The 55241-nt window shown below is 71.8% G+C and carries 56 protein-coding genes (2 of these 56 only partly in view); 16 read left to right on the top strand and 40 right to left on the bottom strand.

All coding sequences use genetic code 11. The annotated features are described in order from the left end of the window. From lnt to kdd, 7 genes are all read right to left on the bottom strand, one after another. Positions 1-1325: the 5' portion of an apolipoprotein N-acyltransferase gene (lnt, locus tag AC3EU2_RS16335; RefSeq protein ID WP_488177334.1), read on the bottom strand. Its footprint begins 289 nt before the window's first position; the window shows 1325 of its 1614 coding nt (coding positions 1-1325); the start codon lies at positions 1323-1325; its stop codon lies beyond the left edge, outside the window. A gap of 23 nt (positions 1326-1348) precedes the next feature. Further along, positions 1349-1753, bottom strand: coding sequence for a 3-aminobutyryl-CoA ammonia lyase (gene kal / locus AC3EU2_RS16330; RefSeq protein ID WP_488177333.1), 405 nt, complete (start codon positions 1751-1753; stop codon positions 1349-1351). Beyond that, positions 1750-2544, bottom strand: a complete 795-nt coding sequence (gene kamE, locus AC3EU2_RS16325) for a lysine 5,6-aminomutase subunit beta (protein WP_488177332.1) — start codon at positions 2542-2544, stop codon at positions 1750-1752. The genes kal and kamE overlap by 4 nt, the downstream gene beginning before the upstream one ends. Continuing rightward, entirely contained in the window at positions 2541-4130 is a 1590-nt protein-coding gene (kamD, locus tag AC3EU2_RS16320; RefSeq protein WP_488177331.1) for a lysine 5,6-aminomutase subunit alpha, read from the bottom strand. Before kamD ends, kamE begins: the two co-directional genes overlap by 4 nt. An 80-nt stretch (positions 4131-4210) precedes the next feature. Next, positions 4211-5401 carry an acetate/propionate family kinase gene (locus tag AC3EU2_RS16315; protein ID WP_488177330.1) on the bottom strand — a complete coding sequence of 397 codons (1191 nt, stop codon included), beginning with the start codon at positions 5399-5401 and terminating at the stop codon, positions 4211-4213. Further along, the gene (gene pta / locus AC3EU2_RS16310) at positions 5398-7458 is read right to left on the bottom strand and encodes a phosphate acetyltransferase (RefSeq protein ID WP_488177329.1); all 2061 of its coding nucleotides are present in this window, start codon (positions 7456-7458) and stop codon (positions 5398-5400) included. Before pta ends, AC3EU2_RS16315 begins: the two co-directional genes overlap by 4 nt. 17 nt (positions 7459-7475) lie before the next feature. Next, positions 7476-8546 carry an L-erythro-3,5-diaminohexanoate dehydrogenase gene (kdd, locus tag AC3EU2_RS16305; RefSeq protein WP_488177328.1) on the bottom strand — a complete coding sequence of 357 codons (1071 nt, stop codon included), beginning with the start codon at positions 8544-8546 and terminating at the stop codon, positions 7476-7478. Between the two features lie 86 nt (positions 8547-8632). Here kdd and AC3EU2_RS16300 point away from each other — a divergent pair, with 86 nt between their 5' ends. From AC3EU2_RS16300 to ybaK, 3 genes are all read left to right on the top strand, one after another. Further along, a complete protein-coding gene (locus AC3EU2_RS16300) occupies positions 8633-10087 on the top strand; it encodes a KamA family radical SAM protein (RefSeq protein WP_488177327.1) in 1455 nt (484 codons plus the stop codon). Positions 10088-10219: 132 nt separating this feature from the next. Continuing rightward, positions 10220-11476 carry an MFS transporter gene (locus AC3EU2_RS16295; RefSeq protein ID WP_488177326.1) on the top strand — a complete coding sequence of 419 codons (1257 nt, stop codon included), beginning with the start codon at positions 10220-10222 and terminating at the stop codon, positions 11474-11476. Between the two features lie 22 nt (positions 11477-11498). Continuing rightward, positions 11499-11993 (top strand): Cys-tRNA(Pro) deacylase, encoded by a 495-nt coding sequence (gene ybaK, locus AC3EU2_RS16290; RefSeq protein WP_488177325.1) that lies wholly within the window; start codon positions 11499-11501, stop codon positions 11991-11993. On the opposite strand, the gene AC3EU2_RS16285 is transcribed toward ybaK, so the two are convergent. Beyond that, complete coding sequence (locus tag AC3EU2_RS16285; protein WP_488177324.1) at positions 11990-12409, bottom strand: hypothetical protein; 420 nt, start codon at positions 12407-12409, stop codon at positions 11990-11992. The genes ybaK and AC3EU2_RS16285 overlap by 4 nt on opposite strands. 60 nt (positions 12410-12469) lie before the next feature. Beyond that, entirely contained in the window at positions 12470-12892 is a 423-nt protein-coding gene (locus tag AC3EU2_RS16280) for an Lrp/AsnC family transcriptional regulator (protein WP_488177323.1), read from the bottom strand. A 37-nt stretch (positions 12893-12929) separates the two neighbouring features. Here AC3EU2_RS16280 and AC3EU2_RS16275 point away from each other — a divergent pair, with 37 nt between their 5' ends. Further along, positions 12930-13289: a hypothetical protein gene (locus AC3EU2_RS16275; protein WP_488177322.1), complete on the top strand. Its 360-nt coding sequence runs from the start codon at positions 12930-12932 to the stop codon at positions 13287-13289. A gap of 27 nt (positions 13290-13316) precedes the next feature. Then, positions 13317-14261 (top strand): 5'-3' exonuclease, encoded by a 945-nt coding sequence (locus tag AC3EU2_RS16270; RefSeq protein WP_488177321.1) that lies wholly within the window; start codon positions 13317-13319, stop codon positions 14259-14261. A 97-nt stretch (positions 14262-14358) separates the two neighbouring features. Here the strand turns inward: AC3EU2_RS16270 and AC3EU2_RS16265 are convergent, their stop codons facing one another. From AC3EU2_RS16265 to AC3EU2_RS16240, 6 genes are all read right to left on the bottom strand, one after another. Beyond that, complete coding sequence (locus tag AC3EU2_RS16265) at positions 14359-17169, bottom strand: DEAD/DEAH box helicase (RefSeq protein ID WP_488177320.1); 2811 nt, start codon at positions 17167-17169, stop codon at positions 14359-14361. A gap of 10 nt (positions 17170-17179) precedes the next feature. After that, positions 17180-18052, bottom strand: coding sequence for a diacylglycerol/lipid kinase family protein (locus tag AC3EU2_RS16260; protein WP_488179506.1), 873 nt, complete (start codon positions 18050-18052; stop codon positions 17180-17182). Between the two features lie 20 nt (positions 18053-18072). Next, positions 18073-18843: a twin-arginine translocase subunit TatC gene (gene tatC / locus AC3EU2_RS16255; RefSeq protein WP_488177319.1), complete on the bottom strand. Its 771-nt coding sequence runs from the start codon at positions 18841-18843 to the stop codon at positions 18073-18075. An 80-nt stretch (positions 18844-18923) separates the two neighbouring features. Beyond that, complete coding sequence (tatA, locus tag AC3EU2_RS16250) at positions 18924-19235, bottom strand: Sec-independent protein translocase subunit TatA (protein WP_488177318.1); 312 nt, start codon at positions 19233-19235, stop codon at positions 18924-18926. Positions 19236-19269: 34 nt separating this feature from the next. Then, entirely contained in the window at positions 19270-20241 is a 972-nt protein-coding gene (locus AC3EU2_RS16245; protein ID WP_488177317.1) for a helix-turn-helix transcriptional regulator, read from the bottom strand. Continuing rightward, positions 20241-21230 (bottom strand): helix-turn-helix transcriptional regulator, encoded by a 990-nt coding sequence (locus AC3EU2_RS16240; protein WP_488177316.1) that lies wholly within the window; start codon positions 21228-21230, stop codon positions 20241-20243. Before AC3EU2_RS16240 ends, AC3EU2_RS16245 begins: the two co-directional genes overlap by 1 nt. Before the next feature lie 31 nt (positions 21231-21261). Here AC3EU2_RS16240 and AC3EU2_RS16235 point away from each other — a divergent pair, with 31 nt between their 5' ends. Next, positions 21262-22365, top strand: a complete 1104-nt coding sequence (locus AC3EU2_RS16235) for a DUF3866 family protein (RefSeq protein WP_488177315.1) — start codon at positions 21262-21264, stop codon at positions 22363-22365. On the opposite strand, the gene AC3EU2_RS16230 is transcribed toward AC3EU2_RS16235, so the two are convergent. Genes AC3EU2_RS16230 through pafA form a run of 3 tightly spaced genes read right to left on the bottom strand, consistent with a single transcriptional unit; the run spans position 22352 to position 25138 of the window. Next, a complete protein-coding gene (locus AC3EU2_RS16230; protein WP_488177314.1) occupies positions 22352-22735 on the bottom strand; it encodes an FKBP-type peptidyl-prolyl cis-trans isomerase in 384 nt (127 codons plus the stop codon). The genes AC3EU2_RS16235 and AC3EU2_RS16230 overlap by 14 nt on opposite strands. A 46-nt stretch (positions 22736-22781) precedes the next feature. Continuing rightward, positions 22782-23720 (bottom strand): FKBP-type peptidyl-prolyl cis-trans isomerase, encoded by a 939-nt coding sequence (locus tag AC3EU2_RS16225; RefSeq protein ID WP_488177313.1) that lies wholly within the window; start codon positions 23718-23720, stop codon positions 22782-22784. A 56-nt stretch (positions 23721-23776) separates the two neighbouring features. After that, positions 23777-25138 (bottom strand): Pup--protein ligase, encoded by a 1362-nt coding sequence (gene pafA, locus AC3EU2_RS16220; protein WP_488177312.1) that lies wholly within the window; start codon positions 25136-25138, stop codon positions 23777-23779. A gap of 126 nt (positions 25139-25264) precedes the next feature. On the opposite strand from pafA, the gene AC3EU2_RS16215 reads away from it, so the two are divergent. Beyond that, positions 25265-25903, top strand: a complete 639-nt coding sequence (locus tag AC3EU2_RS16215) for a peroxiredoxin (protein WP_488177311.1) — start codon at positions 25265-25267, stop codon at positions 25901-25903. A 28-nt stretch (positions 25904-25931) separates the two neighbouring features. On the opposite strand, the gene prcA is transcribed toward AC3EU2_RS16215, so the two are convergent. Genes prcA through dop form a run of 4 tightly spaced genes read right to left on the bottom strand, consistent with a single transcriptional unit; the run spans position 25932 to position 29344 of the window. Continuing rightward, positions 25932-26741: a proteasome subunit alpha gene (gene prcA / locus AC3EU2_RS16210; RefSeq protein ID WP_488177310.1), complete on the bottom strand. Its 810-nt coding sequence runs from the start codon at positions 26739-26741 to the stop codon at positions 25932-25934. Next, positions 26738-27577: a proteasome subunit beta gene (gene prcB / locus AC3EU2_RS16205; RefSeq protein WP_488177309.1), complete on the bottom strand. Its 840-nt coding sequence runs from the start codon at positions 27575-27577 to the stop codon at positions 26738-26740. Before prcB ends, prcA begins: the two co-directional genes overlap by 4 nt. Continuing rightward, entirely contained in the window at positions 27574-27765 is a 192-nt protein-coding gene (locus AC3EU2_RS16200) for a ubiquitin-like protein Pup (protein ID WP_035932286.1), read from the bottom strand. Before AC3EU2_RS16200 ends, prcB begins: the two co-directional genes overlap by 4 nt. Before the next feature lie 52 nt (positions 27766-27817). Then, a complete protein-coding gene (gene dop, locus AC3EU2_RS16195; protein ID WP_488177308.1) occupies positions 27818-29344 on the bottom strand; it encodes a depupylase/deamidase Dop in 1527 nt (508 codons plus the stop codon). A 92-nt stretch (positions 29345-29436) separates the two neighbouring features. On the opposite strand from dop, the gene AC3EU2_RS16190 reads away from it, so the two are divergent. Genes AC3EU2_RS16190 through AC3EU2_RS16180 form a run of 3 tightly spaced genes read left to right on the top strand, consistent with a single transcriptional unit; the run spans position 29437 to position 31768 of the window. Beyond that, the gene (locus AC3EU2_RS16190; protein ID WP_488177307.1) at positions 29437-30417 is read left to right on the top strand and encodes an alpha/beta hydrolase; all 981 of its coding nucleotides are present in this window, start codon (positions 29437-29439) and stop codon (positions 30415-30417) included. 9 nt (positions 30418-30426) lie between these two features. Then, a complete protein-coding gene (locus AC3EU2_RS16185) occupies positions 30427-31416 on the top strand; it encodes a ribose-phosphate diphosphokinase (RefSeq protein WP_035932282.1) in 990 nt (329 codons plus the stop codon). After that, positions 31409-31768, top strand: a complete 360-nt coding sequence (locus tag AC3EU2_RS16180; protein ID WP_488177306.1) for a DUF3054 domain-containing protein — start codon at positions 31409-31411, stop codon at positions 31766-31768. Before AC3EU2_RS16185 ends, AC3EU2_RS16180 begins: the two co-directional genes overlap by 8 nt. Positions 31769-31786: 18 nt before the next feature. On the opposite strand, the gene AC3EU2_RS16175 is transcribed toward AC3EU2_RS16180, so the two are convergent. From AC3EU2_RS16175 to AC3EU2_RS16160, 4 genes are all read right to left on the bottom strand, one after another. Then, complete coding sequence (locus tag AC3EU2_RS16175) at positions 31787-32164, bottom strand: hypothetical protein (RefSeq protein ID WP_488177305.1); 378 nt, start codon at positions 32162-32164, stop codon at positions 31787-31789. Positions 32165-32581: 417 nt separating this feature from the next. Beyond that, entirely contained in the window at positions 32582-34246 is a 1665-nt protein-coding gene (gene arc, locus AC3EU2_RS16170) for a proteasome ATPase (protein ID WP_488177304.1), read from the bottom strand. Between the two features lie 34 nt (positions 34247-34280). Beyond that, a complete protein-coding gene (locus AC3EU2_RS16165) occupies positions 34281-35291 on the bottom strand; it encodes a tRNA (adenine-N1)-methyltransferase (RefSeq protein ID WP_488177303.1) in 1011 nt (336 codons plus the stop codon). Positions 35292-35302: 11 nt separating this feature from the next. Continuing rightward, positions 35303-36403 (bottom strand): site-2 protease family protein, encoded by a 1101-nt coding sequence (locus AC3EU2_RS16160; RefSeq protein ID WP_488177302.1) that lies wholly within the window; start codon positions 36401-36403, stop codon positions 35303-35305. Between the two features lie 74 nt (positions 36404-36477). Between AC3EU2_RS16160 and metH the strand changes: the two genes are divergently transcribed. Further along, complete coding sequence (gene metH / locus AC3EU2_RS16155) at positions 36478-40287, top strand: methionine synthase (protein ID WP_488179505.1); 3810 nt, start codon at positions 36478-36480, stop codon at positions 40285-40287. Positions 40288-40317: 30 nt separating this feature from the next. Here the strand turns inward: metH and AC3EU2_RS16150 are convergent, their stop codons facing one another. Next, entirely contained in the window at positions 40318-40827 is a 510-nt protein-coding gene (locus AC3EU2_RS16150) for a MarR family winged helix-turn-helix transcriptional regulator (RefSeq protein WP_488177301.1), read from the bottom strand. Positions 40828-40978: 151 nt separating this feature from the next. On the opposite strand from AC3EU2_RS16150, the gene AC3EU2_RS16145 reads away from it, so the two are divergent. Further along, the gene (locus AC3EU2_RS16145; RefSeq protein ID WP_488177300.1) at positions 40979-42259 is read left to right on the top strand and encodes an MFS transporter; all 1281 of its coding nucleotides are present in this window, start codon (positions 40979-40981) and stop codon (positions 42257-42259) included. A 235-nt stretch (positions 42260-42494) separates the two neighbouring features. Next, positions 42495-43340, top strand: coding sequence for a RecB family exonuclease (locus tag AC3EU2_RS16140; RefSeq protein ID WP_488177299.1), 846 nt, complete (start codon positions 42495-42497; stop codon positions 43338-43340). Here the strand turns inward: AC3EU2_RS16140 and AC3EU2_RS16135 are convergent. Continuing rightward, positions 43269-43976, bottom strand: coding sequence for an HAD family hydrolase (locus AC3EU2_RS16135; protein ID WP_488177298.1), 708 nt, complete (start codon positions 43974-43976; stop codon positions 43269-43271). The two genes, AC3EU2_RS16140 and AC3EU2_RS16135, sit on opposite strands and share 72 nt — an antisense overlap. Before the next feature lie 48 nt (positions 43977-44024). Between AC3EU2_RS16135 and AC3EU2_RS16130 the strand changes: the two genes are divergently transcribed. Beyond that, positions 44025-44870: a PAC2 family protein gene (locus tag AC3EU2_RS16130; RefSeq protein ID WP_488177297.1), complete on the top strand. Its 846-nt coding sequence runs from the start codon at positions 44025-44027 to the stop codon at positions 44868-44870. A gap of 46 nt (positions 44871-44916) precedes the next feature. On the opposite strand, the gene mshC is transcribed toward AC3EU2_RS16130, so the two are convergent. Genes mshC through AC3EU2_RS16090 form a run of 8 tightly spaced genes read right to left on the bottom strand, consistent with a single transcriptional unit; the run spans position 44917 to position 50743 of the window. Further along, positions 44917-46161 carry a cysteine--1-D-myo-inosityl 2-amino-2-deoxy-alpha-D-glucopyranoside ligase gene (gene mshC, locus AC3EU2_RS16125; RefSeq protein ID WP_488177296.1) on the bottom strand — a complete coding sequence of 415 codons (1245 nt, stop codon included), beginning with the start codon at positions 46159-46161 and terminating at the stop codon, positions 44917-44919. Between the two features lie 22 nt (positions 46162-46183). After that, positions 46184-46975, bottom strand: a complete 792-nt coding sequence (locus tag AC3EU2_RS16120) for an SCO1664 family protein (RefSeq protein ID WP_488177295.1) — start codon at positions 46973-46975, stop codon at positions 46184-46186. Positions 46976-46978: 3 nt separating this feature from the next. Beyond that, positions 46979-47488 carry a DUF3090 domain-containing protein gene (locus AC3EU2_RS16115; RefSeq protein WP_488177294.1) on the bottom strand — a complete coding sequence of 170 codons (510 nt, stop codon included), beginning with the start codon at positions 47486-47488 and terminating at the stop codon, positions 46979-46981. A gap of 9 nt (positions 47489-47497) precedes the next feature. Next, positions 47498-48229 (bottom strand): energy-coupling factor ABC transporter ATP-binding protein, encoded by a 732-nt coding sequence (locus AC3EU2_RS16110; RefSeq protein WP_488177293.1) that lies wholly within the window; start codon positions 48227-48229, stop codon positions 47498-47500. Continuing rightward, a complete protein-coding gene (gene cbiQ / locus AC3EU2_RS16105; RefSeq protein WP_488177292.1) occupies positions 48226-48987 on the bottom strand; it encodes a cobalt ECF transporter T component CbiQ in 762 nt (253 codons plus the stop codon). Before cbiQ ends, AC3EU2_RS16110 begins: the two co-directional genes overlap by 4 nt. A 1-nt stretch (position 48988) precedes the next feature. Then, entirely contained in the window at positions 48989-49318 is a 330-nt protein-coding gene (locus tag AC3EU2_RS16100; RefSeq protein WP_488177291.1) for a PDGLE domain-containing protein, read from the bottom strand. Beyond that, a complete protein-coding gene (locus AC3EU2_RS16095; protein WP_488177290.1) occupies positions 49315-50007 on the bottom strand; it encodes an energy-coupling factor ABC transporter permease in 693 nt (230 codons plus the stop codon). Before AC3EU2_RS16095 ends, AC3EU2_RS16100 begins: the two co-directional genes overlap by 4 nt. A gap of 40 nt (positions 50008-50047) precedes the next feature. Continuing rightward, on the bottom strand, positions 50048-50743 hold the full coding sequence (locus AC3EU2_RS16090; protein ID WP_488177289.1) for an MSMEG_4193 family putative phosphomutase: 696 nt from the start codon (positions 50741-50743) through the stop codon (positions 50048-50050). A gap of 20 nt (positions 50744-50763) precedes the next feature. Here AC3EU2_RS16090 and AC3EU2_RS16085 point away from each other — a divergent pair, with 20 nt between their 5' ends. Continuing rightward, on the top strand, positions 50764-51756 hold the full coding sequence (locus tag AC3EU2_RS16085) for a magnesium and cobalt transport protein CorA (protein WP_488177288.1): 993 nt from the start codon (positions 50764-50766) through the stop codon (positions 51754-51756). Positions 51757-51763: 7 nt separating this feature from the next. Here the strand turns inward: AC3EU2_RS16085 and AC3EU2_RS16080 are convergent, their stop codons facing one another. The 3 genes from AC3EU2_RS16080 to AC3EU2_RS16070 are packed head-to-tail and all read right to left on the bottom strand — an operon-like array spanning position 51764 to position 54167. Continuing rightward, positions 51764-52642 carry an undecaprenyl-diphosphate phosphatase gene (locus AC3EU2_RS16080; protein ID WP_488177287.1) on the bottom strand — a complete coding sequence of 293 codons (879 nt, stop codon included), beginning with the start codon at positions 52640-52642 and terminating at the stop codon, positions 51764-51766. Then, positions 52639-53712 carry an LLM class F420-dependent oxidoreductase gene (locus AC3EU2_RS16075; protein WP_488177286.1) on the bottom strand — a complete coding sequence of 358 codons (1074 nt, stop codon included), beginning with the start codon at positions 53710-53712 and terminating at the stop codon, positions 52639-52641. The genes AC3EU2_RS16080 and AC3EU2_RS16075 overlap by 4 nt, the downstream gene beginning before the upstream one ends. A 59-nt stretch (positions 53713-53771) precedes the next feature. Further along, complete coding sequence (locus tag AC3EU2_RS16070) at positions 53772-54167, bottom strand: hypothetical protein (protein WP_488177285.1); 396 nt, start codon at positions 54165-54167, stop codon at positions 53772-53774. Between the two features lie 38 nt (positions 54168-54205). Here AC3EU2_RS16070 and AC3EU2_RS16065 point away from each other — a divergent pair, with 38 nt between their 5' ends. Beyond that, on the top strand, positions 54206-54391 hold the full coding sequence (locus tag AC3EU2_RS16065) for a DUF5703 family protein (protein ID WP_488177284.1): 186 nt from the start codon (positions 54206-54208) through the stop codon (positions 54389-54391). Positions 54392-54413: 22 nt separating this feature from the next. Here AC3EU2_RS16065 and AC3EU2_RS16060 read toward each other — a convergent pair whose 3' ends face one another. After that, positions 54414-55241 carry the 3' portion of a M20/M25/M40 family metallo-hydrolase gene (locus AC3EU2_RS16060; RefSeq protein ID WP_488177283.1) on the bottom strand. Its footprint extends 501 nt past the window's final position, so only the last 828 of its 1329 coding nucleotides appear in the window; the start codon falls outside the window, past its right edge — the gene reads right to left on this strand; its stop codon occupies positions 54414-54416.

The following is a 55241-nucleotide window of genomic DNA, read 5'->3' as shown; positions in this document are numbered from 1 at the left end:
GCGCGGATCCGCGAGATCGCGAACTGCTGCTCGGACTCGGCGGTGTAGCCGAAGGTCGCGTTGTTGGTCTGGACGAGGATGAGCCCGGCGTCCTTGCCCGGCTGGGTGACCGAGTCACGCATCAGCCCGTCGTAGGCGACCTCGAAGCAGATGGTCGGCAGGGCCCAGTAGGCACCCGACGACGCGTCGACGCGGAACGCGCCCAGTTCGGAGCCCCTGGCGAAGTCCTTGGTGACGAGGTCGACCTTGTCGCTGAAGTTCCGGAAGAACGAGCGGTAGGGGATGTACTCGGCGAAGGGCACGGGATGGTTCTTGACGTAGCGCTCCGGCTCCCCTCCCCCGGGCCGGTAGAGGAGCGAGACGTTGGAGACCTCGGGCTGCGGCTCCTGGAGGACCGCACCCACGATGACCGGCACGCCGACGGCCGAGAGCGCGCGCTGCACCTGGGCGGCCGCGTCGGGGTTGCGGATCGGGTCGATGTCCGAGGCGTTCTCGGGCCAGACGACGAGGCTGAGCGGGGCGGGGAGGTTCTCCGGCGGGTCCGCCGCGAGGCGTTCGCCGATGAGCTCGGTGCCGCGGACGTGGTTGTCGAGCACCGCCCGGCGCTCGGCGTTGAAGTCGAGGCCCGCGCGGGGGACGTTGCCCTGTACGAGGCCCACCGTGACCTGGCGGCCGGTGATCGGCGGGGTCGCCAGCCCAGAGAGGACGAGGACGACCGCCCCACCCGCGACCGCCACCGCGGCGGTCCGGGGGTGGCGGCGCACGGAGGCGACGGCCACGAGGAGCGCGGTCCCGACGCCGGCGACGGCGAAGGTCACACCGGGCGCCCCGAGCCACTGCGCGACGTTGGCCAGCGGGCTGTCGGCCTGGCTGAACGCGAGCCGGGCCCAGGGGAACCCGCCGAACGGCGTCGTCCCGCGCGCGAGCTCCTGGACCACCCACGCGAGCGGGATCACGGCACACGTCGCGTCCCCCCACCTCGGGCGAAGGCGCCGGCCGACGAAGCCGACCACGGCGCACATCAGCGCGACGTAGAGCGCCTGGAGGGTGGCGAGGGCGAACCACGGGAGCTTCCCGACGTAGACGCCCGACCACGACAGGACCGGCACGAAGAAGGCCCAGCCGGCGAGCAGGCCGAGGACGAACCCGCGGCGGCCCCCGACGTCGAGCGTCACGGCTCCCAGGAGCGCGACGGCCACCGGGGCGAGCCACCAGAGGTCGTGCTCGGGGAAGGCGAGCCAGAGGAGCAGACCGGCGACGACGGCACCCGCGGCGCGTGGGACCCACGCTGTGCGTGGGCCGGCATACGGGATTCGTCGTGGCACGGAGCCACGGTAGGTCACCGGCGTCAGCGCGCCGGCACCACCACGACCCCCCGGGCCGTCGTCGCGACGACCGGTGGGTCGAGGACGTCGGCGGCGGACTCGCCGCGCTCGGGGGTCCCGCGGGCGACGACGCGGACCACGAACTCCATCTCGCGGCTGCGGGTGCCGACGCGCACGAGCGTGGCCTCGATCTCGATGCAGTCACCGGCCCGGACGGGGGCGAGGAACTGGACGTCGCTGTAGGAGGCGAACAGGCCCTCGTCGCCGTCGGTGACGATGCACATCTCGGTGGCGACGTCGCCGAAGGCCGCGAGCGAGTACGCCCCGTCGACGAGGTTGCCCGCGTAGTGCGCGTGGCTGTAGGGCACGTAGCGGCGGTGCAGCACCGTCGTGCCCGTGGGGTCGTCGCGTCCGGTCATGGTGCTCATGCTCCCTTGCTCTGGGCCGGGTCGTGCTGCGGCACGAGGGCGTGGACGAGGTAGCTCGCGACCTCGCCGGGGGTGGTGCCACGGCCGAAGATGCGGTCGACCCCGAGGGCGTCCTGCGAGCCCTCCTCGAAGCGCGGCCCACCGACGACGAGGAGCGGCACCTTGCCGGTGGGGAAGGCCTCCCGGAACGCGGCTGACATCGCCGTCGTGTTGTGGATGTGCGCGTCGCGCTGCGTGACGACCTGGCTGACGAGGACCGCGTCGGCCCTCTCCTCGCGCGCCCGCTCGACGAGGTCGGGCACGAGGACCTGCGCGCCGAGGTTGACGACCTTGATCTCGCGGTAGTACTCGAGGCCCTTCTCGCCGGCGAACCCCTTGATGTTGAGGATCGCGTCGATGCCGACGGTGTGGGCGTCGGTCCCGATGCACGCACCGACGACGACGAGCTTGCGGTGCAGCCGGCGCTTGATGGCGGCGTTGATCTCCTTGCCGGACAGCAGCGGGAACTCGCGCTCGACGACCTCGACGAGGCCGGGCTCGACGAGGTGCTTCACCGAGCCGTAGACGACGAAGAACGTGAACCCGTCCCCGATGGACTTGTGGTGCACGACGATCGCCGGCTCGATGCCCATCTTCCCGGCGAGCTGGAGGGCGGCCCCCTCGGCCCGCTTGCCGTTCGGCATGGGGAGCGTGAAGGACACCTGGACCATGCCGTCGCCGGTCTGGTCACCGTAGGGACGGATGACCTGCGGGAGGCTGCTGACGTCGTCGGCGTTCGTGGCGTGGCTCATCGGGTCTCATCGTTCTCGAGCAGGGTGATGGCCGGGTTGTCGTAGCCGGCCGCACGCACGACCACGCCGTCGAGGCCCTTGCCGGCCGTGGCCGGACGCTTCATCTCACCGAACGTGCCGTCGGCGATGGCCTCCAGCAGGGGCGCCTTGCCGGGCTCGTCGTTGATCTCCTGGAGCAGGTCGATCGCCTCGGACAGCACCTGGCGGGCGCGGGTCTGGATGAAGCCGTCGCGGGGCGGGTGGAAGTCCTCGCTCAGCCCGCCCGCGGCGTTGAGCACGTAGCGGACGTTCTGGAGGGCGATGTCGCGGTCGGAGATCCACGGCGTGACGACGGCCTCGGTCATCATGCCGACGAGCAGGATGCTCTGCCCGGTGAGGGCGCCGGCGAGGTTGAAGAAGCCGTCGAGGAGGTTGCCGCGGAAGACGTCGCCGGTCATGTGCTTCGTCGGCGGCATCCACTTGAGCGGCGCGTCGGGGAAGAGCGTGCGGGCGAGCAGCGCGTGGGCGAGCTCCATCCGGAAGCTGTCGTGGAGGTCGGGGTTGATCTCGAAGGCGTGGCCCAGCCCGAGCTGCCAGTCCTCGAGCCCGGCCTCCTTCGCGAAGTACTCGTTGAGCAGCTGGCTCACCGTCACCGTGTGCGCGGCCTCGACGGCGTCGCTCGTCGTGAGGTAGTTGTCCTCACCGGTGTTGATGATGATCCCGGCCCGCGCGTGCACCTGGCGGCTGAACCGCTGGTCGACGAAGGTGCGGATCGGGTTGATGTCGCGGAAGAGGATCCCGTACATCGAGTCGTTGAGCATCATGTCGAGCCGCTCGAGGCCGGCGAGGGCCGCGATCTCCGGCATGCAGAGACCGCTCGCGTAGTTGGTGAGGCGGATGTAGCGCCCCACCTCCTTGCTCGTCTCGTCGAGCGCGGCCCGCATGAGCCGGAAGTTCTCCTGGGTGGCGTAGGTGCCGGCGTAGCCCTCACGGGTCGCACCCTCGGGCACGTAGTCGAGCAGGCTCTGGCCGGTGGAGCGGATGACGGCGATGACGTCGGCGCCCTCGCGCGCCGCGGCCTGCGCCTGCGGGATGTCCTCGTGGATGTCCCCGGTGGCGACGATGAGGTAGATCCACGGCCGCTGCTTCGGGTCGCCGTGGCGCTTGATGAGCCGGTCGCGCGTCGCGCGCTGGGCGTCGATGGTGCGGATGCCGCGTGCCACGGCCGTGCGCGACTGCCTGGCCGCCGCGGTGGCGTCCTTGCCCTCGGGGACCCGGAAGTCGACCGAGCGGCTGCTCGCCATCTGGGCGAGGGTCAGCAGGTCGGGGGCGGCGCCCCGGCGCAGGGCGTCCCACACGGGCAGGGTGACGCCGTGCTCGAGACCGGCGCCCTCACGGACCGCGTCGACGAGGTGGTTGACCCACGGCACGCGCTCGTGGTCAGCCCCCGCGAGGCCGGCGAGGCGCAGAGTGGCCCGCTCGACCGAGACGGTCGTGTGCTGGTTGGCGATCCGCACGACCGGTCTGCCGACGGTGCGGGCGAGCGAGCGAGCGCGCCGGACGTCGGCCCGGTCGAGCTCGAGGAGAGGGCGGGGACGTGGAGACACGACGGCACAGTACCAACGATGCCGCCGATCCTTCGGCCACCACCCCCTTGTGCCGCAAGATCGACAGCCGGCCAGCTCGGTCAGCCGAGCAGGGCAACGCAGGCCCGGGCGATCTCGAGCTCCTCGTCGGTCGGCACGACCCAGGCCGCGACCCGACTCCGCGCCGTCGTGACGCGCTGCTCGACGCCCCGGCACGCGTTGGCCTCCTCGTCGAGCGCCACGCCGAGGACGCCGAGGCCGGAGAGGACGGCCGCGCGCACGGCGCTGCTGTTCTCGCCGATGCCGCCGGTGAAGGCGATGGCATCGACCCGGCCGAGCAGGACGGCATACGCCCCGACGTACTTGAGGAGCCGGTGGACCATGACGTCGAAGGCGAGCGTGGCGTCGGCGTCGCCGGCGGCCCGACGGTCCTCGATCTCGCGCAGGTCGGAGTCACCGGCGAGCCCCTGGAGGCCGCTGGCCTTGTTGAGCGCCTCGTCGTATGCCGTCGCGTCGAGTCCCGCGACCCGCCCCAGGTAGGCGCCGAGGGCGGGGTCGACGTCCCCCGAGCGGGTGCCCATGACGAGGCCTTCGAGCGGGGAGATCCCCATCGAGGTGTCGACGCTGCGGCCGCCGCGCACCGCACAGGCACTGGCCCCGTTGCCGAGGTGCAGGACGATGACGTTGCACTCCTCGGGGGCGAGGCCGAGGAGAGCCGCCGTGCGCCTCGAGACGTAGCGGTGGGAGGTCCCGTGGAAGCCGTAGCGGCGGACCCTGTGGTGCTCCCGCCACCCCGCCGGGACGGCATACGTGTACGCCTCGGGTGGCAGGGTCTGGTGGAACGCCGTGTCGAAGACGGCGACCTGCGGGACGTCCGGGAAGGCCGCCCGCGCACCGCGGATGCCCTCGAGGTTGGCGGGGTTGTGCAGCGGGGCCAGCGGGACGAGCGCGTGGATCGCGGACACCACGTCGTCGTCGATGACGACCGGCTGGGTGAAGTCGGGCCCGCCGTGCACGACCCGGTGCCCGACGGCGAACAGTCCCATCCCGCCGAGGTCGGGCCCGTGCTCCCGCAGGGCCGCCCGCGCGGCGTCGAGAGCCTCGGTGTGGTCGCGGCAGGTGACGTCCTGCTCGTGGCTCTCGCCCTGCGTCGTGTGCCGCAGCCGCCCGGGTCCGCCGATCCGCTCGACGAGGCCGGTCGCCGCAGTGATCCCGGTGTCGGCGTCGAGCACCTGGTACTTGAGCGAGGAGGACCCCGCGTTGACGACGAGGACCGGTCTGGGGTCGCTCATCGGGCGCCCGCCTGGACCGCGGTGATGGCCACCGTGTTGACGATGTCGCGGACCAGGGCACCGCGCGACAGGTCGTTGACCGGCCGGTTGAGGCCCTGGAGCACCGGCCCGATCGCGACGGCCGACGCACTGCGCTGCACGGCCTTGTAGGTGTTGTTGCCGGTGTTGAGGTCGGGGAAGACGAGGACGGTGGCGCGCCCGGCCACGGGGCTGTCCTTGAGCTTGGTCGCGGCGACGTGCGGGTCGACGGCGGCGTCGTACTGGATGGGTCCCTCGACGAGCAGCTGGGGCGCGCGCTCGTGGACGAGCGCCGTGGCGGCGCGGACCTTGTCGACGTCGGCGCCGGTCCCCGACTCCCCCGTCGAGTAGGACAGCATCGCCACCCGCGGCTCGATGCCGAAGCCCTGCGCCGTGCGGGCGGAGGAGATGGCGATGTCGGCGAGCTGCTCGGCGGTGGGGTCGGGGTTGACGGCGCAGTCCCCGTAGACGAGGACCCGGTCGGAGAGGCACATGAGGAAGACGCTCGAGACCACCGACACGTCCGGTGCGGTCCGGACGATCTCGAGCGCCGGGCGGATCGTGTGGGCCGTGGTGGTGATGCAGCCCGAGACCATCCCGTCGGCGAGCCGCTGGTGGACCATCATCGTCCCGAAGTACGACGGGTCGATCACCCGGTCGCGCGCCTGGTCGAGGGTGACGCCCTTGTGGGCGCGGATCTGGGCGTACTCGGCCGCGAAGCCTTCTCGCAGTGGGCTGGTGGCGGGGTCGATGACCTCCGCCGCAGCGATGTCGACCCCGAGCCGAGCGGCGTGGGAGCGGATCGTGTCCTCGTCGCCGAGGAGGGTGAGCCGGGCGATGCCCCGGGCGAGCACGGTGTCGGCGGCGAGCAGGATCCGGTCCTCGGCGCCCTCGGGCAGGACGATGTGCGCGTGCGACGCGCGGGCCGCGTCGACGAGGCGGTGCTCGAACATCAGCGGCGTCACCGCCCCGCCACCCGTGGTCGCGACCGGCCCGAGGAGCGCCTCCGCGTCGAGCCCGCGCTCGACCATGGCGACGGCGGCGCCGAGCTTGCGGGTGGACTCCGGGGTGAGGCGGCCGCGCGCCGCCCCGAGGCTGCTGGCGGTCGCCATGGTGCCGCCGTCGGTGGCGATGACCGGCAGGACGACGTCGAGCCCCTCGATGAGCCGCTCCACCTGCGGGGGCAGCGGGAAGCCGCCGTTGAGCACGATCCCGGACAGGCTCGGGAACGTCTTGGACCGGTGCGCGAGCAGCACGCCGATGACGACGTCCTCGCGGTCGCCGGGCACGATGACGACGCCTCCCTCGATGAGGCGGTCGAGGACGTGCGGCATCGTCATCGCGGCGACCACGAGGCCCATGCACTCGCGGTCCAGCGAGGCGGGGTCACCGTGCACGAGCCGGCCCGAGCAGGCGTCCATGAGGTCCCTGACGGTGGGCGCCCGCAGCAGGGGGGTCTCGGGCAGGACCTGCACGGGCACGCCGACGCGCTCCGCGACCGCGGACCTCACGTCCTCCAGCACGGTCGGCTCCACCTGGTTGGCGACCACGCCGGTCACGTGCGCGTGGACCCCCCGGGCCGCCGCGACCGCCATCTCCGCAGTCGTGGCCACCTCGAACGGCGCCTGCCCGTGGGCCGGGATGACGAGCAGCAGGCGGGACCCGAGGTTGGCGGCCACCGCTGCGTTGACGGAGAACTCGGTCGGGGCCGCGACGTCGGTGAAGTCCGAGCCCACGACGAGGACGACGTCGTGCTCACGCGCGACGTCGTGGAAGCGGTCGACGATCGCTCCCATGGCGCGCTCGGGCGCGTCGTGCAGGTCGTCGTAGGTCACACCGCACGCCTGCTCGACGGACTGGGTGCCGGGCAGCCGGGCCAGCAGCGTCCGGACGAGCTCGTCGGGCTCCCCTGCCCGCACGATCGGCCGGAACACCCCCACGCGGCCGGCCCGTCGGCTCAGCTGCTCGAGCAGGCCGACGGCGACCGCTGACTTGCCGGAGCGTGCCTGGGTCCCCGCGATGTAGATGCTCGTCGCCACACCGCGAAACTACCCTGCTACCCGTTGAGCCGGCCCTCGAACAGGGCCCGTACCGAGGCGTCGCGCCGCAGGAGGTCCACCGCGTAGGCCGCGTGCCCGGGGACGTAGCCGTTGCCGACGAGCATGATGACGTCCGCGGCCAGGCCCTCGGCACCGAGGGCGGCCGCTGCGAAGCTCGTCGCCATGGAGAAGAAGATGACCGTGCCGCCGTCGAGGGTGGCGAGGATCGCGGGCTGCTCGCAGCCGGTGACGTCGACGCAGACGACGGTGAGGTCGGCCGGGCCGCCGACGCCCTCGAGCGCCTCGGCCAGGCCCAGCGGGTTGCGCGCGTCCGCGACGACGACGTGGGTCGCGAGGCCCGTGCCGTCCAGGAGCTGGGCCTCCTCCTCGTCGCGCACCACCGCGACGCGACGGGTGGCCCCTGCGTCCGCGGCGGCGGCCAGCGAGAGGGAGCCGGACTTGCCCGCTCCCCCGAGCACGACGACCGAGACGTCGTCCGCCCGACCGGGGCGGACGGCATACGACGCGACGGTCCTCGACACGAGCGCCGGTGCGCCGCAGACGTCCATGACCATGAGGGCCAGCTCGGGCGACAGGTCCTCGGGCAGGGTCGCGGCGATCGAGCGGCCGAAGAGGATCGCGTGGCCGCGCGCGGGGACCCGCTCGCCCTGGCCGTCCCACCGCTCGAGGCCGTCGGTGATCGACAGCGGGGTGAGCGAGAGCGAGACGAGCGTCGCCACGCGGTCGCCGGGGCGGAGCCCGAGCGGGGACTCCGGGCCGACCTCGGCCACCGTGCCGATGAGCATGCCGCCACTGCCGGTCACGGGGTTCTGCATCTTGCCCCGCTCCCCCACGATCTCGAGGACCTCGGCGCGGATCGCCGCGCCGTCGCCGGCGTGCTTGTCGTGCAGCTGGCGGTAGGAGGCGGCGTCGAGGTTGAGCGTCTCGACGTCGATGCGGACCTCGTCGGGCCAGATCTCCGCCCGGGTGTCGAGGACGCGGGCGGCCTGCGGGAGGGACGCCCCCGCGGGGTCGACGACGCGGTGCACCCCGAGCGGGGACGAGACGACGCTGGAGGGGACGGACACGCAAGTTCTCCTGTCTGGCGACACGCGGCAACAAATATTGCGGTAGGAATGTGACGGGCGGGCGATCTGTCCGTATCCTCGCATGCATGACGACGAACATCGAGCAGCCCTACGTCTACCGGCAGCGGGAGCTCGTCGAGCCCGACTGGACCCGCTTCCCCGGATGGCGGGCGGTCACGGCGACCGACTGGGCCAGCGCCCAGTGGCAGCGCGCCCACTGCGTCAAGAACGTGGGGCAGCTGCGCACCCTCATGGGCGACTTGCTCACCGACGCGTTCTACGAGGACCTCGAGCGCGACCAGGCCGAGCGCGCGACGATGTCGATGCTCGTCCCTCCGCAGATGCTCAACACCATGGTGAGCGAGATGAGCTGGGCCGACGGCTCGATGCCCGCCGCCGGCGCCGCGTTCACCGAGGCCTTCCTCGCCGACCCGGTGCGCCGCTACATGCTCCCCGTCTTCAGCGACCGCCGTACCGACTGGGCCTCGCACCCGTTCGCGGCCCGCGACAGCCTCCACGAGCACGACATGTGGGCGGTCGAGGGCCTGACCCACCGCTACCCGACCAAGGTGCTCGCCGAGATGCTGCCGACGTGCCCGCAGTACTGCGGCCACTGCACGCGCATGGACCTCGTCGGGAACTCGACGCCCCAGGTGCTCAAGCTCAAGCTCGCCGGCAAGCCCGTCGACCGCCACGCCGCGATGCTCGACTACCTCCAGCGCACGCCGCAGGTGCGCGACGTCGTCGTCTCCGGTGGCGACGTCGCCAACATGCCGTGGAAGAACCTCGAGGGCTTCCTCGACAAGCTCCTGCGCATCGACAACATCCGCGACATCCGGCTGGCGACCAAGGCGCTCATGGGCCTGCCCCAGCACTGGCTCCAGGACGACGTCGTCGAGGGGGTCGCGCGGGTCTCGGCGCTGGCCCGCTCGCGTGGCGTCTCGCTGGCGATCCACACCCACGTCAACCACGCCCAGTCGGTGACGCCGCTCGTCGCAGCGGCTTCCACGGCGATGCTCGAGGCGGGCGTGCGCGACGTCCGCAACCAGGGCGTCCTCATGCGTGGCGTCAACGACACGAGTGAGGACCTGCTCGACCTCTGCTTCGCCCTCCAGGACGAGGCGATGATCACGCCGTACTACTTCTACATGTGCGACATGATCCCGTTCTCGGAGCACTGGCGGCTCGCGCTGCACGAGGCCCAGCACCTGCAGCACTCGATCATGGGCTACCTCCCCGGCTTCGCGACGCCGCGGATCGTCTGCGACGTGCCGTTCGTCGGCAAGCGCTGGGTCCACCAGGTCGACAGCTACGACCGCGACAAGGGGATGTCCTTCTGGCGCAAGAACTACCGCACCTCGATCGAGGGTGAGGACGCGGCTGCCCTGTCACGGGAGTACGTCTACTACGACCCGATCTACACCCTCCCCGAGGTCGGACAGGACTGGTGGCGCACCAACACCGACGTCGACGAGGTGCACGCAGCAGCCCTCGCCGGTGCCGTGGCGAGCCGCGACGCGTCGGTGCGCGACCTCGACTGAACGAGGCCGGACCCCCGAGGGCCTGAACCTCTCCCTGAGGGTCAGGCCCTCGTCGGCGTCCAGGAGGAATGCGCGGGCCGCGGTGAGGGTTCGACTGCTGTCGACCCCGTCGTTTCCTCCGAGAGGCCCTTCATGAGCACGACCAGCACCCGGACCAGCACCGGTCGAGGTGTCGAGCAGCGGCCGACCCCGCCCACGCGGGGCGGTCGGCGACGCCTGGGCCGCGGCCCGGGGTTCCTGCTGGCCCTCGCGTCGGTCATCGCCATGATGGTCGGCGCGAGCGCCCCGTCGCCGTTCTACCCGGTGCTCCAGCAGGAGATCGGGTTCTCCGCGGGCATGATGACGACGATCTTCGGTGTCTACGCACTGGCCCTGCTCGCGACCCTGCTCGTCACCGGTTCCCTGTCGGACCACATCGGCCGGCGCCCCGTCCTGGCGGCGGGCTTCCTCGTCCTCGCCGCGAGCATGGTCGGCTTCTGGCACGCGGACAGCGTCGTGACGCTCCTCGTCTCGCGGGCCGTGCAGGGAGTCGCCGCGGGCCTGCTGCTGTCGGCCATGACCGCGGCCGTCATCGACCTCGAGCCCGCCTCGCGCCCCGGCCTGGCCGCGACGCTCAACAGCGTGACTCCGCTGTTCGGGCTCGCCGCCGGTGCCCTCGTCGCCGGGGCCGTGCTCGACGCCGCCCCCGCAGGAGCCCTGGCCGTCGTCTTCGCCACGCTCACTGTGGTCTACGCCCTCCTGGCCCTCGGCTCCCTCGCGCTGCCCGAGACCTCGCCGCGCCATGAGGGCTGGGTCCGCTCGCTGCGGCCGCAGGTCGGGATCCCCGCGGCCGCGCGTCCCGCCTTCCGGCGCAGCGCCCCGGCCCTCTTCGCCGGCTGGGCCACCGGCGGGCTCTACCTCTCGTTGGGTGCGCCGATCGTGGGACAGCTCCTCGGCGGCAGCTCCCACCTCGCCCAGGGGTCGGTCGTCGCCGTGCTCACCGGCGTGGGATCCCTCAGCTGCTTCCTGGGACGCCACCGCACCGCTCGACAGGTCACGATCTACGGCACGACGATGCTCGCCCTCGGCACCGTGCTGAGCCTGGTCGCGCTGCACGCGGACTCGCTCGTCGGCTTCCTGCTCGCTGCGGTCGTGGCCGGCTCGGGCTTCGGCACCTCGTTCCTCGGGATCATGCGCTCGATCACGCCCACCGTCGGCCCGGAGCAGCGCGGCGAGCTCTTCTCGAGCGTGTTCGTCGTCAGCTACCTCGCGTTCGGCCTCCCTGCCGTCGCCGCTGGTTTCGCCGCGCCCGAGCTGGGCCTGGAGACGACGGCGACGGTCTACGGCCTCGTCGTCGTCGTGCTCTCGGGCGCGGCCGCGCTGCTGCGGACGTTCGCCACGCGCGAGTGACCCGACCGCATACCCTCGCGTCATGGGACGCAAGGACCGCGGTGGCTCGGTGGGCACCCCGGCGACCGTCGCGCTGACCCGCGCCGGGATCGCGTATGCCGTCCGCGCCTACGAGCACGACCCTGCGGCCGAGTCGTTCGGTCTCGAAGCCGCCGAGGCGCTGGGGGTGGAGCCGGCTCGCGTCCTCAAGACGCTGCTCGTCGACACCGGTCCCGGTCTGGCCGTGGGGATCGTGCCCGTCGACCGGCAGCTCGACCTCAAGGCGATGGCGTCGGCGCTGGGCGCCAAGCGAGTCGTGATGGCCGATCCCGTTGCGGCGGAACGCAGCTCGGGCTACGTCGTGGGCGGCATCTCTCCCATCGGGCAGAAGAGGGCGTTGCCGACGGTGCTGGACAGCTCCGCGGGTGCGCACGACACCGTCCTGGTCTCCGGTGGGCGCCGCGGGCTCGACCTCGAGCTGGCGCCCGACGACCTCGTCGACCTCACCCGTGCGGTGGTCGCGCCGATCGCTCGCTAGGACGCCGCACGGAGGTGGTCGGGCATCTCGCGGACGTGGTTGTCGGAGGCGAGATAGGTGCCGAGCAGGGTGACGTCCCGCTCCCGGCACTCCTCGACCACGGCCTGGTGGCACGCCCGGTCGGCGTCGGTGAACAGCCCGGACCCCGGGCGTCCGATGGCGACCACCACCGCTGGGACGTCGAACCGGCCGAGGAACGTGCGCAGCACGTCGCGGACCTTTGCCGCGTCGGAGGCGCCCACCTCCTCGACGAGGATCGGTGTCGCACAGCGGTGGTCGTGGTCGAGGAGGAGGAGGGCGACGCATCCGCCCTCCCTGGCCGAGAGCGTGACGACGAGGTCGACGAGGTCGCTCCGCAGGGTCGGGTCGTCGAGGGGCAGGTCGCGGGAGTGCGGTGGCAGGTCGTGGAAGGTCATGGACCGATCGTGCCGAACAGCCCGGGGGTCGCCGCGGACTTTTCCACAGGGCGCGGGGAGCTACTCCCAGGGAGTGGAGAGCACGACGGTCGTCTTGGTCGACACGTTGGCCGCGGCCCGGATGCGGGCCAACAGCTCCTCCAGCTCGAGGGGCGTGGCCACCCGAACCTTGAGGATGTAGTTCATGTCGCCCGCGACCGAGTGGCACTCCTCGACCGCGTGCAGGTCGCGGATCCGCACCGGGATGTCGTCCGGCGCGGCGGGATCCAACGGCGTGATCGAGATGAAGGCGGTCATCGCCACCCCGACCGCGGCGTGGTCGACCCGGGCCGTGTAGCCCTTGATGACGCCGCGCTTCTCGAGCCGACGGACGCGCTGGTGCACCGCGGACGTCGACATGCCCAGCGCCCGGCCGAGGTCGGTGTAGCTCATCCGGCCGTCGCTCGAGAGCTGCTCCACGATCTTGCGGTCCAGGTCCTCCACGTCGCCAACCCTAGTCACACGGGGCACGATGCTCGTCATGACCGCAGCCGACACACCGCGACGGACCCCGCGCGGGTCGCTCGTCGTCCTCGTCTCGCTCATGGTGCTGTGGCTGACCTGGCTGGTGTGGTTCCGGGTCGCCCCCGACCGCAACGCGAACGGGCAGTGCGAGGGTCTGTTCTTCGGCTGCACGCCGACCCCGCACGACGCGGCCGAGCTGGTGGGAGCACTCGTCCTCGCGCCGCTGAGCGTGGTCGTCACCGCGGTCACCGGCGTGGTCCGACTACTCCGGATCAGAAGGGGCTCGCCGCGCACCGTCTTGGACGTCGCCCTGGCCGGCCTGCTCGCCTCGGCGCTCGCCGTCGGGGTCGCCGAGTCGGTGATCGGCGCGTTCTGACGAGGAGCGTGCAATACCCTCGGCCTCATGTCGACGACGCCTCGCCCCGCTGACAAGCTGCTCCTGCTCGACTCCGCCTCGCTCTACTTCCGGGCGTTCTTCGGCGTGCCGGACCAGCGGGACTCCACCGACGAGCACCCGACCAACGCGCTGCGCGGCTTCCTCGACATGATCGCGACCCTCGTCAACGCGCACCGGCCGACCCACCTCGTCGCGTGCTGGGACGACGACTGGCGTCCGCAGTTCCGAGTCGACCTCATCCCGACGTACAAGACCCACCGCCTCACCGAGGGCAGCGACGTCGTCGAGGAGTCCCCCGACGACCTCACCCCCCAGGTCCCCCTCATCCGGGATGCACTGGCCGCCCTCGGCATCCCGCGCCTCGGGGCCCCGGGCTTCGAGGCCGACGACGTCATCGGCACCCTCGTGGAGCGACACCGCGGGTCGATGGCGATCGACGTCGTCACGGGCGACCGCGACCTGCTCCAGCTCATCGACGACGCGCACGGGGTCCGCGTCCTCTACACCGGCAAGGGCGGGGTGCGTGAGCCGGACATCGGGACGCAGGCCTACCTGCAGGAGAAGTACGCCGTCCCCGACGGTGACGCCTACGCCGACATGTCGATCCTGCGCGGCGACACCAGTGACGGCCTCCCCGGCGTCAAGGGCATCGGCGACAAGACCGCGGCACAGCTCATCGCGGCATACGGGTCCCTGGACGGACTGCGCAAGGCGGTCGCCGACGGTGACCCGGCCATCAAGGGCGCGCGGCGGACCAACCTCGAGGCGGCCAGCGCCTACCTCGACGTGGCCCCCCGGGTCGTCCGGGTCGCCCTGGACGCCCCCGTGGCCGACGTCGACATCGCGCTGCCGACCGCGGTGGCGGACACGCGGCTGCTGAGCGAGCTCGCCTCGACCTACGGCGTGACGAACCCGATCAACCGCGTCCTCGCGGCCCTCCAGATCCCCTGACCGGCCGCCGGGCACGGCGCGCCGCGCGACTGGCGGCGCGCCGGGCGGCAGGCGGCGTGTCGCGTGCCCAACGGGGGAATTGGCGAGTTGGGGACGGTCAGTCGAGCCGGTCGGCGGCGACGACGCCCCGCCTCACGCCGTCGATCGCCTTGCGGGCCGTGCGCCGCAGCTCGGAGTCGGGAGCGGCGTCGCCGATCTGGCCGAGGAGGTCGACGATCTGCTTGCACCGGCGCACGAAGTCACCGGCCGCCATGTCGCTCCCGCGGAGGACGGCGTCGAGCCCCTCGCCGCTGGCCCACCGGTGCACCATCCACGCCATGCCACCGTCGGGCGCATCGGTCCGCTCGAGGCCGTGCTCCTCCTCGAGGTCGTCGAGCTCGCTCCACCGGCGCTGCATCTCGGCGACCGCCATGGCCACGTCGTCCGTCGGCATCCGCGGTGACGGGTCGGCCTGCTCGTGGCGTGGCTCGTGCACCAGGGTCGAGACGCAGGCGGCGAGCCCGGCCGCGTCGAGGCGCTTCCAGATGTCGGCCCGCAGGCACTCGGCAGCGAGGAGGTCCCGCTCGGTGTAGAGGCGTCGCAGCCGCTCCCCGCGATCGCTCACGGCCCCCTCGGCGTCGAGGTAGCCCAGATGGGTGAGCACCACACAGATGCGGTCGAAGGTCCGGGCGACCGAGTTGGTGCGGCCCTCGACCTTGCGCTGGAGCCCGGACGTCTCGCGCCTGAGGCGGTACCAGCGCTCGGCCCAGCGCGCGTGGTCCTCGCGTTCCGGGCACTGGTGGCAGGGGTGCGCCTTGAGCTCACGGCGCAGGTGGTCGATGCGGTCGCTCTCCTGGGCGGCCTGCGCCGCACGCTCCTTGACCGCCTTCGGCGGCGGGTCGTGGGGCACCGCGATGCGCATCGTCGTGGCGAGGTCGCGGCGCGACTTCGGTGACTTGGGGTTGAAGTGCTTCGGGACGGTGATCCGGGTGGCGGCCTCGACCGGCACGGGGACGTCGACGTGGGTGAGCCTGCGGAACTGCCGGTCCTCGGTGACGACCCCCGGTCCGCTGGGCGCTCCCTTGCCCGACCGCGCCGCCTGGACCACGACGGCCCACCCCGACCGCCGACCGGCGGGCACCTTGATGACGTCACCGACCTTGAGGACGTCGAGGCTGACCGCGGCCTCGGCCCGGCGGCTGGCCGACCGCTTCTGGGCGCCGTCCTTCTCCGCGTCGGCGATGGCGCGGCGCAGCCCGGCGTACTCGCGGAAGTCGCCGAGGTGGCAGTGCATCGACTCGGCGTAGCCGGCGAGGGCCTCGTCGTTGCGGCGCACCTTGGTGGCGAGCCCGACGACCGCCCGGTCGGCCTGGAACTGCGCGAACGAGGTCTCGAGGATCTCGCGCGCCACCTGGCGGCCGACCTGCGCCACGAGGTTGACGGCCATGTTGTAGGTCGGGCGGAAGCTCGAGCGCAACGGGTAGGTCCGCGTCGAGGCGAGACCGCCGACGGCGAGCGGGTCCAGCCCCCGGCTCCACTGCACGACCGCGTGGCCCTCGATGTCGATGCCGCGACGTCCGGCGCGGCCGGTGAGCTGGGTGTACTCGGCCGGTGTGACGTCGGCGTGCGTCTCCCCGTTGAACTTGACGAGCTTCTCGAGGACCACCGTCCGGGCCGGCATGTTGATGCCGAGGGCGAGGGTCTCGGTCGCGAACACCGCCCGGATCCGACCGGCGGTGAAGAGCTCCTCGACGATCTCGCGGAACAGCGGCAGCATCCCGGCGTGGTGGCAGGCGAAGCCGCGCGAGAGCCCCTCGACGAAGTCCCAGTAGCCGAGAACGCCCAGGTCCTCGTCGGCGAGCGAGCCCATCCGCTCCTCGACGTGGCGACGGATGCGACCCCCCTCACGCTGCGGGATGAGCCTGGTGTCGGCCGAGAGCAGCTGTCCGACCGCGCCCTCGCAGCCCATGCGGCTGAAGATGAAGGTGATGGCCGGCAGCAGGCCGTCGCGGTCGAGCTGGGCGACGACCTCGGCGCGGGTCGCTCCCCCACCTGGCCGTCCGCCGCGGACGAACCCGCGCTGGTCGCGTCCGCCGGAGCCGTTCCCGCGCTGGTCGCGTCCGCCGGAGCCGTTCCCGCGCTCCGGCACCGCGTGACGACCACGTCCGTTGTCACGGGTGCTGCCCCGCACCCAGCCGTTGTCGACGCGGCGCTGCTCGGCAGAACGGATCGCCTGGACGAGGTCCGGGTTGACCCGTGGGGTCGACCCGTCCTCCCGGGGTTCGGCCGTCTCGTCGACGAAGAGGTCGAACATCGAGCTGCCGACGAGCATGTGCTGCCACAACGGCACCGGCCGGTGCTCCGAGACGACGACGGCGTGGTTGCCCCGCACCTCGGCGAGCCAGTCGCCGAACTCCTCCGCGTTGCTCACCGTCGCCGACAGCGAGATCACCTGCACCGACTCCGGCAGGTGGATGATGACCTCCTCCCAGACGGCGCCCCGGAAGCGGTCGGCGAGGTAGTGGACCTCGTCCATGACGACGAAGCCGAGTCCGGTGAGGGTGGAGCTGCCGGCATACACCATGTTGCGCAGCACCTCGGTGGTCATGACGACCACCGGGGCGTTGCCGTTGACCGACGAGTCGCCGGTGAGCAGGCCGACCCGGTCGACGCCGTGGATGGCGACGAGGTCGTGGTACTTCTGGTTCGACAGGGCCTTGATCGGCGTCGTGTAGAACGCCTTGCGGCCGGTGGCGAGGGCCATGTGGACGGCGAACTCGCCGACGATCGTCTTGCCGGCGCCGGTGGGGGCGGCCACGAGGACCCCCTGCCCGGCCTCGACCGACTGGCAGCCCTGCACCTGGAAGTCGTCCAGGGGGAACTCCAGCGAGGCCGTGAATGCCGCGAGATGTGGCCCCGGAGTGCTCATGCGGGTCAGGCTACGTCAGGACGGTCACGGCGCCCGGGACGACCTCGCACTCCATCGGCAGCGGTCCGAATCGCTCCCCGTCGGCGTACGCGACGATCCCGGTCGCCTCGAGCCGGACCCGACGGCCCTGCAGGATCTCGACGGCCGGGTGGCCGACGTGCGCACCCGTGAAGACCTTGGGGAAGACACGCAGCAGGGTCGCGGTCGAGACCTCGTGCAGGACGAGCACGTCGAGGAGCCCGTCGTCGTAGGACGCCGACGGCACCACCCGCATGCCCCCTCCGTAGGACGGCCCGTTGGCGACCGCGACGAGCATCGCCCTCGTCTCGTGACGCGTCCCGTCGATCTCGATGACGTAGGGGATCGGGCGGAAGACGCCGAGCTCGCGCAGGATCGCGAGGTTGTAGCGCATCTGCCCCTTGGGCCATCGCCAGCCGTTGGCGCGCTCGTTGACGATGGCGTCGAACCCGGCCGCGAGAACGCCGGCGAACCAGCGGTCCTCACCCCGCGGCGTGACGTGGCGGATGGCGTCGATGCGACGGGTCCCGCCATGCGTGATGCGCTCGACGGCCTTGGCGGCGTCGCGCACGGGCAGGCCGAGCTCGCGGGCGTTGTCGTTGCCCGTGCCCGAGGCGATGATGCCGAGCGGGACGTCGGTGCCGGCGACGAGGTTGACACCGAGGTGGACCATCCCGTCACCGCCGGCGACGACCACGCAGTCGACCGCGCGGTCGGCGATGGCGGCTCGCCCCCGCGCCAAGGCGTGCGCCCCGTCCATGGCGGAGAGGTCGATGACGTCGTGCCCCGCGGCGGCGAGGAGCGTGGCCGCCTCCCGACCGATCCGGGCACCCGTGTTCTTGCCGGCGGTCGGGTTGATGACCATGCCGACGCGCAGCTTCGCGGTCACAGGGCCGAGGCCTCGTCGTCCGAGGTCTCGAGCCAGTCGGGCCGGGCCTTCTCGCGACGACGGTCGATGAGGCGGGCGATCCCGTAGGCGACGAAGTACAGGAGGATGAGCGGGGTGGCGAGCAGGAACATCGTCATCGGGTCGGCGGTGGGGGTGGCCACGGCTGCGAACACGAAGATGAGGACGACGGCCACGCGCCACCCCTTGATCATCTTCTGCGCGGGCAGGATCCCGACCGCGTTGAAGGCGACGAGGAAGACGGGGAAGAGGAACCCGCCACCGAAGACGAGGATGAAGCGGGTGACGAACGAGAAGTAGGCCGAGACCTGCTGGATGTTCGAGGTGCCCGACGGCGAGAAGCCGTAGAGGAGCTGGAGCGACTGCGGCAGCACGACGTAGCCGAGCAGGCAGCCGCCGAGGAAGAGCGGCACGGTCGCGGCGATGAACGCCAGCGAGATCCGCTTCTCCTTCTTCGTCAGCCCCGGAACGACGAACGCCCACGCCTGGTACAGCCACACCGGGCTCGCGGCGAGGACCCCGACGAAGACCGACAGCGTGATGAGGTTGGAGAAGGCCGACGTCGCCTCGCCGAAGTTGAGGCTGATCGCGCTCTGCGGGTTGGACCGCTTGTAGTCGTTGAAGGGCGCCGCGAGGAAGGTGAAGATCCGCTCGTAGTTCAGCCCCGCGGCGACCGCCGCGACGAGCACGGTGACCGCCGCGATGAGGATGCGGCGCCGGAACTCGCGCAGGTGGTCGCCGAGCGACATCCTGCCTTCGGGGTCACGCTCGCGCCGTCGAGGCAGGCGAGGACGACCGGGTCTCGCGACGCGGGCCATGGGACGAGAGGTCAGACGATCTTGCGGTCGCCGGACTGCTCGCCCGAGAGGTTGTCGGTGCGGGGTGCGTCCTCGACGATCGGCGAGGTGCCCTGCGGGGTCGTCAGGTCGACGCCGGCGTCACGACGCACCGTCTCACCGGTGACGGTCTCGGAGGGCTTCTTGTCCTTGCCGTCGGTCTTCATCTCGTCGACCTCGGACTTGAAGACGCGAGCCGAGCGGCCGAGGCTGCGCGCCGCGTCGGGAAGGCGCTTCCAGCCGAAGATGACGATGAGAAGCACCGCGATGATGATGATCTCGGGGGGCCCGAAGTTGCGAAGCATGAGGCTGTGCCTTCTTCCGATGAGAGGTCTGCAGTCAGTCTACGTCGTGGGTGCGCGGAGCCAGGGCTGCGCGGGCCCGGTCGGCCAGCCGTTTGCGCAGGTCCGGGGGTGCGACGACGACGGCGTGGCCGCCGAGGCGCAGCACGAGCCGCTCCAGCCAAGCCGTGTCTGCCGTGCGGAGGGTGATGGTCCGCGACCCGTCCGCGGCGTCGCTCGACGACTCCACGGGGTAGTAGTCGCTGACCCACAGCGCGCCCGGAAGGAGCCGCAAGGTGACGACGAGGTCGTCCTCGGTGGGGCTGAAGATGCTGTCGCCGACGTCGCGCGGCGAGACCCCCGCGGGCGGGGTGCCGTCCTCGTCGAGCACCGTGAGGGCCTCCACGCGGTCGAGCCGGAAGACCCGGACCCCCACGGCACGGTGGCACCAGCCCTCGAGGTACCAGTAGCCGTCAGCGGCGATGACCCGCATCGGGTCGACGTCACGCTCGGTCGACTCGTCGCGTCCGGGCACGTGGTAGGTGAGGTGCAGCCGCCGGTGGCGCTGGACGCCCTCTCGGGCCCGGGCGAGGACGACGTCGTCGACCCCCGCACTCGCAAGGTCCACGGACACGCGGGCCGCCGGCTCCGCCGAGGTGCCGGCCGCGGCCTCGAGCTTGGCCAGGGCGCGCTCGATGGCGTCGCGCTCGGTGAGCCCGGGGACGTCGAGGAGCGTGCGCAGCCCGACGATGAGCGTCACGGCCTCGTCCACCCCGAGGCGCAGGGGACGGGAGATCGCGTCGGCGTTGCCGACGAAGACGCGGCCCCCCTCCCAGTCCGCCTCGATGAGCTCGTCGGGCATCTGCCCGTAGCCGCAGAGGAAGAGCAGGTTGAGGTCGGACTCGAGCTGCTCGACCGTGACGTCGAGGCCGCGCGCGGCCTCCTCGAGCTCGATGCCCTGGCGGTTGACGAGCCACGGGACCATCGTCAGGAGGCGGGTCAGCCGGCTCGTCGCCGTCTCGACGGCCATCAGGCGCTCGCGTCGTGCGCGGCGAGGGTGTCCCGCAGGTGCCGGCGGACGCGGTCGAGGAGCTCGGGCGGCTCGACGACGACGACGGCGTCACCGTGGCCGGCCAGCTCGGCGGCGAACCCGTCGACGTCGTGGAAGTCGACGGTCAGCTCGGACCACCCGCTGTCGGTCTCGGCGGTGGCCGTCGCGCGGCGGCGGAGGCTGTGCGCGGCACCGGGCCGGACGCGGACGCGCGCCGGACGGGCCTCGCCCCCAGCGTCGGAGCCCTCGACGAGGACACGGGCCTCGTGGTCGGCGGGCACCTCGAACGACCCGGGGCGCCCGGCCGTGCGGACGCGGCCGTCGATCCGCGACAGCCGGAAGACCCGCGTGTCCTCGCGGTCGAGGTCGTGCCCGGCGAGGTACCAGCGGCCGTGCCACTGGACGAGCGACCAGGGCTGCACGTTGCGGGTCCGGGTCTGGCTGCCCTCCGGGCGGCGGTAGTCGAACGTGACCGGGGTGCGGCTCAGCACGGCGTCCTTGACCGCCTCGAACGCCGGCTCGGTCGTGCGCAGCCGCGGCTCGATGCCGATGAGGGCGCCCTCGTCGCGCTCGACGCCGGCCGCGCGCAGCTTGCGCAGGGCCTCGGCCGCGGGACCGGCCATCGAGGCGTGCGCCCAGCTGCGGCTGGCGAGGCCGAGGACGGCCAGCTCGTCGGGCTCGAAGTCGATGTCGGGCAGGGCGTAGTCGCGCTGGTGGATGCGGTAGCCGGGCTCGTCCTCGTGGAACGCGTCGATCTCCTCGGTCGCGAGCGGCACGCCGAGCCCGCGCAGCTCGTCCTTGTCGCGCTCGAACATCCGGTCGAAGGCCTCGGTCGACGCGGTCGCGCCGTACTGGGGCACGAGGGTGCGGATCTGCGCCTTGGACAGCGGCCGGCGCGTGTAGAGGAGGACGAGCACGAGGTTGAGGAGGCGCTCGGTCTTGGCGGCCGTGCCCGTCGCTGCGCTCATGGCTGCGACGCTACTCGATAGCCTGCGCGGTGTGATGCAGTGGCGCGAGGGCGCGGTCGTCGAGACAATCCGTGAGTGGCCGGGTGCGGTGGAGTATGCCGTGAGGCTGGCTTCGCCCGACGGGACCGGGTCGGAGGTGCGCGCCCTCGCCTACACGGGGATGGTCGGGCGACCGGAGCCGGGTGACCGGGTCATCCTCAACGCCTCGGCCCTGCTCAAGGGGCTGGGCACGGGTGGCCTGGCGTTCGTCGTGGCGATCCCCGACCGCCTCCCGGACGACGCCCCCGACTCCCTCGGCCACATCGTCAAGGCGCGCTACACCCCGCAACAGCAGATGTTCCTCGCGGTCGACGAGCAGGACAGCATCCACCACGACGTGCTCCTCGAGGCCGACTCCCTCGAGGGGATGCCCGTCGTCGTCGCGGACCTCCACTCCGCACTGCCCGCCGTCATCGCGGGCGTGCGGCTGGCGAGGCCCGGCGCGAAGGTCGCCTACGTCATGACCGACGGCGGAGCCCTCCCGATCGCGTTCTCCCGCGCCGTGGCCGGCCTCACGGAGGCCGGCTGGCTCGCGGCGACCGTCACCGTGGGGCAGGCCTTCGGCGGGAACCACGAGGCGGTGTCGCTGCACAGCGGGCTGCTCGCGGCCAGGCACGTCGTGGGCGCCGAGGTCACCGTCGTGACGCAGGGCCCCGGCAACGTCGGCACCGGCACCCCGTGGGGCTACTCGGGGATCGCGGCCGCCGAGGCCCTGCACGCCACCCACGTCCTGGGGGGCACCTCGATCGCGGCCCTGCGCGTCTCGGGAGGTGACTCACGCCCCCGGCACCGCGGGATCTCGCACCACAGCACGACGGCATACGGGAAGGCCCTGCTCTCCCCCGCGATCGTGCCGGTCCTCGCGGGCGGCGGTGAGCTCGCGGCCCTCGTGCGACGGCAGGCCACCGCGATGGCCGCAACCAGCCGTGCCGACCTCGACGTCGTCGAGATCGGCACCGAGGGTGTGCTGGACGCGCTGCGACAGACCCCGGTGCGGCTCTCGACGATGGGTCGGGGCCTCGAGGACGACCTTGCGGCGTTCGTCCTCAGTGCCGTCGCGGGGGTGTGCGCCGCGCAGCGGGTCAGCGAACGCTGACGAGGTCCACGACGAAGACCAGGCTCTCGCCGGGCTGGATGACGGCGCCGGCGCCGCGCTCCCCGTAGGCGAGGTCGCTGGGGATGTGCAGCCGGCGACGGCCGCCCTCCTTCATGCCGGCGATGCCGTCGTCCCAGCCGCGGATGACCTGGCCCACGCCGAGGCGGAAGGTCAGGGGCTCGCCGCGGTTCCAGGAGGCGTCGAACTCCTCGCCGGTGGAGTGGGCGACACCGACGTAGTGGCAGGACACGGTGGAGCCGGTCGTGGCCTCGGCGCCGTCACCGACGGTGAGGTCCTCGATGACGAGCTCGGTGGGGACCTCGCCGGGGAAGTCGATCTCGGGGCGGGTCGTGTTCGGGTCGAAGCCCATGGGGTGGGGTCCTCTCGGTGACGGTCGTGCGGACGGGTGGTACGGCTCAGACGGCGGCGAGGATGTCGACGACGAACACCATGGTGTCGGTGCCCTTGATCTCACCCTGGCCCTGGGCGCCGTAGCCGTCGGCCGGGGGGACGACGAGGAGCAGGCGGCTTCCGACGGTCTGGCCGACGATCGACTTGTCCCAGCCCGGGACGACCTGGCCGACGCCGATGGCGGTCGTGAAGCCGGTGGCGTTGGAGTCGAAGACCTTGCCGCTGCCCCAGAGCGCGCCGGTGTAGGCGACCCGCACGGTCTGGCCGGTCGCGACCTTCGCGCCCTTGCCCGTGACGAGCGGCTGGGTGACGAGGGCGGTGGGCGGCGTGGCCTTCGGCATGGTGATCGTCGCCTCCTTGCCCGCGTTCATCGTCACCGTGGGGAGCCCGGCCTTGGGCGCGACGGCGGCACCCTCGGCCTCCTTGAGGGACGGCGAGCCCTTGATGACGTCGACGACGAAGACGACGGGGTCCTCGGCCTTGAGACCCAGGCCGGTGTTGCCCTGCGGCCCGAAGACGTCGGCGGACGGGGCCGCGAGCAGCAGGCGGGAGCCGGGCTTGGCGCCCTTGAGCTGGTTGGTGAGGATCGGCAGCATCTGCTGGTCGGACAGGTCGATGCCGAGCGTCTGGTTGTCCTTCCAGGTGCTCGTCGCGACCTTGCCGTCGGTGCCGTTGACGATCTGGACGTGCACGGCGGTGAGGTCGCTCGCGCCGAGCGGCGTCCCCTCGCCCTCGGTGACGACCCGCTTGACCTCTTCGGTGACCTTGAGCGGCGTCGGAGCGATGGTGACCTTCGGCTCCTTGGCGGCCTCACCCTCGACCTTGACCTGGGCCAGGGGGCCGGTGGCGGCAGGCGTGTCGTCGGAGGATTCACCGCAGCCGACGAGGGCGATGAGGCCCACCGTCAGGGCGGCGGCGAGGGGAGCGAGACGGGCGCGGGACACAGGAATACCTCAGATCGAGCGGGGTGGGGGAAGGTCCACCATAACCACAGGACCTGTCACATCCCTGAGATCAACCGCTCCACCCGGGGGTCCTCGCTGCGGAACGGGTCCTTGCACAGCACGGTGCGCTGGGCCTGGTCGTTGAGCTTGAGGTGCACCCAGTCGACGGTGAAGTCACGCCGGTGCTCCTGAGCCGCCCGGATGAAGTCGCCGCGCAGCTTGGCGCGGGTGGTCTGGGGCGGCTTGACCTTCGCCTCGAACACCTCCGGGTCGGTGACGGCACGAGCCGCCCTCCCCCGAGCCTGGAGCAGGTAGAACAGGCCCCGGCGCCGGTCGATGTCGTGGTACGCGAGGTCGATCTGGGCGAGGCGGGGGTGGTCCAGGCCCATGCCGTGCTTGGTCGCGTACTGGTCGAGGAGCTTGTACTTGATCATCCAGTCGATCTCGGTGTCGACGGACGCGTGGTTGCCGCTCTCGACCGCGTCGAGCGTGCGCTCCCAGAGGTCGAGGACGGTCTTGTGGTCCGGGTCGCGCGCCCCCTCCCGGTCGACGTATGCCGTCGCGGCGGCGAGGTACTCGCGCTGCAGGTCGAGGGCGCTCAGCTCACGACCGTTGGCCAGGCGCACGGTGCGCCGGCCGGTCATGTCGTGGCTGATCTCGCGGATGGCGCGGATCGGGTTCTCGAGCGTGAGGTCGCGCATGACCACCCCGTCCTCGATCATCCGCAGGACGAGGTCGCACGAGCCGACCTTGAGCATCGTCGTCGTCTCGCTCATGTTGGAGTCGCCGACGATGACGTGGAGCCGCCGGTAGTGCTCGGCGTCGGCGTGCGGTTCGTCCCGGGTGTTGATGATCGGTCGGCTGCGCGTCGTCGCCGACGACACGCCCTCCCAGATGTGGTCCGCGCGCTGGCTCACGGCATACTCCACGCCCTTGGAGGTGCGCACGAGCTTGCCTGCGCCACAAGTGATCTGGCGGCTGATGAGGAAAGGCAGCAGCGCGTCCGAGAAGACCTGGAAGTCGCCGGCGCGGCCGATGAGGTAGTTCTCGTGGCAGCCGTAGGAGTTGCCGGCCGAGTCGGTGTTGTTCTTGAAGACGTAGATGTCGCCGGCGACGCCGTCCTCGCGCAGGCGTACCTGGGCGTCGGCGACGAGCCCCTCGACGATCCGCTCCCCCGCGCGGTCGTGGGCGACGAGCTGGCGCAGGGAGTCGCACTCGGCCGTGGCGTACTCGGGGTGGCTGCCGACATCGAGGTAGAGGCGCGAGCCGTTCGCGAGGAAGACGTTGCTCGACCGGCCCCACGCGACGACCTTGCGGAAGAGGTAGCGGGCCACCTCGTCGGGGGTCAGGGTGCGCTGGCCGTCGGACGAGGCGGTGATCCCGTACTCGTTCTCGATCCCGAAGATCCGTCGCTCCATGGGCCAACCCTAGTCACGACTCCCCCGCTCGGCGTCCAGCATCCGGAACGCCGGTACCAGCCCTCGACACCTAACGGCATGTTTGGCATCGGACAACACCTTGTTATCTCTGAGAGGACCACCCCCATGGCCACGCTGCGTCTCGGCGACCACGCCCCCGACTTCACCGCCGACACCACCGAGGGTGAGATCAGCTTCCACGACTGGAAGGGCGACGGCTGGGCCGTCCTCTTCAGCCACCCGGCCGACTTCACGCCCGTCTGCACGACCGAGCTCGGTCGGGTCGCGGCGCTCAAGGACGAGTGGGCCCGGCGCGACGCCAAGGTGCTCGCCGTCTCGGTCGACGCCATCGACGACCACCACGCGTGGAAGGCCGACATCGAGGAGGTCGGCGGCGCCGCCGTGACCTACCCGATCGTCGCCGACCAGGACCGCAGGGTCGCCGAGCTCTACGACATGATCCACCCCGGCGAGGGCGACACCTCGAGCGTCCGTTCGGTCTTCCTCATCGACCCCCAGGGCAAGGTGCGGCTCTCCCTCACCTACCCCAAGAGCGCGGGTCGCAACTTCGACGAGGTGCTGCGCGCGCTCGACGCGCTCCAGGTGAACGACTCCGGCCCGTTCTCGACCCCGGCGGACTGGAAGCCGGGCGAGCGCGTCATCGTGGCCCCGACCGTGTCGACGGCCGACGCCCGCGAGCGGTTCGTGAACGTCGAGGAGGTCAAGCCCTACCTCCGGTACGCCAACGCCCCCACCAAGGCCTGATCCTGACGGGGCGCCCCCCACCAGCGACCTACTCGGAGTCGGGCGTCGGCTCGTCGCCGTGACGCTGGGTCTGGGGGTTGCTCGCGGTCTGCCGCGGGCTCTCGTGGTCGACCGGCGGCACGTCGTCGGTCGGGTCGTCGTCGGAGAGGAGCTGGCCGAGCAGGTCGCCGTTGATCCGGCGGAACGTGCGGCGCGGCCGGGTGCGGTCGAGGACGGCGACCTCGAGGGACTCCGGGCCGAGCTCGCGGTCCGGCCCGCCCGCGGGGTCGTGGGCCAGTCCCTCGGCGGCGAGGCGGAGCGCCTGGGCCAGGCTGAGTCCCGGACGCCACTTCTCGGTGAGCCGCTCCTCGATCTGGTCCGAGGCCCCACCCATCGCGACGAGGCCGCGCTCGTCGGCGACGGAACCGTCGTAGGTGAGCCGGTAGATCTGGTCGCCGTCCGCGTCGCGGCCGACCTCGGCCACGACGATCTCGACCTCGTAGGGCTTCGACTCCTGGGTGAACACCGAGCCGAGGGTCTGCGCGTAGGCGTTGGCGAGGCCGCGAGCCGTGACGTCGCTGCGGTCGTAGGAGTAGCCGCGCAGGTCGGCGTAGCGCACACCGGCGACCCGGAGGTTCTCGAACTCGTTGTACTTGCCGACCGCCGCGAACCCGATGCGGTCGTAGATCTCGCCGATCTTGTGCAGGCTGCGCGACTGGTTCTCGGCGACGAAGGCGATGCCGTGTTCGTAGCCGAGGACGAGGACGGATCGGCCGCGGGCGATGCCCTTGCGGGCGAAGTCGGCCCGGTCCTTCATGAGCTGCTCGGGCGAGACGTAGAACGGCATACCGGCGGTCATGAGGCACCTCCGTCGCGTCGGCCGCCGGGGTTGCCGCGGCGGTGGGAGAGGATCGCGTCGACGACGGGGGCGACGTCGTCGTCGGCGAGGAAGCGCGCGCCGTCGGCGGTGACGATGCCCACGGTCGGCCAGATGCGGCGGCCGACGTCGGGCCCACCGGTCGCGGAGTCGTCGTCGGCGGCGTCCCAGAGGGCCTCGACGGCGACCCGGACCGCCTCGTCGGCAGCCATGCCTGGCCGGTAGAGCTTCTTGAGCGCGCCGCGGGCGAAGAGCGAGCCGGAGCCGACGCTGTGGTGGTCGTGCTCCTCGTAGCAGCCGCCCGTGACGTCGTAGGAGAAGATCCGGCCGGTCGCGTCGTGGCGGTCGAACCCCGCGAAGACGGGGACGACGCTGAGTCCCTGCATGGCCATCCCGAGGTTGCCGCGGATCATCGAGGCGAGACGGTTGGCCTTCCCCTCGAGGGACATGAGGGCACCCTCGATCTTCTCGTAGTGCTCGAGCTCGACCTGGAAGAGGCGGACGAGCTCGATCGCCAGGCCCGCCGTGCCGGCGATGCCGACGACGGAGTACTCGTCGGTCGCGAAGACCTTCTCCATGTCGCGGTTCGCGATGATGTTGCCCATCGTCGCGCGGCGGTCACCGGCCATGAGGACCCCGCCGTCGAAGGTCAGCGTGACGATCGTCGTGCCGTGGGGGGCGTCGATCGTCGCGCCGGGCGGGAGGCCGCGGCGGGACGGGATGAGGCTCGGCTCGTGCTCGGCGACGAAGTCGGTGAACGACGACGACCCCGTGCGGAGGTAGGCGGCGGGCAGGCCGCCCTCGGAGACCGGGCTCACTGGCCGCCCTTCTGGACGAACCCGCGCACGAACTCCTCGGCGTTGGTCTCGAGAACCCCGTCGATCTCGTCGAGGATGTCGTCGATCTCGGTGTCCGACACCTGCGCCGCGGGGGCCGCCACGGGCTCGGGGGCGTCGTCCGGACCGTCGTCACGTCGCCCGGGCTTGATCTGTTCCTGGCCGGCCATGGGCTCCTCCTCGTGTCGGCGAAGGCACCGCGAGGTGCCTGGGAGCACGAGCCTAGTCGGCGCGTCCGTCGGCCGCGGCGAGGGACGCGAGGAGCGACCGGATGTCGGGCGCTGCGTCGACGAGGTCGCCGACGGCGGCGCGCGTGCCGCGCAGCGGCTCGAGGATGGGGATGCGCTGCAGGGTGCGCTCGCCCGGCACCTCGACGACGACGGAGTCCCACGACGCCGCGACGACGGACTCGGGGAACTTGCGCAGGCACGCCCCGCGGAACCAGGCCCGGGTGTCCTCCGGCGCCCGGTCCATGGCCACCGCCGCCTCGGCCTCGGGCACGAGGACCTCGACCCGGCCGGTGGCCGCGAGCCGGTGGGCGAGCCCGCGGTCCGCCCGGACGTCGGACCACTGGATGTCGACGGCCCGCAGGCGCGGGTCGCCCCAGCCCAGCGCGTCCCGGTCGCGGTAGCCCTCGAGCACCGAGAGCTTGGCCACCCAGTCCACCCAGCGGCGCGCGTCCATCGGATCGCCCTCGAGGGCGGTGAGGACGGTGTCCCACCAATGCATGACCTCGGTGGTGTCGGCGTCGACGTCGGCGCCCCACCGGTCCTGCACGTAGTCCGCCGCGAGCTCGTGGAAGCGCCGCAGCAGCTCGACCGGCCGGATCGAGCGCCCGTCCACGAGCTCGATCGTCGAGCGCAGCGTCGGGTCGTGGCTCACGGCGTGCAGGGTGCGCACCGGGGAGGCGACGGCGAGGTCGGTCGTGAACGCGTCGTCCTCGATCATCGCCAGGACGAGCGAGGTGGATCCGAGCTTGAGCAGGTTGGCCACGTCGCAGTGGTTCGCGTCACCGAGGATGACGTGCAGCCGCCGGTAGAGGTCGGCGACGGCGTGCGGCTCGTCGCGGGTGTTGATGATCGGCCGCTTGAGCGTCGTCTCGAGGCCGACCTCGGTCTCGAAGAAGTCGCTGCGCTGCGCGAGCTGGTAGCCCGGGGTGCGCGACTCGACGCCGATGCCGACCCGGCCGGAGCCGCACATGACCTGGCGGACGACGAAGAAGGGCGTGAGCCGCGAGATGATCCGGGTGAAGGGCGTCCGGCGCGACATGAGGTAGTTCTCGTGGGTGCCGTAGGAGGCGCCCTTGCCGTCGGTGTTGTTCTTGTAGAGGTTGACCCCGGGCGGCACGCTGGCCAGCCGCTGCACGGCCTCGCGCATGACGAGCTCGCCGGCCTTGTCCCAGACGACCGCGTCCCGCGGGTTGGTCACCTCGGGCGAGCTGTACTCCGGGTGGGCGTGGTCGACATAGAGGCGGGCGCCGTTGGTCAGCACGACGTTGGCCATCGTCGGGTCCTCGACGTCGGTGAGCTGGCTCGCGTGCGCCATACCCCGCCCCATGTCGAAGCCCCGGGCGTCGCGCAGCGGCGCCTCGTCGGCGTAGTCCCACGAGGCCTGCGCGGGACGGATGCCCCGGCTCGCGGCATACGTCGTCACGACGTCACCGGACAGCACCATCGGGTTGGCCGTGGGCGAGCCCGGGACCGAGATGCCGTACTCGGTCTCGATGCCCATCACCCGACGGACCGTCATCGGGCGACCGCGGTGGCCGAGGGAGGCGTCATGGACGCAAGCCAACCATGCCGCCTGTCCCCGCGAAGGTGAGCCCTCGGCATACTCGTCGGATGCGCAGCTACCGCGGGATGTCTCCGGCCACGACCGCGGCGGTCGCCCTCATCGACCGGCTGCGGGTGCCGGTCGAGGACATGAGCGAGCAGCAGCGGCACGAGGCCCGGGCGAGCACCCACCCGACCCGCCGGCCCTTCTCGTGGGTCCTGGGACGCGTGGACCGGGCGGTGGGCATCACCTTCGGGACGGCACCGGCACGCGACGGCTACGAGATCCCGCTGCGGATCTACCGGCCGCGGGCGATCCGCGACGCGCAGACCGACGTGCCCGTCATCGTGTACTTCCACGGCGGCGGCTGGGTGCTCGGCAACGTCGTCAACCACGACCCGCTGTGCACACACCTGGCCGCCGAGGTCGGTGCCGTCGTCGTCAGCGTCGACTACCGGCTCGCGCCCGAGCACCCGGCGCCGACCGGGGCCCTCGACGCGGTCGACGCGACGACGTGGCTGGCCGCCCAGTCCGACGTCCTCCGAGCCGACGCGCACCGGATGGCCGTCTGCGGCGACTCCGCGGGGGCCAACCTCGCGGCCGTGGTCGCGCAGGTGGTGCGCGACGCCGGCACCGACTGGATCCGGCACCAGGCGCTGCTGTACCCGCCGACCGACCTGACGATGGCCTCCCCCTCGATCGACGAGCACCCGAACGCCCCGATCCTCACCCGGGACTCGATGATCGCCTTCCGCGAGCTGTACGCCCCCGCGCGCGACTTCGAGAACCCGCTGATGTCGCCGCTGTTCGGCGACCTCGCGGGCCTGCCCCCCGCGTTGATCCAGACCGCCGACCTCGACCCGATCCGGGACGACGGCACCCGGTATGCCGTCGCCCTCCGGTCCGCGGGGGTTCAGACGCGGCTCACGAACTACCTGCGGGTGCCCCACGGGTTCGCGAGCTTTCCGGGCGCCAGTGCCGCGGGCCGGCAGCACCGCTGGGAGCTCGTCAGTGAACTGCGTCATCACCTCGGAACCGGTCTGGCCTAGGGTCTCAGCATGCGCGAGATCGTCGTCTTCTCCGGAAGTGCCCACCCCGCCCTCGCCGCACAGATCTGCGACCAGCTCGGCGTGCCCCTGTCCCAGACCGAGATCAAGCGGTTCAGCAACGACTGCCTCCAGGCGCAGCTGCTCGCCAACTGCCGCCAGCGCGACGTCTACATCGTGCAGCCGCTCGTGCCCCCCACCCAGGAGCACCTCATGGAGCTGCTCCTCATGATCGACGCCGCGCGGGGAGCCTCGGCCGCGCAGATCACCGCCGTCATCCCGCACTACGCGTACGCCCGGTCCGACAAGAAGGACGCCTCGCGCATCTCCCTGGGCGGCCGCCTCGTCGCCGACCTCATCTCCACCGCGGGCGCGCACCGGGTGCTGACGATGAACCTGCACGCACCCCAGGTGCACGGCTTCTTCTCCGTCCCGGTGGACCACCTCACCGCGCTGGGCGTGCTGGCCGACCACTTCCGGGGCACCGACCTCTCGAACTCGGTCGTCGTCTCCCCCGACCTCGGCAACGCCAAGGAGGCCACCCAGTTCTCCCGCCTCCTCGGCCTCCCCGTGGCCGCCGGCAGCAAGCAGCGCAAGAGCGACGACAAGGTCGTCATCGACTCGATCGTCGGTGACGTGCGCGGCAAGCGGGCCATCGTCCTCGACGACGAGATCGCCACCGGCGGGTCCATCGTCGAGCTCCTCGACCGCCTCGCGGACTTCGGCGTGACCGAGGCGGCCGTGGCGTGCACCCACGGGCTCTTCTCCGGCAACGCCGTCGAACGGCTGCGGGGCCACCCCATGGTGAGCCAGATCGTCACCACCGACACCGTCCCCGCTCCGGGCCGGTGGCCCGAGCTCCAGGTCCGCACCGTGTCGGGGCTGTTCGCCGAGGCGATCAAGCGCATCCACGCGGGCGAGTCAGTGAGCATCCTCTTCGACGGCGTCGACCCCACCCACGCGCCACCGCAGGGCTCGCTGTTCGACAGGGTCGGTGGCTGAGCGCGTGAGCCGGGTCCTCGCCCCCGCCCTCGACCTGCTCGCCGTCGTCGTCTTCGCCGTCGTCGGCCGGCGCTCCCACGCCCACGGCATCACCCTCGCTGGGGTCCTCGAGACCGCCGCACCGTTCCTCTGCGGCACCGCGGCGGGCTACCTCGTCGCGACCCTCACGCTGGACGGGTCACCCCGATCGTGGCAGTTCGGCGCCATCGTCGTGGTCTCGACCGTCGTCGTCGGCATGCTGCTGCGCAAGCTCGCCACGACCGGGACCGCGCCGTCGTTCGTCGCCGTCGCGACGATCTTCCTCGCCGTGACGATGCTCGGCTGGCGCCTCGTCGCCCGCCTCGCCGCCTGACCGCGGTCCCGGAGGAGGTCAGGTCAGCAGGTCCTCGAACCATGCCGGCTGCACGACGCCGACCGTGATGAGCGCGGCGTCGATCGCCACCCCCACGACGAGTCGGGTGTCCCAGTAGGCGAGGAGCAGGAGGAGCGACAGGGTCCCCGCGAGGACGGCCAGCACCGGCCACGCGTCGGCAAGCCCGGGCACACCCCACACGGACAGGGCCAGCAGGGCCGATGCCGCGATGGTGGACGCGATGAGCGCCGACGCCACGGGTCGGCGGGCCCCCTCGGGAACCACCCACGACCGCTCGGTCGAGAACTCGGTCACGTCCGGGACCAGGTACAGCAGGTGCACCAGGCCATGGGCCAGGATCAGAATGCCGACGACGATCCGCACCACGGGCACCATCGCTGTTCTCCTCTCCTCGGGACGGTTCGATCCACCACCCATCCGACCCGTGGTTCCCGGCGGCCGTCAGGGCCGAAGGGCCCGGCCCAGCCGGACGAGAGGTCATGACACCCCGGGTGCGCACCCGGCATACGGGGTGTCGTGACCTCTCGATCGGAAGCCCCGTTGCGTCCGCAACGTTGGCGGGGTTCGCGACCAAGGTTGCGGACGCTGCCGTATGCCGTCCCGCTGCGTCCGCAACATTGGCGGGGTTCTCGACCAGGGTCGCGGACGCTGCCGTGTGCCGTCCCGTTTGCGTCCGTAACGATGGCTCGGTTCGCGACCAAGGTTGCGGACGCTGCCGTATGCCGTCCCGCGGCGTCCGCAACGCTGGCGGGGTTCGCGACCAAGGTTGCGGACGTAGGCGGTGGGTTCGGGCTAGAGGTACTGGCCGGTGTTGGCGATCGTCGAGATCGAGCGGCCCGGCTCGTTGCCCTCCTTGGTCTTGATGAGCGTGCGGATGTAGACGATCCGCTCGCCCTTCTTGCCGGAGATGCGCGCCCAGTCGTCCGGGTTCGTCGTGTTGGGCAGGTCCTCGTTCTCCTTGAACTCGTCGACGACGCTCTGGAGGAGGTGGTCGACGCGCAGGCCGCGGTGGCCGGTCGTGAGGAAGTCCTTGATGGCCATCTTCTTGGCGCGGTCGACGATGTTCTGGATCATGGCGCCGCTGTTGAAGTCCTTGAAGTAGAGGACCTCCTTGTCGCCGCCGGCATACGTGACCTCGAGGAACTCGTTCTCGTCGTCCTCGGAGTACATCCGGGTGACGACGGCCTGGGTCATCGCGTCGACGGTGGCCTCCGGTGAGCCGCCGTTCTCGGCGAGGTCGTCGGCGTGCAGGGGCAGGTCGGGGGTGAGGTACTTGGCGAAGATCTCGATCGAGGCCTCCGCGTCCGGGCGCTCGATCTTGATCTTCACGTCGAGCCGGCCCGGTCGCAGGATGGCCGGGTCGATCATGTCCTCACGGTTGCTGGCCCCGATGACGATGACGTTCTCGAGCCCCTCGACGCCGTCGATCTCGCTGAGCAGCTGGGGCACGATCGTCGTCTCGACGTCGGAGGAGACGCCGGAGCCACGGGTCCGGAACAGGCTCTCCATCTCGTCGAAGAACACGACGACCGGGAAGCCCTCGGAGGACTTCTCGCGGGCGCGCTGGAAGATGAGGCGGATGTGGCGTTCGGTCTCGCCGACGTACTTGTTGAGCAGCTCCGGGCCCTTGATGTTGAGGAAGTAGCTCTTGCCGGCGGGCCGGCCCTCCTTCTCGGCGATCTTGCGCGAGAGCGAGGCGGCGACGGCCTTGGCGATCATCGTCTTGCCGCAGCCGGGCGGGCCGTAGAGGAGCACGCCCTTGGGGGCCTTGAGGTGGTGCTCGGTGAAGAGGTCGGGGTGGAGGTAGGGCAGCTCGACGGCGTCGCGGATGAGCTCGATCTGGCCGGACAGCCCGCCGATGTCCTCGTAGCCGATGTCCGGCACCTCCTCGAGCACGAGATCGGCCACCTCGGCCCGCGGGATCTTCTCGTAGACGAACGCGCTGCGCGGCTCGAGCAGGAGGGCGTCGCCGACGCGGATCTTGACGTCGTCGAGGGAGGCGGCCACCCGGCACACCCGCTCCTCGTCGGCCCGGGACAGGACCAGGACGCGCCCGTCCTCGAGGATCTCCTTGAGCAGGACGACCTCGCCGGCCCGCTCGTAGCCGTGGACCGCGACGACGTTCATCGCCTCGTTGAGCATGACCTCGCGGCCCACCTCGATGTCGTCCGGCTCGACGGTCGGGCTCACCGCGACGTGCATCTTGCGGCCGCCGGTGAGGATGTCGACGGTCTTGTCGTCGAACGTCTCGACGACGACGCCGTAGCCGGACGGCGGCTGACCGAGGCGGTCGACCTCCGACTTGAGCGTGATGATCTGCTCGCGGGCGTCGCGCAGGGTGCGCACGAGGCGCTCGTTCTGCGCGGAGACGGTGTTGACCTGCGAGCGCAGGTCGGTGACCGTGCCCTCGAGGCGGCGCAGGGTCTCGCTGTCCCTGGACGGGGTGAACTCGGTCATCGTGGCCCTCCTCGGCTCGGCTGACCCCTCCACGCTAGCCCGTGACGCTGCGCCTGACCTTCCTGACTCGCTTGTCGGACGGGACACGTTCGCCGATGGCCTCCGGCGTCCACTCCTCGGCGCTCGCACCGGGCAGCGCCTCGGGCAGTCCCAGGTCGGCGTCCGCTCCGCTGGCCACGTCCTCGTAGCCCTTGCCGGGCCGGCGCTTGCGCAGCGGCGGGGTCACCCCGGGGGCGAGCCGGCGCGTGGTGATGAGGAAGCCGGTGTGCCCGTGCATCCGGTGCTGGGGTCGTACCGCGAGGCCCTCGAGGTGCCATCCGCGCACGAGCGACTCCCACGCGGAGGGCTCGGTCCACTCCCCCGCGTCGCGCATCGCCTCGGCGACCTTGGACAGCTGGGTGGCGGTGGCGACGTAGCAGATGAGGACCCCGCCGGGCGTCAGTGCCTGCCCGACCACGTCGAGGCACTCCCAGGGGGCGAGCATGTCGAGGACGACGCGGTCGACCGAGCCGGGCTCGACGTGCCCGGGCAGCGACTCGACGAGGTCGCCCACGGTGACCGTCCACGCCGGGTGGTCGGTCCCGAAGTAGGCGCGGGCGTTGGCCATCGCGATGTCGGCGAAGTCCTCGCGCCGCTCGAAGGAGTGCAGGCGACCGCTCTCGCCCACGGCGCGCAGCAGCGACATCGACAGCGCCCCCGACCCGACCCCGGCCTCGACGACGACGGCACCGGGGAAGATGTCGGCCATGGTGACGATCTGGCCCGCGTCCTTGGGGTAGACGACCGCGGCACCGCGCGGCATCGACATGACGTAGTCGGCCAGCAGCGGCCGGAGCGCGAGGTACTGGAACCCCGCCGTGTTGGTCACCGTCGACCCGTCCGGCGAGCCGATGAGGTCGTCGTGCTGGAGGTAGCCGCGGTGGGTGTGGAACTGCTTGCCGGGCGCGAGGGTGATGGTGTGCAGGCGGCCCTTGGAGTCGGTGAGCTGCACCCGCTCGCCTTCGGCAAAGGGTCCACGTCGAAGGTCGGATCCGGTCGCACTCATGAGGCGGGAGTCTAGTTCGCAGTGATGACGGCGTTGACCGCCTCGACGGTGACGAGACCGAGCACGCGCCCGGCCTCGACCGCCACGACGACCTGGCTCCCGGACTCTTGGATGGCCGTCACGACGGCGGTGAGGTCTTCGCTGCTCGCGGTGTGGGCAACCCACCCGTCCGGCTGGACCCGGGCCAGCGCCGACGCCGGGGTCGAGGCCCACCGCTCGCGGGGCACGGTGGCGGCGTCCTGTGGCAGGACGAGCGAGGTCGGCAGGCCGCCGGGTCCGACGACCACGGCCAGACCGGCGGTGGCGGCGGCGGCCTCGAGCACGTCGTGCTCGCGGAGCACCGGCACCGGTCGCACCACCTGGGCCACGGTCCCACGGCCGAGCATCTGCCGGGCCTGGCCGGTGCGGATCGCGGCCGTGGCCCCCTGCCACATGAACACGGCGATGAGGCCCATCCAGACGATCGAGGTGACCGACGGCGAGCCCCCCGCGAGCAGGGGCAGCACGACGAACCACAGCACGAGGCCGACGACGACGAGCCGACCCGTCCAGCCGGCCGCGATGAGCCCCTTCTCGCGCCGCCCGGTGACCCGCCACACGAGGGCGTCGACCAGCTGACCGCCGTCGAGGGGCAGGCCGGGCAGAAGGTTGAAGGCGGCGAGGAGGAGGTTGACGACGACGACGCCGAAGAGCACGCGCTGGGGGATGTCGGCCGTGACCAGCTCGGAGGCGACCCACGCCACCGCGGCGAGCAGCACGTTGGCCACCGGTCCGACGGCCGCGATCGCGGCGGCCTTCCCGGGGGTCGAGAGCCGGGCGTCGTATGCCGTGTGCCCACCCCACAGGTCCGCGACGACCCGGTGGACGGGCAGGCCGAGGGCCCGGGCCATCCCGGCGTGGGCGCCCTCGTGGACGAGGACCGAGACGAGGAGCGAGACGGCATACGCAACGCCGACGACGTAGGCGGTCGCGCCCAGCTCGGGTGCGCCGCTGCCGACGATGACGGTGATGACGGCGGCGAGGAGGAACCAGCTCGCGCCGATCTGCACGGGGACACCGCCGATCCGGGCGATGACCAGCCCCGATCCGGTCGTCTCATCAGGTGCGGCCACGCCGTGACCCTAACAAGCGCGACGGCATACTGGACCGGGTGATCACCCCCTCCCCCACGTCCCCGGTGTCCCCGGTGTCCGCGGCTGACACGACCGTCGACCACCGCCCGGACGCGACCGCCGACCTCACGGCCGCGCTGTCGGAGCGCATCCTCGTCCTCGACGGTGCGATGGGAACGATGATCCAGCGGGAGGGCCTGTCCGAGGAGGACTTCCGCGGCGAGCGCTTCGCCGACTGGCCCAGCGACCTGCGCGGCAACAACGACCTGCTCAGCCTGACCAACCCCGGCGTCATCGAGGGCATCCACCGCGCCTACCTCGAGGCGGGGGCGGACCTCGTCGAGACCAACACCTTCAACGCCCAGCGCATCTCGCTCGCCGACTACGACATGGCCGACCTCGCCTACGAGATCAACCTCGCGGCCGCCCGCCTGGCCCGCAGTGCCTGCGACGCCGTCGCGAAGGAGACCGGACGCCCCCGGTGGGTCATGGGTGCGCTCGGCCCGACGACGCGGACCGCCTCGATCTCCCCGGACGTCAACGACCCCGGCGCGCGCAACGTCACCTTCGACCAGCTCGTCGAGGCCTACACCGAGCAGGCCCGCGGGCTCGTCGACGGTGGGGCCGACGCGCTCCTCGTCGAGACGATCTTCGACACACTCAACGCCAAGGCCGCCATCTTCGCGCTCGAGACCCTCTTCGAGGAGCAGGGGCGGCGCTGGCCGGTCGTGATCTCCGGCACGATCACCGACGCGTCCGGGCGCACGCTCTCCGGCCAGGTGACCGAGGCGTTCTGGAACTCGGTGAGGCACGCCCGGCCCCTCGTCGTGGGCCTCAACTGCGCCCTCGGGGCGGACGAGCTGCGGCCCTACATCGCCGAGCTGTCGCGCATCGCCGACTGCTTCGTGTCGGCCTACCCCAACGCGGGGCTGCCCAACGCCTTCGGGGAGTACGACGAGACGCCCGACCAGATGGCCTCCGTCGTCGGCGAGTTCGCGACGAGCGGGCTGGTCAACGTCCTCGGCGGCTGCTGCGGGACCACGCCCGAGCACATCGGCGCCATCGCCGCGGCCGCGGCGGCGGGCACGACCCGCACCCGCGCCGAGGTGCCGGGAGCACTGCGCCTCAGCGGTCTCGAGCCGCTCACCGTCGACGAGGACTCGTTGTTCGTCAACGTCGGCGAGCGCACCAACATCACCGGCTCGGCGCGCTTCCGCCGGCTCATCAAGGAGGAGGACTACCCCACCGCCCTCTCCGTCGCCCGCCAGCAGGTCGAGTCCGGCGCGCAGGTCATCGACATCAACATGGACGAGGGGATGATCGACGGCGTCGCCGCGATGGACCGCTTCGTCAAGCTCGTCGCCAGCGAGCCCGACATCTGCCGGGTGCCGCTGATGATCGACTCCAGCAAGTGGGAGGTCATCGAGACCGGGCTCAAGTGCTCGCAGGGCAAGGCGATCGTCAACTCGATCTCGATGAAGGAGGGCGTCGAGCCCTTCCTCGAGCAGGCCCGGCTCTGCCGCAAGTACGGTGCGGCGGTCGTCGTCATGGCCTTCGACGAGGAGGGGCAGGCCGACTCGCTCGAGCGTCGCAAGGAGATCTGCCAGCGCGCCTACGACCTGCTCACGCAGGAGGTCGGCATGGACCCGCACGACATCATCTTCGACCCCAACATCTTCGCGGTGGCCACGGGCATCGAGGAGCACGCGGCATACGGCACCGACTTCATCGAGGCGACCCGGTGGATCAAGGAGAACCTGCCGGGAGCGCTCGTCTCCGGTGGGGTCTCGAACGTCTCGTTCTCCTTCCGCGGCAACAACCCGGTGCGCGAGGCGATCCACGCCGTCTTCCTCTTCCACGCCATCCGGGCAGGCATGGACATGGGCATCGTCAACGCCGGCGCCCTCGTGGTCCTCGACGACGTCGACCCCGACCTGCGTGAGCGCATCGAGGACGTGGTCCTCAACCGGCGGCCCGACTCGACCGAGCGGCTCCTCGAGGTCGCCGACAGGTTCAACAACACCGGCGAGGCCGCCCCCGAGGTGACCCAGTCCGAGTGGCGCGGCCTGCCGGTGCGCGACCGGATCACGCACGCGCTCGTCAAGGGCATCGACGACTTCGTCGTCGAGGACACCGAGGACCTGCGGGCCGAGATCGAGGGTGCCGGCGGCAAGCCGATCGAGGTCATCGAGGGACCGCTCATGGACGGCATGAACGTCGTCGGCGACCTCTTCGGAGCCGGCAAGATGTTCCTCCCCCAGGTGGTCAAGTCGGCCCGCGTCATGAAGAAGGCGGTCGCCCACCTCATCCCCTACATCGAGGCGGAGAAGGTGCGCTCCGGCGTCACGACGCAGAGCTCCAAGGGGCTCATCGTCATGGCGACGGTCAAGGGCGACGTGCACGACATCGGCAAGAACATCGTCGGGGTCGTCCTCCAGTGCAACAACTACGACGTCATCGACCTCGGCGTCATGGTGCCCGCGCAGAAGATCCTCGACACCGCCAAGGAGGAGGGCGCCGACATCATCGGGCTCTCCGGGCTCATCACCCCCTCCCTCGACGAGATGGTCCGCGTCGCCGGTGAGATGGAGCGCCAGGGCTTCGACATCCCGCTGCTCATCGGCGGTGCCACGACGTCACGCGCGCACACCGCGGTCAAGGTGGACGGCCAGTACAGCGGGCCCGTCGTGTGGGTCAAGGACGCGTCGCGCTCGGTGCCGGTCGCCAGCCAGCTGTTGTCCGAGACCCAGCGCGAGCCCTTCCTCGCCACGGTGAAGGCCGACTACGACTCGATGCGGGCCCGGCACGCCGCGAAGTCGACCGACCGGCCGCTGGCCACGCTCGAGGCCGCCCGCGCGGCCCGGACGCCGGTGGACTGGTCAAGCCACCGGCCGGTGCGCCCGCACCTGCTCGCCCAGCAGACCAAGGACGTCTGGTCCGGACGGACCGACTCGCACTGGCACCGCGCCGCCGCCCAGTTCACCCGCGTGTTCCGGAGCTACCCGGTCGAGGAGCTGCGGCGCTACATCGACTGGACGCCGTTCTTCCAGGCGTGGGAGATGAAGGGCCGCTACCCCGACATCCTCGCGAACCCGGCCACGGGCGAGACCGCGCGCCGGCTCTTCGAGGACGCCCAGACGATGCTCGACCAGATCGTCGAGGAGCGCTGGCTCACGGCCAACGGCGTCATCGGGCTGTTCCCCGCCAACGCCGTCGGCGACGACATCGAGGTGTATGCCGACGAGTCCCGCGAGCAGGTGCTAACCACCCTCTACGGCCTGCGCCAGCAGGGACAGCACCGCCCGGGCGTGCCCAACCGGTCGATGTCGGACTACGTCGCGCCGAAGGACAGCGGCCTGCGCGACTACGTCGGCGCCTTCGCCGTGACCACCGGCCACGGCACCCACGAGAAGATCGCCGAGTTCAAGGAGTCGATCGACGACTACAGCGCGATCCTCCTCGAGTCCCTTGCGGACCGGCTCGCCGAGGCGTTCGCCGAGCGCATGCACGAGCGCGTGCGCCGCGAGTTCTGGGGACACGCGAGCGACGAGCACCTCACCAACGACGACCTCATCGCCGAGCGCTACGACGGCATCCGGCCCGCGCCGGGATACCCCGCGTGTCCGGACCACACCGAGAAGGACACGATCTTCCGCCTCCTCGACGCCCAGGCACAGACGGGCATGGAGCTGACCGAGTCCATGGCGATGTCGCCGGGCGCCTCGGTGAGCGGCTGGTACTTCTCGCACCCGCAGAGCCAGTACTTCGTCGTCGGCCGGCTCGGGCGCGACCAGGTCGAGGACTACGCCGCCCGCAAGGGCTGGACCCTCGCCGAGGCCGAGCGCTGGCTGGGCCCCAACCTCGGCTACCAGCCCGAGGACTGAGACGGGCTGGGCGGCCCTGTTCCGGGCCGCTCAGGCGTCGACGTCGTCGAGCTCGGCGATGACCTCTTCGAGGAGGCGGGCGAGCTCGCCGCGCTCCTCGGCGTCGAGCCCTCGCAGCACGTCGCTCTCGACGACGTCCGACTGGCGGATGGACTGCGTGAACAGCTCCCAGCCGTCCTGCGTGAGCGAGACGAGGGTGCGCGTGCGGTTGTCGGCGTCAGGCCGGCGCTCGACGAGCCCGCGCTGGGCCATCTTGTCGAGCCGGTGGGTCATCGACGACGGAGCGACGCTGGTCAGCTCGGCCAGCTGGCTCGGGGTCTGGCAGGACTCCCCCGCCTTGGCCAGCGAGGCGACGACGGCCCACTCGCCCTGGGTGAGGTCGAGGTCGGCGAGCTGGCGCGCGTACCACTGGTCGAGCTTCTTGGTGACGCCGTAGACCGCGGTGATGACGCGCTGGACCGACTCCTCGCCGCCGGCTGCGACGTAGGCCGCGACGGCGTCGCGGTGCTGCTGCGCGGCAGTTCTCGGGCGACGGGGCATACCCGAGTGTCGCACGCCTTCTTCGAGTGCTAACCTTTCGATATCGAACGTTCGGGTTCGAACTCTTCGGCATCGAAGCCGATCTTGGGTCCCGGTCCGGTGCGGTTCGGGGTCTGCCCCCGCCACCACACCGGAAAGGTGCACCTTCGCCGTGCGCGCCAAGCTGCTCGTCCTCGCCTCGTCCATCGGAATGCTCGGATGGGGTGCCGTCCTGCCCTTCCAGTACGCGTATGCCGCGGACACCCGTGGGTGGGGCGCGTTCGCCGCTGCGGCAGCGTCGTCGCTCTTCTCGGTCGGTGCCCTCGTCGCCGCCCCCGCCGCGGGGCGACTCAGCGACCGGTACGACCCGGTGGTCGTGGCGGTGCTCTCCCAGCTGCTGGGAGCGGTCGGCGTGGGAGCCCTCGTCCTCGCCGACTCCCCCGCGGCCTTCCTCGCCGGGATGTTCGTGTTCGGGTTCGGGCTCACCGCGGCGGTGCCCGCGAAGCAGGTCCTCGTGCTGCGCTGGGTCGCCAGTGCCGACCGCCGACGGATCTTCGCCTACAAGTTCACGGGTGAGGCCCTCGGCATGGCGGCCGGCGCCTACGTGGCCGGGCACCTCGTCGACCTGCGCGACGTGCAGGGCCTCGACGTCGGGTTCGTCACCGCGGCGGCGGGCTTCGCGATCTCGTCCCTGGTCATCGGGCTGGCCGGTCGGGGCGCGGGGATCCACCCCGGCAGCGACGTCGCGACCGACGGGGCGACGCCGGCGAGCCCGCGCGAGTCGCTGCGCCTGATCTTCGCGAGCCCCGCGCTGCGCTGGACCGCGGTCGTGACCGTGACCCTCGCGCTCGGCTTCTACGCGCAGTTCGAGTCCGGCCTCCCGGCATACGGCCTCACCGTGCTCGAGATCGACACCGCCGCCATCGGCACGGCCGCGGCGGTCAACGCCGTCGTCATCGTGGCCCTCCAGGTCATCGTCGTCCGCCTCACTGCCCAGCGCAGCGCTCCCACCCTGCTCATGGCCGTCGGGGCGATCTGGGTGCTCTCGTGGCTGGTCCTGTCGTCGGCCCAGCTCGCCCCGGGCGCCGCCTCGGCGATCTTCGTCACGACCTTCGGGATCTTCGCGGTCGGCGAGACGATGTACAGCCCGGTGCTCAGCCCGCTGACGGCGTCCCTGGCCCCGCGCGGCATGGTGGGCCAGACCCTGGGGATCTTCGGGGCCCTGCAGACGACGTTCTCGGCGCTGGGTCCCCTCGTCGCGGGGGCGCTGCTGGGTGCCGGGTTCGCCCAGGGCTTCCTCGGGCTGCACGTGGCGATCAGCGCCCTGGCCGTGTACGCCGCGTGGCGCCTCAGGGGTGCCATGCGCCCGAGCACGCAGCAGACGCCGGCGCCGGCCCCCGTCTCGAGCCCGCACGCCGACCCGGCGCCCCGCGCTGCGCTTGCGTCAGCGTGAGCGGTTGTTCTAGCAGCCCTCGGCGCTGACGCAACCCACCCGGCTGCGCCTGCGTCTGCGTCGATGGTCGAGAACCTCACCATCGACGCAGACGCTGCCGTATGCCGGGTGCGTGCGTCCGCAGAGGTGGTCAGGTTCGCGACCAGAGTTGCGGACGCAAGCGGGGGGGCGCGGGGCGTGAGGTGTGGGGGTGGGGTGGCGGAAGGTGTCGGCGGGACGGCATACGGTGACGCCCATGGTTCCCGCCCTGTCCCCGAGCCGCGCCGCGGACTTCAAGCAGTGCCCGCTGCTGTTCCGGTTCCGGACGATCGACAAGCTCGACGGTCCGCCGTCGCCTGCGGCCGCCCGCGGCACCCTGGTGCACGAGGTCCTCGAGCACCTCTTCGAGCTGCCGGCCGCCGAGCGCACCCCCGAGGCGGCGCTGGCGCTCCTGGAGCCCCGCTGGGCCAGCCTCGTCCAGGACCGCCCCGAGCTCGCCACGATGATCGAGGACGACGAGAGCCTCGACGAGGACGGCTGGTTCAGGGCGGCCGGCCTGCTCGTCGAGCGCTGGTTCACCCTCGAGGACCCGCAGCTCCTCGAGCCGGCCGAGCGCGAGCTCTACGTCGAGACCGAGGTCGACGGCCTCACCCTGCGCGGCTACGTCGACCGGCTCGACATCGCGCCGGACGGGGCCATGCGGGTCGTCGACTACAAGACCGGGCGGTCACCGCGCGAGGCCTTCGAGGGCAAGGCGCTCTTCCAGATGAAGTTCTATGCGCTCGTCCTGTGGCGCCAGCGCGGCGTCATCCCCAAGCAGCTCCAGCTCGTCTACCTCGGCAACGGCGAGATCGTCCGCTACGAGCCGGACGAGCACGACCTGCTCGGGCTCGAGCGCAACGTCCGGGCGGTCTGGGACGCCATCGTCCGGGCCAGCGAGACCGGCGACTGGCGACCGCGGGTGTCCAAGCTGTGCGACTGGTGCGACTTCCGCGACCTGTGCCCGGAGTGGGGCGGGACTCCCCCGCCGCTACCCGCCGACGCCGGGCGCCTGGTGCTCGACCCGGCGGTCACCGGCGAGGCGCTCGTCGGCGACGACTGACACGAGGTCGTGCGGGGTGAGCCCGCGCAGGCTCGGCAGCTGGACCGCCCCGCGGGTGACCGGGACCGGCACGACGTGCGGCACCGCGATCGTCGGCACGCCTGCCGCGACCGCCGACCGGACCCCCGTCGGGGAGTCCTCGATGGCGATGCAGTCCCTGGCCTCGACCCCGAGCATCCGCGCCGCCGCGTGGTACGGCTCCGGGTGGGGCTTGCCGTGCTCGACCTCGTCGCCGGTGATGAGGGCGTCGAACGTCCCCTCCGGCAGCGCGTCGACGACCGCCGCGGCCAGCGACCGCCACGACATCGTCACGAGGGCGTTCGGCACCCCGGCCTCGACGAGCGCGGCGAGGAGCTCGCGGGCGCCCGGCCGCCAGGGGACGTGCTCGCGGACCCGCGCCGTCACTCGGACGAGCAGCTCCTCGATGATCCGCTCCGGATCCCACGTGATCGGCGAGTTGTCGCGGATGAACTCGGCGCTCACCATGAGGTCGTTGCCCACGAGCTGGTGCGCGTACTCGTCCGACCACACGCCGCCGTGCTCCTCGACGATGTCGTGCTCCGCGGCGATCCAGTAGGGCTCGGTGTCGACGAGAGTCCCGTCCATGTCCCAGAGAACGGCAGCAGGCAACGTCATGGGGCGAGTGTACGAATAGGGTGGACCGGGACCTACGAGGAGGACGCGTTGATCGAGCTCGACGACCTGCCCGAGATGGAGAACGCCGTGATGATCCTGGCGTTCGAGGGCTGGAACGACGCCGGTGAGGCGGCCAGTGGGGTCATCGAGCACCTCGCCGAGCTCTGGGACGCCGAGCCGGTCGCGGCGCTCGACCCGGAGGACTACTACGACTTCCAGGTGAACCGCCCACGGGTGCTCTCCGAGGGCGGTCGCCGCCGGATCAGCTGGCGCACGACCCGCATCCTCGTTGCCACCGACACGCCCATCGGCCGCGACGTCATCCTCGTGCAGGGCGTCGAGCCGTCGTTCCGCTGGCGGGCGTTCGCGATCGAGCTCATGGAGGTCGCGCAGGCCGCCGACGTCACGATGGTCATCACCCTCGGCGCGCTGCTCGCCGACGTGGCCCACACCCGGCCGATCCAGGTGACCGCGACCTCCGACAACGAGGACACCCGCCACCGGCACGACCTCGAGGCGAGCACCTACGAGGGACCGACGGGCATCGTCGGCGTCATCGCGGACGCCGCCGTGCAGGTGGGCGTCGGGTCGATCTCGGTCTGGGCGGCGGTGCCGCACTACGCACACCACACCCCCTCGCCCAAGGCCAGCCGGGCCATCCTCACCCGGCTCGAGGACCTCCTCGACGCGACGATCGCCCACGGCAGCCTCGACGACGACGCCCGTGCCTGGGAGAACGGCCTCGACGCGCTGGCCTCCGAGGACTCCGAGGTGGCCGAGTACGTCGAGTCGCTCGAGGAGGCCCAGGACACCGCTGAGCTGCCGGAGGCCAGCGGCGACGCGATCGCCAAGGAGTTCGAGCGCTACCTGCGCAAGCGCGGCACCGAGGACTGACGACCGGTCGAGGCGGAGCGGCCAGCGCGCCGGGGCCGGCCGCCGGTCAGATCTTGACGCCGAGCAGCGCGTCGAGGGTGCGGGCGAGCAGCCCCGGTGCGGTGGGCTCGCTGCCGCCGGTGCCGAGCGTGAGGTCGGCCCACGCGTCGACCGCGGCGAGCGCAGCGGGTGCGTCGAGGTCGTCGGCGAGGGCGGCGCGGATCGCGGTCACCGTCTCGTCGGCCGACGGGGCGGTGTTGACCGACAGCGCCTCGCGCCAGCGGTCGAGGCGCGCCTGGGCGGCCGACAGCATGTCCGGCGTGTAGTCCCAGTCGGTGCGGTAGTGCTGCGCAAGCAGGACGAGCCGGATCGCCATCGGGTCGACGCCCTCGGCGCGCATCGCGGAGACGAGGACGAGGTTGCCGCGCGACTTGCTCATCTTGTGCCCGTCGAGCCCGACCATCCCCGCATGCGTGTGGACGCGGGCGTAGTCCTGCACCCCGATGGCGCTCGCCTGCGCGACGGTCATCTCGTGGTGCGGGAAGATGAGGTCGGAGCCGCCGCCGTTGACGTCGATCGGCACGCCGAGGCGGTCGAGCGCGATCGCCGTGCACTCCACGTGCCACCCGGGGCGGCCGGTGGGCAGCCCCTCGAACTCCCACGACGGCTCGCCGACGCGCGCGGCCCGCCACAGCAGGGGGTCGAGGGGGTCGCGCTTGCCGGGGCGGTCGGGGTCTCCCCCGCGCTCGGCGAAGACCGCGAGCATCTGCTCGCGCGACCAGCCCGAGACCTGCCCGAAGCCCGTGACCGCCGACAGGTCGACGTACAGGTCGGGACCGTCGACGTCGTCGTTGGGGACCTCGTATGCCGTCCCGCCGGCGAGGGTGCGCAGCACCAGCTCGGCGATGGTCGGCATGGCCTCGACCACGCCGACGTAGTCCCGCGGCGGGATGACCTGCAGGGCCGTCATGTCCTCGCGGTAGAGGTCGGCCTCGGCGACGGCGAGGTCGCGCCAGTCGATGCCGTCCCTGGCCGCCCGCTCGAGCAGCGGGTCGTCGACGTCGGTGACGTTCTGCGTGTAGTGCACCTCGTGGCCGTTGTCGCGGAGCACCCGGCCCACCAGGTCGAACGCGACGTAGGTCGCTGCGTGCCCGAGGTGGGTCGCGTCATAGGGGGTGATGCCGCAGACGTAGAGGCGCGCGACCGGTCCGGGAGTGATGTCCCGCAGCCGACCGGTGCTGGTGTCGTGGAGCCGGAGGCCGGCCCCGCCGGGCGGGATGGCGGGCAGGAACGGGGTGGGCCACGAGATCACTGAGGCAGCCTACGGCGGGTCCTCACATCGCCGGCCACGGGATGGCCGGCCACCCCGGGCTCGGCAGGGGGTGGCGCCGGTCGGCGAGGAGCCGCTCGGCGCGCAGGGTCAGGGCGGTGACCTCGTCGTCCGTGAGGAGCCCGGCGAGCCCGGCGACGAGGTCGCCGCCCCGCAGCGCCGCCCGGACCCGCTCGAGCCGGGTGACGTCGTCGGCGTCGAGCGCCTCGCCGGCCCAGCCCCAGAGGACGGTCCGCAGCTTGGGCTCGACCCCGAGGCTGACGCCGTGGTCCACGCCCCACAGCCCGCCGCCGACGCGGATGAGGTGGCTGCCCTTGCGGTCGGAGTTGTTGATGAGGGCGTCGAAGACCGCCGCGGTGCGCACCTCGGGGTCGACGGAGTGGGCCACGACGACCTCCTCACCGTGAGGGGTCTCGCCACGCAGGACCTCCCGCCAGCCGTCGGGCACCGAGCCAGGGGCCACGACGTCGACGACGAGCTCGACGGGGGTCTCCGGGTCGCCGATCCACTCCTGGCTGGACGCCGGCCCCCACGGACCGTCGTGGATGACCGTGGGCGGCACGAGGTCGAAGCCGCCCGCCTGGCTCACGAGGTATGCCGCCCGCTCGCGACCCGCGAGCGTCCCGTCCGGGTAGTCCCACAGGGGCCGTTCCAGCGCCACCGGCTTGTGGATCGCGAGGCGGGAGTCCTGCCGGTGCGTGACGCGCACGAGGACCGCGCCGTTGGAGGAGTCGACGATGCGACCGAGCAGCTCGACCTCTCCCAGGGCGAGCAGGTCCTCGACCTCGGTGGCCACGACCTACCGCTTGTAGCCGTTGGACCGAGGGCAGATGTGGCCGTCGGGGTCGAGTGGCTGGCCGCAGAAGGGGCAGGGCGGGCGCCCGGCCGCGATGATGGCGAGACAGCGCCGGGCGAAGGCCCGGGCGCTCGGGGGGTCGAGGACCACGCGCACCGAGTCGACGGGAGGCTCCTCCTCGGGGTCGCGGTCGTGGCACTCGATGACGACGGAGGAGCGTCCCTCGTCCCACGCGAGGCTGACGGTGTCGACGCGGAACTCGTCCTCGATGGGTGTCTCGAGGGCCTCGGTGTCGGTGTGGTGCTCGGCGACGGCCTCGGAGGCCTCGGGACCGCCGACGTTGTCGAGGAGGTCCGAGATGCGTTCGGCGAGGATGCTCACCTGGACCTTCTCGATCGACACCGACACGAGGCGGCCCCCGCCGCGGGCCTGCAGGAAGAAGGTGCGCCCCCCGGGGGGACCCACGGTGCCCGCGACGAAGCGCTCTGGCGGGTCGAAGTCACTGATCGCCATGCGCGCAGACTAACCCGAGAAGCCCCACGGGAGCTCGAGGCGGTGGCGGCGCAGGAGCTCGGCATCGGCGAGGAGCTCGCGGGTCGCTCCGTCGGCCGCGACGACACCGTCCGAGAGGACGACCGACCGCTCACACAGCTGGAGGGCGAAGGGCAGGTCGTGGGTGACCATGAGCACGGTGACGTCGAGCGAGGTGATGAGCTCGCCGAGCTCGCGCCGCGACGTGGGGTCGAGGTTCGACGACGGCTCGTCGAGGACGAGGATCTCAGGCTCCATGGCGAGCACCGTCGCGATCGCGACCCGCCGTCGCTGCCCGAACGAGAGGTGGTGCGGGGGCCGGTCGGCGTACCCGGCCATGTCGACGGCTGCGAGGGCCGAGTCGACGCGCGCGGCCAGGGCGTCACCGCGCAGCCCGAGGTTGGCCGGCCCGAACGCCACGTCGTCGCGCACCGTGGGCATGAACAGCTGGTCGTCGGGGTCCTGGAAGACGATCCCGACCCGGCGGCGGATCTCGAGGTGGTGGTCCGGGACGACGGGGAGGCCGGAGATGGCCACCGAGCCCGCCCCCGCCTCGAGGATCCCGTTGAGGTGCAGCACGAGGGTCGTCTTGCCGGCGCCGTTGGGTCCGAGGAGGGCCACCCGCTCGCCCCGGTGCACGTGCAGGTCCACCCCGAACAGTGCCTGGTGCCCGTCGGGGTAGGCGAAGGCCAGGCCCCGGACGTCGAGGACGGGGGCGCTCATGCGGTGTGCGCCACGATGAGCGTCCCGAGGGCGAGCACCGACGGGGTGAGGGCTCGCGCCCAGTCCGGTGCCGAGGCGCTGAGCGGGTCGGTGACCGGCATCCGGCCGGTGTAGCCGCGGGACAGCATCGCGAGGTGCACCCGTTCGCCCCGCTCGTAGCTGCGGATGAACAGGGCCCCGGCGCTCGAGGCGACGACCGGCCACGACCGGACCGAGCGGGGCGCGAAGGCGCGGGACTCGCGGGCGACCTTCATCCGCTGGGCCTGGGAACCCACGACCCCGAGGTAGCGGACCATGAACGCGAGGATCTGGACGAGACGGTCCGGCACGCCGAGCCGTTGGAGGCCCCGCACGAGGTCGCGGCTCGACGTGGTCGTCGCGAACGCCACGGCCATGAGGACGCTCGTCGTCGCCGTGAGCAGAAGAGCCAGACCCGCCTCGACCCCGTCCCGCGACACGGTCACCGGTCCGACCCGCATCGTCGGGCCGACGGCGACGAACGGCAGCACGAGCGCGAACACGACGAACGGCGTCTCGACGACGAGCCGGGTCAGGACGTGTCGCCACGGGACGCGCGTGGCGGCGACGACGGCGCACGCGACGCCGAGCATGGCGAGCCGGTGCCCGTGGGCGTCTCGGGGCAGGGCGACGACGAGCAGGACGAAGACGACGAGCCCGACGAGCTTGGCGTGGGCCGGAAGACGGTGGACGACCGAGGTGCCCTCGACGTGCAGGTGGGGTCCGAGCTCGCCGCCCACGTCAGTCGTCGTCGCCGGTGCCGGGCCGACGCAGGAGGTGCATGAGGCCGAAGGCCACGACGGCGACGACGACGACACCGACCACCCCGGCCAGGCCACCGGAGAGGCGTGCGTCGCCCACCCCGGCAGTTCCGTAGTCAGCCAGCGGCGAGCCGGCGGCCGCGTGCTCGGCGGCGGTGTCGCCGAAGCCGAGGCGCTCCGCGACGAACTCGAGCCCGTCGGGACTCGCCGAGGCCCAGAGCGAGACGACAGCGGCGAGCAGGAGGCACACCCCGAGGCCGACGGCGACGAGCCGGGAGGTCGACACGCGGGGTCGGGTCGAGGTGCTCACGCCGAGGCCCCCGTCCGGATCTCGAGGGGGCGGGCCGTCGTGAGCCCGCGCGCTCCGTGCACGAGGTCGGGCCTCGTGGCGATGATGCTGCCGACGGCGAGCAGGGTGATGACGCCCTCCCCCACCCCGATGAGCGTGTGCCAGCCGAGCATCGCCGTCACCAGCGTGTCGAGCGGGATCGGCGCGCGGCCACCGACGGCATACAGGGCGGTGAACGCCAGCGCGGTCAGTGGGACCGAGAGGAGTCCGGCGACGCCGGCCATGGCGGGCACGGCCGAGCGGCCGGTCGAGCGCAGCGCCCGACGCAGCGTCACGAAGACGAGCCAGCCCGACCAGACGCCGACCAGGCCCATGAGGGTGACGTTGGTGCCGAGCGCGGTGATGCCGCCGTCGGCGAAGAGGAGCGCCTGGACGGCGAGGACGACGGTGAGGCAGAGCGTCGCGGTCCACGGACCGACGAGCACGGCGGCGAGGGTGCCGCCGAGGAGGTGCCCGGACGTGCCCGCACCCACCGGGAAGTTGAGCATCTGCGCGGCGAAGACGAAGACCGCGACGAGGCCGGCCAGCGGCGCGGTGCGGTCGTCGAGCTCGCGCCGGGCGCGGCCGAGCGCGAGGGCGACCCCGCCGGCCGCCAGAAGCGCCGTGGCGAGCGAGGTGGGGGCGTCGAGGAACCCGTCCGGGACGTGCATGCCGTGCCTCCGTTGTTGCTCATCGTTTGCAACAACGACTCTAGCCCGTGCCGCCGCCCACGGTCGCGTCGCCCGCCGGGACCGTGGCGGGCACCGTCGTCAGCCCGCGGCCCAGCGCGTCGCCGGCGGAGTTGACGGCGAGGACCATGACCCGGTCACCGGTGCGGCGCACCAGCGAGACCGACGCGGGGTCGACGTGGACCCGCTGCAGACCGGCGAGGCCCGCACCGACGGCGTCGGCGAGCACCGCCTTGATCGGGTCGCCGTGGCTCACTGCGACCCACACCGCCTCGGGCCCGCGCTCGGCCTCGACCTCGGCGTCGATGCGCGCGATGGCCGAGACGATCCGGTCGGCCATCTCGGTGAGCGACTCGGCGGCATACCGGTCGCTGTCCGGGAACCGCGCGGACGCCGGGTCGTCCTGGACGGTGCGCCAGAGCGGATCCTTGGTCAGCTCGGCGATCGGGCGGCCGGTCCACGCGCCGTAGTGGCACTCGCCCAGGTCGTCGACCACCTCGGCGCTCGCCCCCGGCAGCAGGAGCTCGGCGGTCTCGCGGCAGCGTTGGAGCGGGCTCGTCACCAGCCGGGCGACGGGGACCTCGGTGAGGCGGGCGGCGATCCGGGCCACCTCGTCGCGGCCGCGCTCGGTCAGCCCGACGCCCTCGCTCCACCCGGCGAGGACGGCGTCGGCGTTCGCGGTCGAGTGTCCGTGCCGGACGAGCAGAAGCAGTGCCACGGCGCCCACTGTAGGCAACAATGGCGCGCGTGATCGTCGACAAGGCCCTGTACCGGGACGGCCGCCGCGAGTCGTGCGGCGACCTCAGCGACGAGCTGGCCCTGATGAGGGCGGCCGGCTCACCCCACGACTTCCTGTGGATCGGGCTCAAGGACCCCACCATGCAGGAGCTGGAGGAGGTCAACGCCGAGCTCGGCCTCGGGCTGCACCAGCTCGCCCTCGAGGACGCGGTGTCCGGCCGTCAGCGGGCCAAGATCGAGCTCTACGGCCGTGACATGTTCGTCGTCCTCAAGACGCTCAGCTACATCGAGGAGACCTCGGACGTCGAGACCGGCGAGATCATGATCCACATCAGCGAGCACTTCGTGCTGACGATCCGCCGCGGTGAGCTCAGCCCGCTGGCCGGCGTCCGCAAGGAGCTCGAGGACGACCCGGCCAAGCTCGCGCTCGGCCCCATGGCGGCCCTGCACGCGATCATCGACAAGGCCGTGGACCAGTACCTCGAGATCGACGTCGAGCTCGCCCGCGACATCGACGAGATCGAGGAGGGCGTCTTCTCGGAGGAGCTCGTCTCCTCGGACGTCATCTACCGGCTCAAGCGCGAGGTCCTCGAGGTGCGTCGGGCCATCACGCCGATGATCGTGCCGCTGCGGACGCTGCACGCGAGCCAGCGCTCGCCGCTCCCCCACGACGAGCTGCGCCTGCTCTTCCGCGACGTCGACGACCACCTGCACTTCGTCGCCGACCGGATGGACTCCTACGACCGCCTGCTCAGCGACGTCCTCAGCGCCAACCTCGCCAAGATCTCGGTCCAGCAGAACGCGGACATGCGCAAGATCTCGGCCTGGGTCGCCATCGCGGCCGTGCCGACGATGATCGCGGGCATCTACGGGATGAACTTCGACCACATGCCCGAGCTGCGCTGGTACTACGGCTACTTCGCCGTCCTCACCCTCATGGCGTCGGTGTGTGCCGGCCTGTGGGTGACGTTCAAGCGGGTGAAGTGGCTGTGAGTCCCGCTCAGGTGGCGGTGAGCCACCCGGCCCCGAGCACGACGAAGAGGATCGCGCCGAGCACGACCCGGTAGGCGATGAACGAGACCAGCGAGTTGCTCTGGACGAACCGCAGCAGCCACGCGATCGAGGCGTACGCGACGACGAACGCGACGACCATGCCGGTGATGATCGGGCCGACGCCGAGCGCCTTGAGGGCGTCGACGTTGTCGACCGTCTCGTAGATCCCGGCACCGGTGAGCGCCGGGATGGCGAGGAAGAACGACAGCTCGGTCGAGGTGACGCGGTCGATGCCGCGCATGAGGCCCGCGGAGATCGTCGCACCGGAGCGGGAGACACCCGGGACGAGCGAGAAGCATTGCACCAGGCCGATGACGAGGCCGTCCTTGATCGTCAGGGCGTCCTCACCGCGCTGCTCGCCCTGCGACGCGAGGACGTCGTGGCGCCGCTCGGCGACCCACATGACCGCGCTCCACAGGATGAGGGCGCCGGCGACGACCCAGAGGCTGCGCAGCGGCCCGGAGATGAGGTCCTTGAGCAGCAGCGCCGTGACGACGACGGGCAGCGAGCCCACGATGACGGCCCACGCGAGCTGGTAGTCGTGCTCCTGACGGGCCTGCGCGCTGCGCAGTCCGGCGACCCACGCGAGGAAGAGGCGCAGGATCTTCTTGCCGAAGTAGGTGAACGTCGCGAGGATCGCGCCGATCTGGATGAGAGCGGTGTATGCCGTGACCGCCGGGGCGTCGACCGGCATCCCGAGCAGCTTCTCGGCGATGGTGAGGTGACCGGTGGAGGAGACGGGAAGGTACTCGGTGAGGCCCTCGACGATGCCGAGGATGACGGCCTCGAGATAGCTGAGCTCGACGGGTGAGTCGACAAGGATCATGGGGTGAGGGCTTCCTGCACGGTCGTCGGGACGAGGTCTGCCATCACCCGGAGGGTCTCGACCCGCTCCTCGATGGTCAGGGCAAAGGGTGACACGCCGAGCGTGGTGACCCCGGCAGCGGCGTAGCGCGTGGCGCGTTCGCGGATCCGCTCGGGTGGGCCGATGAGCGCGGTGGCGTCGATGAACTCGAAGGGGACCGCCTCGGCGGCGTCCCGGTGCTGCCCGGCGAGGAAGAGCTCCTGCACCCGTGCGGCTTCGTCCTCGAAGCCCATCCGGCAGGCGAGCTGGTTGTAGAAGTTCCTCTCACGCGAGCCCATGCCGCCGATGTAGAGCGCCGAGTAGGCCGCGACCGCGGCGGCACCGGCCTCCACGTCGTCGATGACGACGACCGGCACGGTCGGGACGATGTCGAACCCGGCCAGCGGGTCGTCGTCGGTCCCGCGTCCGGCCGCGCGGCGACCGGTGGCGATCGACTCGACGATGTCGCCGGAGTGCTCGGGAGAGAAGAAGATGGCGAGCCAGCCGTCGGCGATCTCACCGGTCAGCTCGAGGTTCTTCGGACCGACCGCGGCGAGGTAGACGGGCAGGTGCGCCTGGGTGGGCGCGATGGTCAGCTTGAGAGCCTTGCCAGGACCGTCCGGAAGGGGAAGCGTGAAGTGCGTGCCGGCATACGCCAGTCGTTGGCGCGACAGCGCCAGACGCACGATCTCGACGTACTCCCGGGTGCGTCCGAGGGGCTTGTCGAAGCGGACGCCGTGCCAGCCCTCGCTCACCTGCGGGCCGGAGACCCCGAGACCGAGCCGAAAGCGCCCGCCGGAGAGGTGATCCAGCGTGGCGGCCGTCATGGCGGTCATCGCGGGGGTGCGCGCCGGGATCTGCATCACCGCGGACCCGAGGGCGATCCGCTCGGTGCTCGCACCGATCCACGAGAGGAACGTCACTGCGTCGCTGCCGTAGGCCTCGGCGACCCACGCGGAGTCGTAGCCGAGCCGGTCGGCCTCCTGCGCCAGGGTGAGCATGTCCGCACTGGAGGACAGGCCCATGTAGCCGAGGTTCACCGCGAGTCGCATGCGCCCACGGTAGTGCGGAGGGTGTCCGTCACCTCGGCGAGGTGCGCCCGCCGCTGCGGTCAGCGCGTGCGGTCGGCGCCGGCGGGCTCGCCGTCCGCGGGGCCACCGTCGGTGGAGCCACCGGTGTCGGCGTCGTCGCCGTCGTCGGACTCGTCGTCGAAGTCCTCGTCGTCCAGGCCCGAGTAGACGCCGTCGTCATCGTCGTCGTCCTCGTCGAGGTCGTCATCGTCGTCGTCGTCCGCGTCGCCGTCGTCGCCGGTGTAGACGTCGAGCGGGGTCATCTCGCCGAAGGCCTCGTAGAGAGCGTTGTCGTAGGTCTCGAAGGCGTCGAGCAGGTCGTCGTAGGCCGCCGCCACGGTCGGGTCGTCCTCACCGCGTCGGCCGGAGCACGCCTCGAGGTGACGCTCGAAGGCGGAGACGAGAAGGGAAAGGCTGGCACGCGGGTCGGCGCTCATGCACAGAACCGTAGCGTCTCGTGCCGCACAATGGGTCGATGGTCGAATACGAGTATCGGGTCATGGTCTTCGGGCGGGACACCCGTCGCGGGGACATCCGCCGGGAGCTGACCGAGCACGCGGAGTACGGCCACTGGGAGCTGCACCGGACCCGCATCTACATCGGCGGCGTGACCCGAACCTGGCTGCGGCGCAAGATCATTCGCGCCCGCCGCGCGTCCTGACCCGCGGCGGCGGGCCGCCTCGTCAGCAGGTCTCGATGAGCCGCTGCAGCACCCGGGCACCGAACCTCAGCGACTCGGTCGGGACCCGCTCGTTGATCCCGTGGAACATCGGGGCGAAGTCGAGGTCCGCCGGCAGCCGGAGCGGGGCGAACCCGTATCCGGTGATGCCCAGCAGGGACAGCGCCTTGTTGTCGGTGCCGCCGGACAGGCAGTAGGGCAGGACCTCGGCGTCGGGGTCCTCGGCCCGCAGGGCCGCGACCATCGCGTCGACGAGGTCGCCCTCGAAGGGCGCGTCGAGCGCGATGTCACGGTGCAGCACCTCGATGCTCACGTGCTCGCCGACGAGGTCGGCGATCGTGCTCATGAGCTCCTCCTCGTGACCGGGGAGGAAGCGGCAGTCGACGTTGGCGCTGGCCTGTTGGGGGATGACGTTGTGCTTGTAGCCGGCGTCGAGCATCGTGACGTTGCTCGTGTCCTGCAGCGTCCCGCGGACGAAGCCCTGGGCCCCCCCGAGGTGGTCGAGCAGCTCGTCGAGGTCCTCGTCGGAGTACGGGACGCCGGTGAGCTCGCTCAGACCGTCGAGCAGCGTGCGCACCGACGGGATCAACTCGCGCGGCCACTTGTGCGCGGCGAGGCGCGTCAGGGCCTCGGCCAGCCGGGCGATGGGATTCTCGTCGTTGGGGACCGAGCCGTGCCCGGCCCGTCCGGTCGCGGTGAGCCGGATCCAAGCGATGCCCTTCTCGGCGGTCTGGAGCAGGTAGGCCCGCTTCTCGCCGCCGTCGGCAGTGGGCACCGTCACGCTGTAGCCGCCCACCTCGCTGATCGCCTCGGTAACGCCCTCGAAGAGCTC

The sequence above is a fragment of the Knoellia sp. B-D-2 genome (assembly GCF_057714695.1).
Note: the sequence above shows the minus strand (reverse complement) of the source record. Positions and strands in the feature narration are given on the sequence as shown.

What these genes read in the sequence shown, in the direction of transcription:
- tatC (WP_488177319.1), bottom strand. Translation starts at nt 18,843, where the DNA reads ATGTCGCTCGGCGACCACCTGCGCGAGTTCCGGCGCCGCATCCTCATC.
- AC3EU2_RS16230 (WP_488177314.1), bottom strand. Translation starts at nt 22,735, where the DNA reads ATGGGCTTCGACCCGAACACGACCCGCCCCGAGATCGACTTCCCCGGC.
- AC3EU2_RS16270 (WP_488177321.1), top strand. Translation starts at nt 13,317, where the DNA reads ATGTCGACGACGCCTCGCCCCGCTGACAAGCTGCTCCTGCTCGACTCC.
- AC3EU2_RS16260 (WP_488179506.1), bottom strand. Translation starts at nt 18,052, where the DNA reads ATGGTCATCAACCCGACCGCCGGCAAGAACACGGGTGCCCGGATCGGT.
- AC3EU2_RS16080 (WP_488177287.1), bottom strand. Translation starts at nt 52,642, where the DNA reads ATGATCCTTGTCGACTCACCCGTCGAGCTCAGCTATCTCGAGGCCGTC.
- AC3EU2_RS16265 (WP_488177320.1), bottom strand. Translation starts at nt 17,169, where the DNA reads ATGAGCACTCCGGGGCCACATCTCGCGGCATTCACGGCCTCGCTGGAG.
- AC3EU2_RS16275 (WP_488177322.1), top strand. Translation starts at nt 12,930, where the DNA reads ATGACCGCAGCCGACACACCGCGACGGACCCCGCGCGGGTCGCTCGTC.
- AC3EU2_RS16165 (WP_488177303.1), bottom strand. Translation starts at nt 35,291, where the DNA reads ATGAGTGCGACCGGATCCGACCTTCGACGTGGACCCTTTGCCGAAGGC.
- AC3EU2_RS16175 (WP_488177305.1), bottom strand. Translation starts at nt 32,164, where the DNA reads ATGGTGCCCGTGGTGCGGATCGTCGTCGGCATTCTGATCCTGGCCCAT.
- AC3EU2_RS16150 (WP_488177301.1), bottom strand. Translation starts at nt 40,827, where the DNA reads ATGCCCCGTCGCCCGAGAACTGCCGCGCAGCAGCACCGCGACGCCGTC.
- AC3EU2_RS16085 (WP_488177288.1), top strand. Translation starts at nt 50,764, where the DNA reads ATGGCGCGCGTGATCGTCGACAAGGCCCTGTACCGGGACGGCCGCCGC.
- AC3EU2_RS16185 (WP_035932282.1), top strand. Translation starts at nt 30,427, where the DNA reads ATGCGCGAGATCGTCGTCTTCTCCGGAAGTGCCCACCCCGCCCTCGCC.
- AC3EU2_RS16140 (WP_488177299.1), top strand. Translation starts at nt 42,495, where the DNA reads ATGGTTCCCGCCCTGTCCCCGAGCCGCGCCGCGGACTTCAAGCAGTGC.
- dop (WP_488177308.1), bottom strand. Translation starts at nt 29,344, where the DNA reads ATGACGGTCCGTCGGGTGATGGGCATCGAGACCGAGTACGGCATCTCG.
- AC3EU2_RS16115 (WP_488177294.1), bottom strand. Translation starts at nt 47,488, where the DNA reads ATGGCGATCAGTGACTTCGACCCGCCAGAGCGCTTCGTCGCGGGCACC.
- AC3EU2_RS16110 (WP_488177293.1), bottom strand. Translation starts at nt 48,229, where the DNA reads ATGAGCGCCCCCGTCCTCGACGTCCGGGGCCTGGCCTTCGCCTACCCC.
- AC3EU2_RS16245 (WP_488177317.1), bottom strand. Translation starts at nt 20,241, where the DNA reads ATGGCCGTCGAGACGGCGACGAGCCGGCTGACCCGCCTCCTGACGATG.
- AC3EU2_RS16300 (WP_488177327.1), top strand. Translation starts at nt 8,633, where the DNA reads ATGACGACGAACATCGAGCAGCCCTACGTCTACCGGCAGCGGGAGCTC.
- AC3EU2_RS16315 (WP_488177330.1), bottom strand. Translation starts at nt 5,401, where the DNA reads ATGAGCGACCCCAGACCGGTCCTCGTCGTCAACGCGGGGTCCTCCTCG.
- AC3EU2_RS16240 (WP_488177316.1), bottom strand. Translation starts at nt 21,230, where the DNA reads ATGAGCGCAGCGACGGGCACGGCCGCCAAGACCGAGCGCCTCCTCAAC.
- AC3EU2_RS16215 (WP_488177311.1), top strand. Translation starts at nt 25,265, where the DNA reads ATGGCCACGCTGCGTCTCGGCGACCACGCCCCCGACTTCACCGCCGAC.
- kamE (WP_488177332.1), bottom strand. Translation starts at nt 2,544, where the DNA reads ATGAGCCACGCCACGAACGCCGACGACGTCAGCAGCCTCCCGCAGGTC.
- ybaK (WP_488177325.1), top strand. Translation starts at nt 11,499, where the DNA reads ATGGGACGCAAGGACCGCGGTGGCTCGGTGGGCACCCCGGCGACCGTC.
- pafA (WP_488177312.1), bottom strand. Translation starts at nt 25,138, where the DNA reads ATGGAGCGACGGATCTTCGGGATCGAGAACGAGTACGGGATCACCGCC.
- AC3EU2_RS16065 (WP_488177284.1), top strand. Translation starts at nt 54,206, where the DNA reads ATGGTCGAATACGAGTATCGGGTCATGGTCTTCGGGCGGGACACCCGT.
- AC3EU2_RS16285 (WP_488177324.1), bottom strand. Translation starts at nt 12,409, where the DNA reads ATGACCTTCCACGACCTGCCACCGCACTCCCGCGACCTGCCCCTCGAC.
- AC3EU2_RS16075 (WP_488177286.1), bottom strand. Translation starts at nt 53,712, where the DNA reads ATGCGACTCGCGGTGAACCTCGGCTACATGGGCCTGTCCTCCAGTGCG.
- arc (WP_488177304.1), bottom strand. Translation starts at nt 34,246, where the DNA reads ATGACCGAGTTCACCCCGTCCAGGGACAGCGAGACCCTGCGCCGCCTC.
- prcA (WP_488177310.1), bottom strand. Translation starts at nt 26,741, where the DNA reads ATGACCGCCGGTATGCCGTTCTACGTCTCGCCCGAGCAGCTCATGAAG.
- AC3EU2_RS16190 (WP_488177307.1), top strand. Translation starts at nt 29,437, where the DNA reads ATGCGCAGCTACCGCGGGATGTCTCCGGCCACGACCGCGGCGGTCGCC.
- AC3EU2_RS16070 (WP_488177285.1), bottom strand. Translation starts at nt 54,167, where the DNA reads ATGAGCGCCGACCCGCGTGCCAGCCTTTCCCTTCTCGTCTCCGCCTTC.
- AC3EU2_RS16095 (WP_488177290.1), bottom strand. Translation starts at nt 50,007, where the DNA reads ATGCACGTCCCGGACGGGTTCCTCGACGCCCCCACCTCGCTCGCCACG.
- AC3EU2_RS16135 (WP_488177298.1), bottom strand. Translation starts at nt 43,976, where the DNA reads ATGACGTTGCCTGCTGCCGTTCTCTGGGACATGGACGGGACTCTCGTC.
- AC3EU2_RS16200 (WP_035932286.1), bottom strand. Translation starts at nt 27,765, where the DNA reads ATGGCCGGCCAGGAACAGATCAAGCCCGGGCGACGTGACGACGGTCCG.
- AC3EU2_RS16295 (WP_488177326.1), top strand. Translation starts at nt 10,220, where the DNA reads ATGAGCACGACCAGCACCCGGACCAGCACCGGTCGAGGTGTCGAGCAG.
- kal (WP_488177333.1), bottom strand. Translation starts at nt 1,753, where the DNA reads ATGAGCACCATGACCGGACGCGACGACCCCACGGGCACGACGGTGCTG.
- tatA (WP_488177318.1), bottom strand. Translation starts at nt 19,235, where the DNA reads ATGCTTCGCAACTTCGGGCCCCCCGAGATCATCATCATCGCGGTGCTT.